Genomic DNA, 57671 nt, shown 5'->3' with positions numbered 1-57671 from the left:
CAGTTCTTACAGTTAATTGATACCATTGCTGATCGCGCAGCAGCCCAACAATTGCGCCGTCGATTTTTCAGCTGGTTGCACAGTCAAGACTGACGAGTAAAGCTCTTCAGCCGCCAACACCTGCGGCGAAAAGGCTGTTGCACTGAAGCAACACAAAGATCCCTGTATCCGTATTAACAGCGCTGCTGCTTCTGTGAATAATGCCTACCACGATTTTGTTACCATTGGTGAACGATTATGCAAACGCGCCCATTAGGAAATACCGAGCTACAGGTGAGCAAAATTTGTCTCGGAACTATGACCTGGGGTGAGCAAAACACCGAAGCTCAGGCACACGAGCAAATGGACTTCGCTCTGTCACAAGGTATTAATTTCTTTGACGTAGCAGAGATGTATCCGGTACCGCCTCGTCCTGAGACTCAGGGCTCCACAGAACGCTATATTGGCAGTTGGTTTAAAAAGACCGGCAATCGCAATAACGTCATTCTGGCAACAAAAGTGGCCGGGCCAGCCGACTGGTTAGGGCATATTCGTGGTGGCCCGCAACTAACACGGGACCATATTTTTCAGGCTGTGGATGCCAGTCTTGACCGTTTGCAAACCGACTATATTGATCTCTATCAGCTGCATTGGCCGGCGCGAAAGACCAACTTTTTTGGTCAGTTGGGTTATCAGCATCAGGAAGAAGATGAAACGACGCCACTGGAAGAAACACTGGCGGCATTGAATGAACTTGTTCAGCTGGGAAAAATTCGTCATTACGGTCTATCCAACGAAACGGCCTGGGGAGCCATGAAGGCAGCAAACATTGCGGATGCAAACGGATGGCCACGCCCGGTTTCTGTTCAGAATCCTTATAATCTGCTGAATCGCAGTTATGAAGTGGGTCTTGCGGAAGTATCGCAGCGCGAAAAGATGGGCCTGTTAGCGTACTCACCTCTTGCATTTGGTGTGCTTACCGGTAAATACCTGAATGATCAGCAGCCACAAAATGCCCGCTTAACACTGTTTGATCGTTTCACCCGTTATACGAGCGAGGTAGCCCAGCAGGCGACTCGTGAATACGTTGAGTTAGCACAGGATTTGGGGATGTCGGCCGCGGTGATGGCACAGGCATTCGTTACCGAGCGCAGCTTTGTTACCTCAAACATTATTGGCGCGACCAATATGCTTCAGTTGAAGGAAAATATCGATAGTGCTCAGATAATCCTTGATGATGACGCTGTGGCAAAGATTGATGCTATTCATGCCCGAATCTCCAATCCTTGTCCCTAATATGCAGGTGCATATTACACGCATTTAAACATCGAGAATTGTCGGTTAATTCTATCTTTAATGCACACAAAACGATCCTGATCGGAGGATCGTTTTTTCAAATATAATTCTTTCGCACAGCAACGCCCAGCGCGGAGTTAGTGCAGATTGGATCAAACAAATGTTAACTGCCCGCGTCAGCCTCAATAGTAATGATTCGGCGAAAATTCCCTGTTTTTATTTTTATGGCGTTTCCTTAACCAGATAACGATGCCACTGTAGCTTAAATAACCAATCATCAACCCCAATAAAAAAACCAATAACTGATAAGGCCAGCTGAACACTTCTGCCATATGCAGACCATATAGCCACTGAGTGACGGTGGTCGCTGCATGCTGTTCACTGGGCCAGTATTCGCCCAATAGCTGACCGCTGCTGGCATCTATGTATATCCGGCTGCGGGTCAATTGTGGGTCTAGGTCTCGGGATGAATTAAACCGATAGACATAACTGTTGGCGAATTCGCTGTAGCGTATAGAGCCTTCTATGCCTAACTGAAGATCGTATTTTTCGCTGAGGTTGCGGGCACGCTGGCGGGCGAATATCAGCGCTTTATACATCTTCATTTCCGGAAGTTGATGGCCAGCAGAGGGTGTTGCGGGTGGCTCGCCGAGTACGGTATAGGTCACCGGTTTATACACATCACGCAGATTTAACGCGACTGACGACCAGGCAAAAATCAGCAATAAGCCCCAAAGCCATAAACCGGCGCAGCGATGCAATAAAAAATGAAACGAGTAACCACGACTGCGCCAGCGCATTTTGAAACTCTGGCGCCAGCGGCTTAAAAATAACCGTAAGCGAAAAATCTTGACGACCGGTAAGGTCGTTGCCAGCGATATAAAACAATCCAGCGTCCATAGCAGGGCGACTATGCCCAGTAGCCAATACCCCCAGTTATTCGGAATCCATAAGGTGTAATGCAGCTTATAAATAAAACCCATCAGGTTTCGCCAGCTCTGGCTCAGATCGGATGGATCGCGCAGGCCGATGATGTCTGCGGTGTAGGGATTAATAAATAACTGACTGAAGCCACCGTCATGACGCACCCAGATCAGTAACGACCGACCATCGCGGAAATTCAGTGGCATGGTGCTGAACTCCCCATCAAATGTGGCGACGTGGTGTCGTGCGGTCAGGAATAATTCACTCGGCTCAAGAAACTGATCACCTTGTTCGGCGGTATAAAACAACTGCGGGTTTAGCCATTCATCAATTTCATCGTGATAGGCCAGGGCTGCCCCGGTTATGCCAGTAACAATCAGGAACAGTGCGGCCGTTAAACCGAGGTAGCGGTGCAGCAGGATAAACCACTGTTTGTGTCTGACTTGGGTGAACATGATGCGATCAGGCCTGAGTTATGAAGTCGCAGGTTGCGGAGCTGGCGCGATTCTAACGTGTTTTGGTGTTATCCAGAATGGGGTCGAATGTCGCAGAGTCTTGAGTCTGTTGATATTAATATAATTGATGATACGATGCGCGCCTCATTATTACAGGAAGTTTAAGTGAAAAACCCTATAGCTGCCTTTCTATTGTTCGCGAGCTTTTATGCTTGTGCTGAAACACAGTACGGACTTGCTGTTGGCACCGGCAGTCAGAACTCTCGATCCATCGCTGTTCCTATTCGTTTAGGCGAATCTAACAGGATTGAAGCTTCTTTTACTATTATAGATTTTGATAGAAAGACTTCAGAAAGGGAGAAGCCTGATAACAGCAAAGACAGAGACACAGATCTTAGTGTAGCCGTTGCTTATCACAGGCTCTTACATGGCATTGCTGGGGAGATAGTGCCATATTGGGGTGGTGGAGCACGCCTTTATTATGGTGAGGACGATTCGGTTAGTCGCTCAGAAAGCTATGATGGTAATGGTATTTACAGTTCGAAATCTTCTACCAGCACACGAGGGTATGGGGTTAATTTTATTCTGGGCGCTGAATATCCGATCTCTCAACAGTTGTCTGTTTCGGGGGAGGTTGGACTGGAATATTCCAATGTCAGAGAGATAAAAAAATACCGTGGTTCCAACACCAGGCCGAATGCGAGTCCCTCTGAGCCAACCACGGACGATTCAAAAAGAGCGAATATTAGAAATTATTCAATGCTAATTGTTCGATTTATGTTCTGATCTATCTGATTTGAAAAAAGCCGCTCAATTTCAAAGTTGAGCGGCCTTTTTATGTCTGACTGATAATCGTCGATCACTTCAATAGCGGTGCTAACACCAACACACAGCTGCTGATGAACGCTACGCTCCAGCTCAGGCTGCGCATCGCATGAATATCCACCCAGTAGAATACCGTGTACAACACCCGGCTTAACACAAACAGCAGACAGCAGACATTAATCAGCGTTTCGTCTGCCTGGAAAAACAGCGCGCAGAATAGCCCTGCGATAAAGACTGGTAGTGCTTCCAGGCTGTTCATGTGAGCAGATAGGGCACGTTTGCCAAAACCTGCCAGCTGGGCTTGCTGATCTCGTGGGTAACGGTTGTTGTAGCCACCTTTCTGCTGATTCATGGCGTAGGCTACCGGCATCTTGGTAATAATGATCGACAGTATGGCGAATAGTACGGTCAGTACTGGGATGGTCATCATGTTTGCTCCAGTTTAGGTATAAGTGCTCGGGCAGTATGCCTATAAGTCTCTCGCGACTTAAGGGGGAATCAAGACAGAAGGGTGGTAAATATGGACACATACTGTTCGGATTGAGCTGACCCTCCATATTCAATTTAAAAATCTATTTGTTAGTATTACGCTGGGATGTATCTGGTTAATTTTAAGGGATTGTTTTGAAGCAATTAATAATGACCATTCTGACTGTGACCTGCTCGCTGAGTTATGGCATGGAAAAGGATACTTATCTGGGTTTGTTAGAGCAGGCTAAGAAAGGAAATTTCACTCCTGCAGAAAACTACCTGCAACAAAATCAGCAGATCGCCATCACAGACCCGGATTAGGTGTTAGCTGGCTTTATAAATAGGTCATAACTAAACAGTAATCAATAGAAACGACAGACTGGGAATACACACGCTGATGGAGAATCAAAGATTTTTGAGTATATAAATGATGCTCTCGAGCACTCCTTTGCTGAAGGAGATGGCCAAATGATGAAGGCAATAACTCAGAATATTGGTAATACAATTAATGCCATCTAGATTCTTATCGCTTGCGAATGTACGTATAGAAAAACCAGTCAGGATAGAAAGCCAGGCTGTTCGAAGTTTAATTCTTGTGTTTCTAAGTCCAAGAATCTGGATGCGCAATTGCAGGGGTAACTTGGAGGCACTGGAAGCGAATTGTTATTAAATCAAACTCCTATAAAGGGACAAGTGATCGGTTTGATAAATTCTGCAATTCGAAATTGCACTTGACAAGGTTTCAGGAGGAGACACATTGCCGCTAGGAGGCAATATCTTTCCCATTGAATCAAGTAAGTACGTCACATAATCAGCAATTTATCTCCTGGTATTCTTCTTGCTGAGTCAAATGAAAAAGGAGGTTCATAATGCAAATCAACAGCTCAATTAATTTACTGGCTTCAAAGAGAGTTAATGAACTTACGAATAGTGTACCGCAAGCCAAGTTGAACGAGGAGGAGGGAATAGCGGCAACTAGTGCGTCTACATCTGTCCAGATAAGTACAGACCTCGAGCAATTAGGTAGGGCATTCCTGGGGGAAGAGGTACTTAATGATTGGCAGGACAAAGGCCTAACAATAACAAGTGAAGTTTTTGATGGGGTTCTAGAGGCTATGAATAGCGGGCTAAGGGCTCTTGAGGGCAATGCAGGGTATGTTGCATTAAATAAGCATGAGATTGTGATGAATAATCAAGAAACCCCTGAGTGGTTCGTAAAGGAGAAGCAAGATATTATCGCATCACACCCAAACCCCAAGGTGAGAGAAAGTTTTTTGAATGGTGACTTGTTTTTCGCTGTCCAAACCGCAAGCAGTACCTCATCAAGAGCAATTGCAGCATATAGAAATGTAATGTCTGAGTAATTTTTCTAGCTAATTCAACAAGCCGGGGCATTGAGATATGTAGAGAGGTTTCAGTCGTGAAGTTTTGGATCAGTTCGCAAGATTAATAGAAAGTAACTTGTTCGACTTGATTTGAACTCCTACAATATCGCTCGTTTTTACACTATCCCATTACCTTAAACTCAGGTTGTAATAATGAGCGACAAGCCAGCACTGCCAGACCACCTGTCTGTTAATCCTAAAAGCAAGTTCTATGCGGAAGAGTACTTCGAGCACGAAGTCGGTATTCTTCTTAACGGCAAAGAGCGTAACAACGTTGAAGAATACTGCATCAGCGAAGGCTGGGTGAAAGTATCCTCGCCAGTGGCTAAAGACCGTTTCGGCAACCCTATGCTGGTGAAGCTGAAAGGCGAAGTAGAAGCCTTCTACAAGTAACAGTCAGCTGCTAGAGCCTGTTACAGGCTCAAATTTGCCAACTCAGGCAGACACGCAGGAAGCTACCGGTTCCCAATAACCAGCGTTTCTATACTTTGAGTTGTCTGTTCAGCACTGGCTGAGCTGTTATTTGCCATTGTGGGGGCTGTATTGTTTGTTGCACTCCTCAATGGCAAGCATCGATTTTTCATTACCCTGGCTCGATAGGCTGATATATACCATATAGTCCATGCTTAGCAAAAGGTGAAGTTTAGCAGTTTCCAGTTCAACAAAACCTGTCACTATTCTGTCGACAGGTTTTAGTTGGGGTTAATTACTAGAATAGTTTGCTAATTTTTCTCAATGGTTTTGAGAGTGTACTTGCCCCTCCAGTTAGCAAAGACTCCACGGCGTCTCTGGTGTCAATACTGCCGAGATCGATTCTTTTACCTGCTATGTAAATATCTACTTCAATTCTTTCACTATTGATAGATAGTTTGTGTCCACTCCCTAAGATACGACTATCTAATAAGGCTCCATGTTTATGGGATATTCCTACATAGGTAGAGTGAATCAGAGAGTTGCCTCGGTAATATGCTTTTTCCGAATTTACAACAAGAGAAGATGCTGCTATTACCAGATTGGTGGTTACCTCCATGCCATCTCTACCGATCATATATAAGTTGTTTGTAGAGATAGGCCCAACCCATAATCTTCCAGATACTACAAGGTTCCCGTTTTCAAATTTAATATCTCCATCTATGCCAGCATTATTACCAGATCTAATGCGAACATTTTTAGAGCAAAAATTTGATATTAGTACACCCTCAGAGCATGAAGTATTGATGGCATTTAAATTTAGGCTTCTTGGCCCGGCATTATTATTCAGGAAATTCAAGTAAGAATTGAGGCTGTTTTGACCAGACTGTGCCACCCATTTGTCCGGAAACTGACCGTGTGTAGCATTTTCATAAACCTTCAATTGGACGTCATATCCTGTTATCAGCTGATCGCTAATGGTATTGAGACTTGCGCCTAAACCGTCAATAAACGGGTCGCCATCATAATATAATGAAGCGTGATGATTTGATTCTGGATTTTTTCTAGAAGGGTATCGATCTTCGTATGTTAGAGCAGCCGTTGGATCGAGTAATACAGTGTATAAATTATGATAAAAGTCACTTTCTAGAAGAGCGGCCAATTCATGAGTGAATATAGCACCACGACTGAAGCCGATTACAGCTATGTCCCATTTATAAGGCTGGGACCTCAAATAACGATTAACTTTTTTAGAAAGAGATTGTCGTTGTCTTGAAATTGGTCTTGCCGAGTCCCAGTCAACATTCCACTGTTCGATATAGCTGGTGTTAAAGCGGTTACAGCCAGGTGATGTTGCTCGCCCCAATAACTTGTCTACAATGTCATGCTGGAAAGCCTGTCCACCGTTGCCCAAGCCCAGTCCTATACTATCACCTCTATATCCATGAATTGTTATCAGTAGCATTGGCCGAAAAATGGCATTGCTACCGCAACTATTACCTGGGTTTCGATTCGTAGCTGGGGATGTAACCATCTGAACGCTAACAACAGAGTCAACAGTGTCATCATCATTGAATATTACGCTATGGCCATCTTTATGGTTAATTTCAATATTTGTTGTTTGCCCTGCAATAAATGTCTTGTTGTCTATGAAAACACTGTTTCGTTCTGCTGATACCTGCCAGGTTCCATTACTACTAACAAAGTCTGATATGCCATTTTTAATGACGTGTTCCGAAGAAAAAGTTGTCTGTACTCCCGAATTAGCCGGGAATGAAGGTAAAAGGTATAAAATCAATAAGAGATACGTTTTCATTATAGCTCTCACTTATTGTTTTAAAGTGATAGCATTGATAACCATATCGGCTTCTTCCCATTTTGCGACCTCACTTACTGAACAAGATGGAGAGGTGGTTAGAAGATCACCATCTTCGTTATATGCGCGGTACCAGAAATTAATACTTTTATTCATGCTGAATGCCATCTTTATCGCATTAGCTAACTCTTGATTAGATGTTTTGGTGTTCCTTATGTAGAACCTCCAGTAGCGGCTGTAATACGGCGATGTTGGGATTACTTTGATCCAATCGGAAGTAATTGTAATTTCTTTGATTTTTAGGTCTTGGCAGTAACCTGAGAATGAATTATTCGACAAGAGTAGAGCAAGCGTTAGAAATAGGATGTTTTTCACAGTATTTTCCTTTTTATCTTGATGGTGGTGTCCTTATGGAAAAGGATAGTTGTTACAGTGATATTAATCGAAGTATTGAATTAAAATGCTTGCGTTGATATTTGGCCATCAAATAATATTGAAGATTTAGATGTTACACTGCTCTTGATTAGGGCAGCTTCTTTACACTAGTAAGCTGTTTGGGGTATGCCTCACAGGTTTGACTATTAGAGCGTATTCGTGAGCGAAGCTTGAGTGAGTTATAATTGTCGATGTGTAGTCCGGCTTATAGTTAATCTTTATCTTCCTGTCAGGGTTCGAATTAACTTTATTACTGTTTGGCAAGCCAAAATAATGCAATATTGTAGATTTTTTCAGATAGCAATCACTAGCGCTAGAAGAGGGGTGATGATCAAGCCAACGTGGGGGCTGGTGTTGCCTGTAGTACTGAATTGACTAAGAATTTTATTGTCAGGGGTGACCAGATGACAATAACTGACTTAGCTCTCGTTTAAATGTTCCGATCAAAATGTGAAGCATTAAAAAACCGCCCACCTTTCTCAAGGTGGGCGGTTTTTTATTGCATCAATGTGTGGCCAAAATCTACAGACGCAGCTTCAGCATCAGGTTGGTCACGTTCTGAAACAGCGAGCCATACGGCGGGGTCAGCATCAGGATGATCTTCGAGGTCAGGCCGGATTGTTTAAATACCGGCCGTAATTTTGAAAATTCTTTAAACCCTTCGATACCATGGTAGTGGCCCATACCACTGTTTCCAATACCGCCAAACGGCATGTCGTGTTGGGCGACGTGGAACATGCTGTCGTTGATACATACGCCTCCAGAGAGGGTGCGGAACAGCAGATCGTTTTGCGTGGCTTTATTGTTGCTGAACATATAAAGCGCCAACGGGCGGTCGCGTTCGTTGACGTAATCCACCACCTCATCCAGCGATTTGTAGGTTTTGATCGGTAGTAACGGACCGAAAATTTCGTCTTGCATAATGATCATATCGTCAGACGGATTGACCACCACATGAGGTGCAATCTTCTGGCCTTCGGTGTTGGTATCGTCACCGTTCAGCAGATTAATCACTTCAGCGCCTTTTTCTTTTGCGTCCGCCAGAGTCGCGGTTAACCGGGTAAACGCCGCTTCATCAATAATTGCGGTTAAGTCGTTGTTGTTGACGCTGTCGTAGCGACCACCGACGATGTCTTTGGCGTGCTTAACGAACTCTTCAACTTTGCCTTCCGGAACGAACAGGTAATCCGGTGCTACACAAGTCTGACCCGCGTTTAAGAACTTGGTGAAGGTCACACGTTCTGCCGCCGTACGGATATCGAAATCCGGTGCGATGATGGTGGGTGATTTACCACCCAGTTCCAGCGTTACCGGTGTCAGGTTCTTAGAAGCCGCTTCCATCACCACTTTACCTGTGGCTGCAGAGCCGGTGAATACCATGTGGTCCCATGGCATAGCGGAGAATTCTCGGGCAGAGGTGCCAGGAATCACTGCCAGAGTGGTGTCGTCGAATGCCGCTGATACCAATTCATCGATCAGGCGACACAGGTTTTGGGAGTTGGCGGCCATTTTAACAATGCAGCGGTTGCCGGCGGCCAGTGCGCTAACGCATGGGCTTAATGCCAGAAACAGTGGATAGTTCCATGGCGTGACGACACCCACCACACCTTTAGGCTGCGGAATCAACCGGTTGCTTGCACCCTTAAACGCCAGGCCAACGTGACGGCGCTGAGGCTTGGACCACTTTTTAAGACGCTTTTTAGCATAGGTTACCGACCCCAGTAGTGGTGTCAGCTCCAACAGCTTGGTTTCGTTGGAGGAGCGACCGCCAAAGTCTTTATTGATAGCATCACAGATTCGCTCTTGATTGTTTTCCAGCAGCTGCGCCAGTTTTTCCAGGTTATCTTTGCGTTCCTGAATGCTTGGGTAGGCATGTTTACGTGAAGCTTCGTATTGCTTCTTGTAAGTTGCCTGAAGTCTTTCTGAAGGAGTCATAGGAGATCAGTTCGTTAACGTTATTAGAGTATTTACTCAAGTGAGTGTACCGTGCTTTTTGAGGCAAATCGACATCAGTATTCACAATAAATACTGAGAGTGATCGGGGCATCAAGATGATGACTGGTTGTTAGGTTTGCAGGTCATAAAAAAACCGCCCAACTCACGGAGTGGGGCGGTTTTTGTTCAGCTATAAAAAGCTCAGGCGTGACTTACAGCGCCTGAATTTTCTCGATTTGCTCTTTCAGCTTGGCAATGTCACGCTCGAAACCAGCGGCTTTTTCTTTCTCTTTTTCGATCACCGCCGCCGGTGCTTTGTCAGTAAAGCCCGGGTTGCCCAGCTTATTGGTTACACGATCCAGATCTTTGCCCAGCTTCTCAATCGATTTATTCAGACGCGCGACTTCGGCGTCCTTATCGATAAAGCCAGCCATTGGGATCAGAATTTCCATATCGCCAACTAACTGAGTTACCGACATGGGCTCTTCATCACCTTCGTTCAGCCAGGTCAGCTTCTCCAGCTTGGCCAGCTTCATCAGGAAGGCCTGGTTTTCTTCAGCACGACGGAAGTCATCGTCGTCGCCGTTTTTGAACAATAATTCCAGCGCTTTGCTTGGTGGGATGTTCTTCTCACCACGGACGTTACGTACTGCAGTGATTACATCCTGCAGCCATTTCACGTCGGCTTCGGCGTCGGTGTCGATCAGTGCTTCCTGAGCTTGCGGGAATTCCGCCAGCATAATGCTGTCACCGGATTTGCCAGCCAGCTCTTTAACCTGCTGCCAGATTTCTTCGGTGATAAACGGCATGATTGGGTGAGCCAGTCGTAATACCGCTTCCAGTACACGAACCAGAGTGCCCAGAGTGCCACGCTTGGCTTCGATCGGCGCGTTTTCGTCCCACAGAACCGGCTTAGACAGCTCCAGGTACCAGTCGCAGTATTCGTTCCAGATAAATTCGTACAGCGCAGATGCGGCCATATCGAAACGGTACTGGTCGAAGTGACGGCGCACTTCCTGCTCGGCAAATTGCAGTCGGGAGATAATCCAGCGATCTGCCAGAGACAGTACGGCGTCCTCACCGTTGGCACCACACTTAGTTTTCATTTCGTCGGTGATGGTGATGGTTGTACCGTCAGCAGCCGCTTTATCAACCGCTTCTTCACCGGCAACCGATAGCATCACATAACGGGAAGCGTTCCATAACTTGTTACAGAAGTTACGGTAACCTTCCAGGCGTTTCATATCCCAGTTGATATCACGACCGGTCGACGCCATGGCCGCCAGGGTAAAACGCAGGGCGTCGGTACCGTGCGGTGTAATGCCTTCCGGGAATTCTTTTTTCGTGCGCTTGCCAATTTTTTCAGCCAGCTGCGGCTGCATCATATTACCGGTGCGCTTGTGCATCAGGTCGTCGAGGGAAATACCGTCGATCATATCCAGTGGGTCGAGTACGTTCCCCTTGGATTTCGACATCTTCTGACCGACTTCGTCACGGATCAGGCCAGTCACGTAAACAGTCTTAAATGGAACCTGAGCTTTGCCGTCTTCATCTTTGCAGAAGTGCATGGTCATCATGATCATGCGCGCAACCCAGAAGAAGATGATGTCGAAACCGGTAACCAGAACGTCAGTCGGGTGGAAGTCCTGCATGCGTTTCAGTACTTCAGGGTCGTCCAGGTTTGGCCAGCCTAAGGTGCCGAAGGTCCATAGGGCAGAGGAGAACCAGGTATCCAGTACGTCGTTGTCCTGAACCAGTTCAACGTCGGCCGCCAGGTTGTTTTGCTCACGTACTTCTTCTTCGGTACGGGCGACGTAGACGTTACCTTCTTCGTCGTACCAGGCCGGGATACGATGACCCCACCACAACTGACGGGAAATACACCAGTCCTGAATGTCACGCATCCAGGAGAAGTACATGTTCTCGTAGTTCTTCGGTACAAATTCGATGTCGCCGTTTTCGACCGCTTCGATAGCCGGTTTCGCCATGGTCTTTGCGTCAACGTACCATTGGTCAGTCAGCATAGGCTCAATCACCACGCCGCCACGGTCGCCGTATGGAATCACCATGTCATTTTCTACGATGTCAACCAGCAGACCGGCTTCTTCGAAATCGGCAACGATGGCTTTACGCGCCGCAAAACGCTCCATGCCTCGGTATTTTTCTGGAATAAAACCAGACAGCTCGTTGTTAACACTGCCATCGGTGTTAAAGGTCTGAGCTTCGTCGCGAATATCGGCATTAAAAGTCAGCACGTTGATCATTGGCAGTTCGCAGCGCTGACCAACCTCGTAGTCATTGAAGTCGTGGGCCGGGGTGATTTTTACGCAGCCGGTGCCTTTTTCCATATCGGCGTGTTCATCACCAACAATTGGAATTCGACGCTCAACAAATGGCAGGATGACTTCCTTGCCGATCAGGTGTTTATAGCGTGGGTCCTCCGGGTTAACGGCTACACCGGTATCACCCAGCATGGTCTCCGGGCGAGTCGTCGCGACCACGATATAAGCGTGTTCGTTACCGTCTTCATCTTTGTAGGTTAAGCCGTCGGCCAGTGGGTACTTCAGGTGCCACATTTTGCCTTTGACGTCTTTGTTTTCGACTTCCAGGTCAGAGATGGCGGTGTGTAATTTCGGGTCCCAGTTAACCAGGCGCTTACCGCGGTAGATCAAGCCGTCTTTGTACAAACGAACGAAGACTTCCTGAACCGCTTTGTAGAAACCGTCGTCCATGGTGAAGCGTTCAGTTTCCCAGTCAACGGAGTTACCCAAGCGACGCATCTGGCGGGTAATGGTACCGCCGGATTCTTCTTTCCATTCCCAGATCTTTTTGGTGAATTCATCACGACCTAAAGCGTGACGGTCAGGCTGGCCTTCTGCTGCCAGTTTACGCTCGACCACCATTTGGGTGGCAATGCCTGCGTGGTCAGTACCGACCTGCCACAGGGTTTTGTTGCCATTCATGCGCTTGTAGCGGGTCAGGGCATCCTGAATGGTGTGCTGGAATGCGTGCCCCATATGCAGCGAGCCGGTGACGTTCGGCGGCGGAATCATGATCGAATATCCTTCGCCTTCCAGGTGGTCCTGATAAGGTTTGAAATAACCTTTCTCTTCCCACTGCTTGTACCAGTTTTGCTCTAAAGCGTTAGGTTGATACGTCTTATCCATAGTGCTCGTTGCTACTCGTTCGTTATATTCGGCGTTTTGTTTGGAATGCGTTAGTGGCTGCAAAGGTTCGATTGCCAGCCAGGGCGCGAAAAATGGGCGATAGTATAGCGGAAATAGCGCAAGGAATCAGCCGCTTTCGCGGGCATTAAAAACGCCGTTCGGGTTATCCGGGCGGCGTTTTTTCAGGCATTGCGATGGTGTGTTTTGCGCTCAGAGTTTTTCAGCGAGGATTTTCCGCAGTCGTGCCTCAATCTCCGGCATCATCTCGTACACCAGTCGGTCGATAATGGCCGATTTGTGCAGTTCCGACAGTGCGGAAGAGCCGCGGGTGCTGGTTGCCGTTGATTCGATCGGCGGTGTTGGTTCGATCGGTGGTGTTGGTTCCGTCGGTGGGGTGCCCATGATCTTGGCCATGGTTGCTTGCGCCTGTTCTGCGCTGTACTGAGCGGCTTCGCGTTCCCGCGCCAGGCGTTCCAGCACCGCCTGAGGCAAAAATGGATTGTTCGACGCCACGGTCGATTTAGCTTGTGGTGCAGGCCGCTGTGTCTCAGGGGGTTGTTCTGTCGTCACTGCTTGTTGGGGGGCTGCTGGTTGTTGCGGTTCTGGTGGCGCAAACACGTCGCTGTCCAGCAAAGTCGGAATCTCGACATCGTCATTGTTTGGGAGTTCCGGTTGCTGATCGAACAGATCAACGAACGCCTCTTCGTTGTTATCTAATGCGTTATCGATCAGATCGGCAATGGAATGCGCATGAAAGCTGGTGGCTTCTTCTTCAACAGGAAATATGGCTTCGTTAGACGAGGGCAGGTTTGGGTTAAATGCAGGAGCTGCGACGGCTTTTAAAACAGGAGCTTCGGGTTTGAGCAGCGGTGGTTCAGAAGGCAGTGACTGCGACATCGTTTTGTCGGTCAGAGCATCGCTGAGTACGGGAATGTCCTCGCCTGGCTCAATTACAGGTATGGCTGTTGCCTGATCCACCTGATCACTGGCAGCGTCGTCAAGCACACGCTGCAGTGTCTCTAACTCGTCTAACAAGTCACGCGGTTCGTTGCTGTTGCTCATCTAGCGCATTCTCATATCGGTATGGGTTATAGGATAACCCCGGTCTTGCAAATGTTTGTAGTGTTTTCGAGTGTAGTTCAGAACCGCGTCTTGCTGCACAACAACTTCTACCAGGCGATGAAATCGGCTGAAAAAACCGGGTAGCTCAGCGCTGAGGTTAATCAACACATCGTGCTGGTGTCCGGCATCGGCCTGCCAACCAATACTGATCTGGCAATCGGTCGGTGCATCGGGGTCAGTCAGCAGTGCGTGAGGCACAAAGGCATCATCACGATAACACCAGAGCAGCGCGCTGAAGGCTTTCGCTTGTTGCTCAGAATCAAGCTGAATCAACACATGATTGCCTTGTCGACTGGCTTTTTCGGTCAAGCGGCAAGCAAATTGCCATTGATCCTGCTGTTGCTGCCCGCCGAGGATGTAAAAACCAACTTCAGTCATGTGTTGCTTCCTTCGGTTGTGATTGATCTCCCTGAACCTCAATAAAGCCCGCCATTAACCAGTGAATGTGCTGGTGAAATACGGTTTTAAAATCGACCAGCAAATGGTCAAAAGGCGTTTGCCTCATGGCTTCTGCGGCCGTTTCGCTGGGATGAGCGATGTGCCAGCAACCAATCATAGTGGCTTGAATATGGTGTAATAAGCCAATGGCTTGTGGAATGCTGACACCCAGCCAGTCGGAAATTTTCTGTGCAAAACGAGCCATCAGAGGCATCAGCTCACGTTTAAAGTCGATGGCTTCCGCCACAGTGAGGTTCTGTTCCAGTACCGTGTGTAGAATCGCATTAAGGCGACAAAACAAGGGATTCTGGTTGATCACCTCAACACATGCTTCGGCGGGAGTCTGTTGCGTATCCAGTACCTCGGCCGAAGCAACCATAACTTCAAGTTGCTGCAGGTAAAGCGCCAGGAACAGCGTCTCTTTTGAGCGAAAGTAGCGATACAGTGCTGCCTTGGTGATACCGATGTGTTGTGCAATATCGATCAGGTTCACCTTATCGAAGGCCGCACCCGCAAAATGCGCTGCAGCGGCATCCAGAATTTGCTGACGTCGCAGGGCTTTTTGTTCCGGGCTTTTGGCTCGGTGGCGTATTGCCGGGATGGAGCTTGCTGATTTTGCGGTCATAGAGTACGGCAGTGAAAGGCTGGGCGATTAATCAACATTCAGTACTGCACATTCTGCGGTGTCGATGGGGTTTGTGCAAACTGGTGTAAAACAACATCGATGGTAACGGTCAGGCTGTTGCGCGCCAGTAATTGTTCGCGCGCTGCCGGACTGGCTTTCCAGACATGGGGAGTCATCAACAATAAGTCGTGAATCTGCTGCGGGTCCTTCAGTTCAATGGTGTACACCAGCGGTTGCTCATTGATGCAGAGAAAGCCGTTGGCCTCCATCACTTTCGTCGGGTTAAAGCAGTTGTCTTTCACCTGGGGGTACAGGATCTCCCGCATCTCCCGCAAGTGGCTCAGACCGGTATTTATGGTGAACACCTGACCGTCGGGGCGCAGCACCTTGCTAAAACCCTCCGGCATCAGACGGGTGAACAAGCAATAAATCTGGTCAAGGCTGTGCCCCTGAAAGGGTAGGTGGGCACCGGAGGCCACCAGCCATTCCATCGCATCACTGTCTGGGGTGCTCTGTTTGCCCCGGCGTGCAGCCGCTCTAACGGCATCTTTGGAAATATCGACACCGTAAATTCTATGAGGATATTGGTGTGCGCTCAGTGACTGAGACAGGCGCGTTGTGTAATACCCTTCGCCACAGCCGACATCACAGAGTTGAAGAGACTGGTTGCTTGTCAGGCTGTTATTCACAGCCTGGTTCAACAGATCCGAGATCGGTTGGTAAACTCCTGAGTCCAGCAGACGTTGTCGTGCGTCGACCATTTCAGCACTGTCGCCGGGAGACTTTGAACGCTTTTTATGCGCCAGCAAAAGATTCAGATATCCCTGGCGAGCGCGGTCAAAGCTGTGGTTGTTGTGACAACGCCAGTGTTTACGATCATCGCTAGTCAGTGGTGCTGCGCACACTGGGCAAATCAGTTTTGAAGGCAGAGCTTGCGTCATATCAATCTGCGGCTAGCAGCAGTTCCAGCATCCGTTCGTAGATGACGGCGAGGGTATCCAGGTCTTCCGCAGATACATGCTCGTTGACCTGATGAATGGTCGCATTGCATGGACCCAGTTCCAGTACCTGAGCACCGGTTGGCGCTATAAAGCGGCCATCGGATGTGCCGCCTGCAGTGGACAATTCGGTATCACGGCCGGTAATTTCTTTGATCGCCTGAACGCTGGCATCGACCAGTGGGCCACAATCGGTAAGAAATGGCTGGCCACTCAGGTTCCACTCGATGTCATAATCCAAGCCGTATTTGTCGAGGATGGCTTCGGTGCGCTGCTGCAGAATTTCAGCAGTCAGCTCGGTGGAGAAGCGGAAGTTAAACACCACTTCCAGTTCACCCGGAATCACATTGGTGGCACCGGTGCCAGCGTTGATGTTAGAAATCTGGAAGCTGGTCGCTGGGAAGAAGTCGTTGCCCTCATCCCAGTGTTCGGCCGCCAACTCAGCCAGTGCCGGCGCGGCGCTATGCACCGGGTTTTTGGCCAGATGAGGATAGGCCACATGCCCTTGTTTGCCATGCACACGGAGAACGGCGCCCAACGATCCGCGGCGACCGTTTTTTACCGTGTCACCAACCAGACTGGTGGATGACGGCTCACCGACGATGCACATGTCGATTTTTTCGTTTCGGGCTTCCAGGGTCTCAACCACTTTGACGGTGCCGTTTTTCGCCGGGCCTTCCTCATCACTGGTGATCAGGTAAGCGATTGAACCTTTGTGGTTGGGGTGCTTTTTGACGAAGTTTTCGGTGGCAACCAGGAATGCAGCTAATGAGCCTTTCATATCCGCCGCGCCGCGGCCATGGAGCATGCCACCAATGACTGTGGGTTCAAATGGCGGGTTGTTCCAGTTCTTTTCAGGACCGGTAGGCACCACGTCCGTATGACCGGCAAAACAGACCACCGGGCTTTGGCTGCCCCGGCGTGACCAGAAGTTGTCAACTTCTTCGAAGCGTAACTCCTCATTGGTAAAGCCAACCGCTGCCAGACGCTCCATCATCAGTGCCTGGCAGCCATCATCTTCTGGAGTGACGGAACGGCGACGGATCAGCTCTAGGGCCAGTTCTAGGGTTGGGGTCATGGAGATACCTAACTGCTTTAAACGAGGTGGATGTGCAAGTTGGGCGAATGATAACACAGCTGCAGCGAAATATTTGCAATTGCGCCTTGCGCTGGCGGTGTTACCATACGCGCTTTTTTAACCCCGACAATCACTCAACAGGTAGCAACACGATGAGCCAGCCGCTGACTCTGGAAGAATTAAACAAGGTTATGGAAGATGCTGATCTATTGAAATCTGAACAAGAGGTTGAGCAGGCGTTGGATGCTATGGCAGATGCCATTTGTGATCGTTTGAAAGGTGAGATGCCGGTAGTTTATGGCATCATGAACGGTGGCCTGGTGACCGCGGGTCGTCTATTGCCAAAACTGAATTTTCCGCTGGAACAGGGTTATATGCACGCAACCCGTTATCGCGGAGAAACCACCGGCTCTACGGATTTGCAATGGCAGGCGCCGCCTTCAATCGACATGACCGAGCGTACCGTCCTGATTGTGGATGACATTTTCGATGAGGGTAATACTCTGTGCGAGGTGGTTAAATCTTGTCAGATGCAGGGTGCGAAACAGGTGTTAACGGCTGTGTTGGTGAACAAGGTTCATGATCGCAAAAATACCGACCTGAAAATCGACTTTGTGGGTATGGACGTTGAAGACCGTTATGTCTTTGGTTGTGGCATGGATTATCGTGGTTTCTGGCGCAATGCACCGGGTATCTATGCGGTTAAAGGCCTGTAACCGGTTGGTTTTATAAGGTACTCGTTCACAAAAAAAAGCCGCTGATTCCGGTCAGCGGCTTTTTTTGTGGTCAATTTGTAAGGACTTACGGCATTTGACGTGACACACGCCATTTCTGTCCAGCAGTGCCACTTGCAGCTGCAGCCGAACTTTTTCTTGCGTTTTCAGCGATGCTCTGACTTGGGTGAGCTGATGATCGGTCAGCTGGAAATGCGCATAAAGTGTCGATCTTCCAGGCTTGATGAAAGCGATTTCAGCCGCGCTATCGATCACGCGATACTCCCAGCCAAGGATTTTATTCAGCATCAGTGCATAGACCGGGTCGAGGCAGGAATACAGGCTGCCACCCCAGGTAATCCCCATGTGATTTTTCGTGCGCCAGTTGCATGGCAGGCGCACGGTGACTTGTTGGAAATCAGCGGCAATGAACTGAATTCGAGCACCTGTCACCCGGTAAGCTGGATAGCAGTTAGCCAGCCAGCGCCACAAGCGCGATTCCCAAGACTCTGTCATTGATATTGTCCGTCGTTTGAGGTTATTGCGTGCGGATGACAATTTTTCCGCATGCTCGTTTGCTTTGGCTTCGTTGATGAGCGCTTGCGGCCTCATCCATCGCGAATGTCTGATCAATGAGCGGCGCCAGTCGCTGTTGTTGAATCAGTAGGCTTATTTGATCCAGTTGCCGAGCATCGGGCCTGACCATGACCAAATGCTGTTGTTGTTTGTTGATGCCCAGCATTCGCGCCGCTTTCGATATAACTAGCTTGGGCAATATCTGTGCTGATGGAACGGTGGTTACAAACCGACCTTTGGCCGTCAGCCGTGCTTTGATTTGTGATGGGGTAAGAATGCCGATGGTGTCGAAGACGATATCAAATTGTTGTTTGATCTCCGTAAGGTTTTGCTGGTCATAACAAATAACGTTATCGGCGCCCAGTGAGCGCACCAGTTCAGCATTTTTCTGGCTGCAGACGGCACTCACCTGAGCGTCATGAATGGCACCCAGTTGAGTGGCAAAGCTGCCAACGCCGCCACTGGCACCAATAATTAAAATACGGTCACCGGCTTGCATGGATGCTTTGTCAAACAATGCTTGCCATGCAGTCAGCGCGCACAAAGGAACTGCCGCAGCGTGCTCATAGTCGAGTGATGCCGGCACGAGGCTTAAATGTTGCTGATCAACACTGACATACTCGGCATAGGTTGCCAGCCCGTGCGAGGGGTTTTTCATGCCGTATACCCGATCACCCACCTGAAAGTGGCGAACATTGTCACCTGTTTTCACCACACAGCCAGCAAAATCGCTACCGAGAATCAATGGAAAGCCGCGCACTAGAAACTGCAATTGGTACTTTCCTGCGCGAATTAAACAATCTCTCGGGTTAACACTGGTGGCGTAGTTCTTTACTAATACCTGGTTGGCTTCCAGAGTAGGCTGCGGCTGTTCGCCATACGTTAATACATCAGGTTTGCCGTAGCGTTTTTGGTAAATAGCTTTCATATTCGGATCACAATAAGGAGACCTGAATACTGTGTCTCAGTCCGGTGTTAGCTGCCAGAAAAGCTGTTGATCAGTTTTGCTGGATTGATTTAAGCAGCGACATACTGATGATCACTTTGAGGTTTTGCGGGACCTTGGCTTAACGCTGTTCAGTAACATTTCGCCAGTGTATTCGATGTACTGATGCCGAAACTCCTGATAACCGCTTTCGCTGTAACTTTGCTTAAGATGATCAATTATCAGGCCTGGCAGCAGAGTTAGCGCCATAACGGCAATACGCACAACTTCGCCATTGGTGTTTCGATCAATTTTACCTTCGGCAATGACTTCGTCGACCCAGCGGTCGACCATTCTCTTTTCTTGTTCAAACCATTGTCTGAGCAAATGACTTCCGGGGCCCTGACGCAGCAGGTATGTTTTGATGATAAAGCGCGGCATGTTGGGGTTAGCTTCGTAGAGAGACAGCACACGGTTGATCACTGCGCTGAAGTCGAGCAGTGTGTCCTGCGATATCACGTCTTTCAAAACCTGCAGAATCCGGCCGTACTCACGAGTGAGCATGGCTTCGAATAATCCTTGCTTATTGCTGAAATAATATTTGATCATGCCGCTGCTGGTATGGGCGTTGGCTGCCAACTCGCGGATGCTTACGGAATGAAAGTCTCGTTCTAAAAAAAGCTCGGTTGCGCTGTCGAGTAATTTTTCGGCGATGTTATCTGGCATAGCGGCTCCTCTTGCTGACCGGGCAGTGTGTTCTGCCCTGGTGCGAGGGTCAAACACGGACATTCATCAAATATCCGTCTTTGATCAGCTGTGTCAAACAACTAATGATTGCAGGGTGAAGTCGTGAGGCAGGGCTGTCAGGCAGCCCGGGCTTCATTATTTTCGCTGGAGTCACTTACAGGTTGCGGCTTGCGTCCCGGTTTTGCTTTTTCCGTTGGCTTGGGCAAACGCCAGGCGAAATAGCCACATACCATGGCCAGGGCGATCAGAGTCAGATGGATTCCGTCGACAATGTCGTTGCCGCCGCCAATCCAGCGTTGGCTGACCATGCCATCGGCAACGATGACCGATAGCAGGGATACCACTGTCGCGACCAGATACGCGCGGGTGCGGGCGTGCAGGTCGCGACCAAACATGGCTGGCAGAATGGCGATAAACCAGGCACCCCAGAAAATACCTTCCTCGACGTGATGCTGCTCCTCTCCGAGATTCAGCGGCAGCAACCATTGGCTGGCTCCCATGGTGATGCCACAACTGACCACCAGTCCGGCACAAATACCGAGGGTCAATCTGGCCAGCATATGGGGTTTATCGAGGTCGGAACTTTGATCGGTGGTTACCTGGCCCTGCTTTTTCTTTGCCAGCCAGATCATGTTGCCACTGATGATCAGCGCGCACAGTGCAAGGGTTGAAATGGCATAGAAGAATTTCAGCGCCATATCGCCAAATAAGACATAGTGCAGCGGTGTCACTGCGGCAAAGATACGTTGGAACGGACCTTTTTCCACACCATTGAGCTCATGGATCTGAGCGCCATCTTTTAATTGGAAGGTAACGCTCTGCAGGTTGCTCAGTGCATCTTTGTGATTGCCTGAAAACTTCGCAACACCACCAGCATCGCCGTAACCATCAATCTGAATAAAGGTGACATCCATTTCCGGTTGAATCGTTAAGGTTCGCTGGTACAACTCGTTCAACGAAACAACAGGCGCGGCTTCACCCACGACTTCTGCGGTTGGTCCTAATACGGCCACTGTTGCTTTTTCGACATCGCCGTCAAACTTCGCCAGTGCCAGGATCGGGGAAATCAGGCCCAGCAGGCCAAGGATGGTGCCGGTAAACGCCAGTATGAAAGAGAAAGGCAAGGTCCAGAGGCCCATCAGCTTGTGGTGGTCAGTCAGTAGCAGGCGCCAGCTGCGTTTAGGGCGCAGCATAACAAATTCTTTTCGCCATTTAGTGTGAATGACAATGCCCGCGATGATCGACAACAGCATCACCATACCCGCAAGGCCGACCAGGTAACGACCGTATGGGCGGGTGATATGGAGATCGGTGTGCAGATGCTCAAAAATGTGGGATATCTCAGAGCCACCGATATCGATCTGTTGATAGTTTTCCAGTTCGATGTAACGAATAACGGAATTTTCACCATCAAAGCGGGCAACCATGCCATAGCCTTTGTCGGTCTCTGGCGCGACAAAGAAGGTTTCGGTACCAAATTCTTCGCTGTTAGCCGCGGACAGTAGACGGTTCAGGTCGATTGATTCTGCCGGTTTGAGGTTGTTCAGTGTGGTGGACTGCCAATTCTCCAGTTCGTGGGCAAACATCGCCGGGAAGCCCGAAAACGTGACGACAAACAATAAAATCCCAGCGAGAACACCCAGCCAGGTATGAGTCCCGTAATACACTTTATGAGTACGTTGTTGCATATCAAACTTCCTAAGCGAATACGGTCAGAGACAAGACGTCGTAAATACCAAACGTCAATAACAGCGAGCCAATTCTGGTCCAGGCCTTCAGTCCGCCATCCGCCAGTAGCGCCCAGTAAAACAGCGTTGCCCAGAATACGAAGAAAAACAGCCCGCCGGCAAAAATCTGTTCTACCTTATCCCCAAATGGCCATGACAGCGTAATGGCGATAGTGAGTGCGATGGTAGTCAGAAAAGCGCCGACGATGGCGGCGGCGATCTGGCTGGCATTGGAGTTCATTTTACGTTTAAACCAGAGCATAAAGCCCTCCGGCAATGCTGATGACGGTAATGGCCGGCACCAGTGCCGGTCGCCAGATGCGCAATTGAACAAAGACGACCGAACAGGCCATCAGAGAAAACAGGAGGTAGAAAATACCTTTTTCCCACCCGTATGGTTGACTGGCGAACAGGAAGGCTGCCGCCAGCAGAATACGGCCAGCATAGCGGCGACGCTGGTCAATCTTATCACTGCGATGTTGATTCACACCGTACATAAGATGCAAAGCAGGCCAGAGGGCAAAAACCGCAAATGGCATAAGGATCTACCTAATAATCGTATAAACGGCGAATGGTAATGAAATGCAAATGATTATCAAGGTTTTTTGCCACCTCGACAGGATGCGATTCCGGTCATTCGGAGCCATGTGTAAGAGGATAGAATTCAAGCTGTGTCAGCTCGGTAAAGATGGGTAAAAGCCATAACCTTGCACTTTTGCGGCTGCTTATCATAGCCGCTCGTTCTTCACCTTCCTGTGGTAATTCACCAATAAAAGGGACCGTATATGAATGCCGTCGTTCGACGACCGTTGATCGCTGTGTTGATGCTGCCTGTATTACTGCATGGGCTTGCAGCTTGTAGCAATATTGACGTTGTTGCTCAGCCTGACGTCGAATCTTCGGAACTACTAGCCGATTTTTCTGATTCGACCACGGCGATTCCGGATCGTTGGTGGAGTGAGTTCAGTGATGACCGGCTGAATCAGTTAATCGGTCAGGCGCTTGAAAACAACTATGACCTGAAAGCTTCATTGGCACGGTTGCGTCAGAGTGAGGCGTTGCTGCGTATCAACTCCGCTGAACAGTACCCGAGTGTCAACCTGAATGGCGGTAAATCCCGTAGTTGGAGTGAAAACGCCACCAGCGACAGTTGGTCTGCGGGGTTGAGTGCCAGTTATGAAATCGATTTTTGGGGTGCGATTGCCGGCAATCGCCAGCGTGCCGAATACGACCTGTTCGCAAGTCGCGCTGCCAGCCGTATCCAGGCGAATACCGTTGCCAGTCAGGTGGCGAATGCCTGGTTTGGTTTATTGCACGAAACCCACCTCATTACCCTGTTGGAGCAGCAAAAGCAGCGCATTGAATCCGGCCTGAAAGTTATTAACGCACGCTTCCAGCGAGGACAATCCCAAGTATCTGACGTCTGGCAGCAACAAACGCTGCTGGAATCCATTGATGGTGATCTGGTGTCAGCAACTGCGCGACGCGACATCTTTCAGCAGCAGTTGCAGCTGTGGTTAGCCTCAAATATTGATCTGGGGTCGATACAACAATTGCTGCCATCCGTGGTGGCGAACCACATAAAGGTGAGTGCCGCGGCACTGTTTGAACGCCCGGATGTGCAACAGGCTTTCTTTACTGTGCAATCGGCCAATGCCAATGTTGCCGTTGCCAAAGCCAACCGCTATCCGCGCGTTACGTTAAGTGCCAGCTATAGCGGCCAGGACCCAAGCATTAACAATGTGTTCGATAACTGGGTTGCTAATCTGGCGGGTAATCTGGTGTTGCCACTGATTGACGGTGGCAATCGACGCGCTCAGGTTAAAAGCCAGCAGGCCTTGCTGGACGCCCGGATTGCCGACTATCAGCAGGTGTATCTGCAAGCTGCGCAACAGGTTCAGGAAGTGCTGGTGACGTTGGATGAACAGCAACGTCTCGACACCAGCTTGCAGCGTCAGTTGCAGTTATCACGGAAAACCGAATCGTTTCAGACCAGTCGTTATCGCAAGGGGGTTGGCGATTATCTGTCGTTGCTGAATGCCCAGCGCGATGTGCTTGCTCTGGAGCGTCTGCTACTGAACAACCAGCTGAACTTTAATCTCACCCGCATTCGTTTATATCAGGCAGTCAGTCATGGACGTTTTTCCGACGTTGAAACTGATTCGCAGCCGTTATCACAGGAATCCTTATCGCTATGAGCCCCGTTAGAGATCCCGTTCGCCATCAAGGCGATCAAGCCAGCAATAAAGGTAGTATGGCAACAGGCGCGCTGATCGGTTTCGGTGTTTTGGCGCTTGGCATCGCAATCTCGATCTGGGTGGTGAAAAGTGCACCAAAACCGCAGAAGGTTGCGCCCGAGACCAAAGCAAGATTGGTGGAAGTAGAATCATTAACCAGGCAGAGCAGCCGACCGACCTGGCTCGCTGGCGGTCAGGTCACTGCGTCGCAGCAGGTGATGTTAAAGCCGCAGGTGAATGGTCGTATTGTTGCTATTGATGATGCTGCCGTTCCTGGTGCCCGACTGCAGCAGGGTGATTTGCTAGCGCGCATTGATCCGCAGGATTTTCGCTTGATGCTCGAACAAAAGCAGGCGGCTTATACTCAGGCATTGGCTGATCTGGATATTGAGAAAGGCCAGGCTTCGCTGGCACGTGAAGAGTTTGAGTTATCAGAAACTGAGCTGTCGCCTCAAGACAAAGCGCTGGTGTTACGCGAACCACAAATCGCCCGAGCGAAAGCGGCGGTGAGAACGGCCAGAGCTAATCTGAATCAGGCCCGGCTGGATTTAGAACGCAGTGAAATTCGTATGCCGTTTGCGGGTCAGATTAATCGCCGCAACGTTTCTGTGGGCAGTCAGGTTTCGGCCAGCTCTGAGGTGTTCGATGTAATCAGCACAGATGAATTCTGGATTGAAGTAAAAATTCCGTCGGCGTTTTTACCCTGGCTGGATAAACAACATCTGGCTGAAATATCTATGCCGGGGTGGCTGGGCAAATCCCGTCAGGCGCGCATCCTGAATGTATTGCCCGCCGTGGATAGTGCAGACCGCCAGGTGAAATTGATGCTCGCCATCCGTGATCCGCTGGCATTGCAGGGCAGTGAGTTGCCGCCGGTGTTGCTGAACGACTTTGTTGAGGTGCGGTTGTTCGGACGAGCGCTGGAAAACACCTATCAGATTGAACGTCGCTATTTAAACAACAAGGATGAAGTCTGGGTTGTCAGTGCGGACAACGAACTGCAGAAGCGCGCCTTGAATGTGTTGTACCACGGCCGGGAGATGTCTTGGGTGGCCATCGAACGCGAGGGTGAAGCGGCGGACAAGCGTGGGTTTGATGTTGCCGATCGGTTGTTGATCAGCCGTATCGATGCTCCTGTGCCGGGATATCCGGTGCGTATTGCCGGTCGTCGGGATGAACCGGTTGCTCCCGATGCACAAAACGCTGGGGCTGAGGAAGCACTGGCCAGTCAATCGGATAGCGAGCCACAGCGCTAACAGGAGATAACCGATGAGTACTAACCACAAGCTTGCTTCTCGTCGAGGCCCGGTTGCCTGGATGTCGGAGCATCGCGTCGCTCCGAATCTGCTGATGGCATTCCTGATTGTTGGCGGTTTTTTAATGTCTTTGGTGATTCGCAAAGAATTTATACCTCCGTTTGAAGCCGACATGATTATTGTTGGGGTCAATTATCCGGGTGCCACACCGTCCGAAATGGAAAAAGGTGTTGTGCTGCCGATTGAAAACGAGTTGGCATCGCTGGATGGATTTAAGGAAATAAAATCATCTGCCATTCGTGGTTCTGCAGACGTTCGTATTGAACTGGAAAATGGCGTTGATCGTCAGAAAGCCTATCAGGATATTCAACAAGCGGTTAACCGCATCAGCACGTTTCCGGCGGATATCGAACGACCAGTAGTCAGCATTTTCAGCGGTTCAATCGAGGTGATGGAGCTGGCGTTCTTCGGTCCACTGGAACGTTTCGAGTTAAAACGCCTGGCTGAGCAGGTAAAAGAAAAACTGCTGTCATCACCGAATATCAGCAAGGTCGAATTAAAAGGTATGCCGGATGAGGAAATTCAGATCGAGATCCGTCAGCAGGACCTGCAACGTTATGGGTTAAGCCTGGATGAGGTTGCCACTATCATCGGCAATAACGCGCTTGAGCAAAGTGCCGGCGCGGTAAAAACCGACAGCGGTGACATTCTGGTGACATTAAATGATCGCGTTTATTGGGCTGCCGATTTTAAAGATATCCCTTTGATCAGTGACGACGGTGGGGTAAGTGTTCGCCTTGGCGATGTGGCAACTCTGCGGGAAGGCTTCAGCGACAGTGCGCGTCTGGTAACCTACAACGGTCAGGCTTCGGTTCGTTTTGATATTTTTCGCAGCGAAGATCAAACGCCTTTAACCGTAGTTGAAGCGGCTTACGTCGAATTGGAAAAAATCCGCGCTGAGTTGCCGCCGGGCGTTGAAATTATTATCACGGACGATGACGGTCAAACCTACAAGCAACGTGTTGGATTGCTATTAAAAAATGCCGCCATTGGTTTAATCCTGGTGATGGTGCTGCTGAGTTTATTCCTGGAATACAAGTTAGCCTTTTGGGTCACCATGGGTATTCCAACCGCGTTTATGGGCGCTATGTTGCTGCTGCCAATATGGGATGTGTCGATCAATATGGTGTCGATGTTTGCCTTTATTGTAGCGCTCGGAATCGTGGTTGATGACGCGATTATTGCTGGCGAAAATATTTACGAGCATATGCAAAAAGGGATGCCATTTCACGATGCTGCGATCGTTGGCGCGCGGGAAGTTGCAATGCCATTGGCGTTTGCCATCTTAACCAATGTCGCCGCTTTTCTGCCGCTATTAAGTTTGCCGGGAATGATGGGCAAATTGTTTTTAGCCATTCCGATTGTGGTGATCAGCTGCTTTATGATCTCGTGGTTGGAGGCGTTGTTTATTCTGCCGACTCACCTGGCCCATCTGAAGGAAAAAAATCCATCCGTCATCGGGCGTAAAGTTGATGCCCTGCGGGCGCGGGTCGATCACGGGTTGCACCGTTTTATTAATCGTATTTATCTTCCGGTGTTAAATAAGGCGCTTCTTCATCCGGTATTAACACTGGTTACCGCTATTTCGATTGCGGCGGTAGTGATGTCTTATCCAGCCAGCGGACGTATGGGATTCAGTATGTTTCCGCGTCTTGAAGGCGAATTTGCTGTGGCAACGGTAGAGCTGCCAGCTAACGCAGCATTCGATCAGGCGAAAGCCGTTCGTGAGCATCTGGAAAACAGTCTCTATCAGGTATCAGAGCCCTTTCATAATGCCGATGTGCCGCTGGTGATCAGCGTCGAGGGCAATATCACCGGCTCCACCGTTGAGGTCGAAGCTCGTCTGGTTCCGACTGAGGTGCGTCCGATCAGTGCCAATGAAACGGTGCAGCGCTGGCGTGAGTTCATTGGCGAAATTCCCGGTATCCGCAGTTTAACCTTTGATGCAGAGCGCGGCGGTGGTCCATCGGGTGGTTTTGGCTTAACGGTTGAATTACGCGGCAGTAACAGTGACGAACTTCGGCTGGCCAGCGCTGAGCTGGCAAATCAGCTATCGCAGTTGTCGGGCGTCACCGATGTGGCCAATAGTTTTGAAGCCGGCTCCCCGCAGTGGGATGTTGAGCTAAATCAGCTGGGCAGGAGTCTTGGGCTTGATGCCAGTAACGTTGCACGCCAGATACGCTCAGCACTGTACGGTGCCAGAGCGTTGCGCCAACAACGCGAACGCAACGAGGTTACGGTGCTGGTGCGATTACCTCTGGAAGAGCGCTCTTTCAGTGCCGATATTGAGCGCCTGAAAATCCGGACACCAGCGGGTGGTTATGTTCAGTTGGGTGATATTGCGACGCTGAAGAAAGAGCAGGCCCCGGCAAAAATCAGTCGACGTGATGGAGATCAGGTGGTCAACGTTACCTCAGAAGTCGAGCCCCGAAGGCAGATTCCTGCCGCAATGAATGTTTTGCGGGAGGACGTGTTCCCTTTGTTGCAGGCGCGTTTTCCATCGGTTGATTTCAGCTTCCAGGGACGTCAGGCCAATACCAAGCAAACCATGGACAATCTGTCGCTGTATGGCATGTTCTCGTTGTTACTGATCTACGTACTGCTGGCGATTCCTTTCCGAAGCTACGCTCAGCCATTGCTGATTATGTTCGTAATACCTTTCGGCGCTGTGGGGGCCATTATCGGCCATATTTTGCTGGGTTACGGATTATCCATTATGAGTATCATGGGCATTGTGGCGTTGGCTGGAGTGGTCGTGAATGACAGCCTGATTCTGGTGACTTACGCCAACGAGCAGCGGCAAAAAGGCCTGTCGGCATTCGACGCGGTTCGTGCTGCTGGTGTGCGTCGCTTCCGTCCGATTTTGCTAACCACACTGACAACCTTTGGTGGTTTGTCGCCGATGGTATTTGAGGCCTCCCGGCAGGCCCAGTTTATTACCCCAATGGCGGTATCGCTTGGCTTTGGTATTTTGTTTACCACGTTTGTCTGCCTGCTGATCCTGCCCGCAATTTATGTGTTATTGGATACGGTTTTACGCAAACTTGGGTTTAACGGACGCGCCGCTGAACACGTCACCTCGGAGCCGATGCCGCAATAATCCCGTTAATGAAATCCGCCGTTGCTGTCCTGGGCTAACGCCCAGCCGTCAGCTCCGGCGCTGTATCCGAGGAACTAATACACGTCATTTTCGCTCATCAGTTCAATACCGACGCCGCCATCTCCCATCAGATTGGTGCTCAAGCGGATGTAAATCGGGCGGCAACATACCTGACAATCCTGTTGCTGGTCGAGGCTCAACGCCTCAAGCTGATCGGCCAGTAGGTCTTCTTCCGGCAATTCAATAAACACGGTAATCAGCTCGTTACAGTATGGGCAGCAGCTGGTGTGTTCATTTACAGGCATGGTGTGCTCTCAAAGAAGTGATTGTTGTGGAGTGAATAACTCAATGCGATCCCCGACAGAAATCTCACCCGAATGGATAACTTTGCAGCAAAGTCCGCCGTGTCCGAGCATGGCTGCCAGGCCTCCTTTCCCCAATTCCTGCTCCATGCGGCTGCAGGGGTGGCAAAGCGCAGTCGCTTCAAATACCGCATCACCAATTTTGAACGTCTGATAGCGCAGGGCGTTAAGGTTGATGTTTCGCACCACCAGATTGCGTCGCAATTGCTCCGGACGAACGACTTTGCCGCCCAGGAAGTGACCAATCTGTTGGATAAATTCTTCGCTGATCAGGGTTACCTGGCGCCCGCTTCCGGGCGTTTTCTCCATGCGGTGGTCGCCCTGAAGGCCCAGTGTTGCCACTGCCTGAGTGGCTTTAAGTGCCTGCATCGACAACCGCCTGCCGGGGCGAACGCCGATCCAGCTCAGCTCACCGGGTGGCAGTTGCGTGACATAACGGGAAAATAATTTGCTCTGAGCCGACATACCAAACCAAAATTTAACGAATACGATTGGTCCCATGTTCGCAGGTTTGGAGTTGGGCCGTAAAGTCGGGAGTTGCAGCGTCAGTTTATATGTCGATTTACCGGCTCAGGCAGATTTCATTTCGGCATTACGTTGCAGAACGCGTTGGATTAACGTGAGAAAAACTAATCGCAACATGAGAAATGGCCAATGTTCTTCATACGGTGATTTCATTAGAGTGCATGGCCGTTATTCATCGAAACAGGCATTCTACCGTGGCACACATTCTTCACTCCGATTTTTCTGCTGTTGCTGAGCAGTCTCAGGGAACCTTTTCTCTGTTCAATCTGATTGCGGAAATGGTGACCGTTATGGGTTGCGAAGCCACACCGACTGATTCGAAATTTGGCAAAAATCATCCTTATCAAGCGCCAGTAGTGAGTCAAAGCACACGATTTTCGTTTCATCCAGAAGCCTTACTGCGACAATGGCAGCTGGCGCGGGAAACACATCCTGAGGTTAAGCCGGTGATTCTCGGACCTCTCACGTTTCTGGCGTTGGCGCACACTCAGGATGACAGTGATCCACTGTTACTGCTTGATCAGCTGATTCCTTTTTACAGTGAACTGTTGGAGTTGTTTGCCGAAGAAGGAGCGCAATGGGTTCAGATTGATGAGCCGATTCTGGTGACGGAGCTGCCATTAGCATGGAAGACCGCCTTTGAGCAGTCATATCACACCCTGAAAGCCAATCGTCCGAATATTCTGTTGGCCACCTACCTGGGCGCTTTAAAAGACAACCTTCAGCTGGCTTGTAATTTACCTGTGGCCGGTTTGCATGTTGATGTGACAACAGACCGCTCAGAGCTGAATCGAGTTATTGATTGGTTACCCATTCACAAGGTGCTGTCGCTGGCACCGGTTCGCAGTGCCGAGTCTTCCGGCGCTGATGCCGTTGCCGAACGCTCCGGCTGGTTGCGCCCGTTGGCGGACAAACTTGGCGAACGCCTGTGGTTGGCCTCTGCCTGTCGTTGAGGAGGGTGCAGCAGGTCGGATCTGACACGCTGCAACAGCCAACGAAAAACCTGAATTTGTTATCCGATACTGGTATAGTTCGCGCCTTTTTACGGCGGTCTGATTCCGCCGCCGACATACTTCAACAGAAGGGACCACTCTGATGTTACTGCTGCGCGAATTTATGCAGACTTTTTCTCCCAACCTGAAAAACGACACGCTATCCGGTTTAACCGTTGCACTGGCGCTGGTTCCTGAGGCGGTGGCGTTTGCCTTTGTTGCTGGGGTTCACCCGTTAACCGGTTTGTACGCAGCATTTATGGTGGGTCTGGTGACCGCTGTAATGGGGGGGCGCCCGGGGATGATTTCTGGTGCAACCGGTGCTCTGGCGGTTGTGATGGTGTCGCTGGTGGCCGAGGCCGAGCGCGATTTTGGTTCTGGAATGGGGCCGCAATATCTGTTTGCTGCCGTGGTGTTGATGGGGGTTATTCAGGTCGCTGCTGGTGCGTTTAAACTGGGTAAGTTTATTCGTATCGTGCCGTATCCGGTGATGCTCGGCTTTGTTAATGGTTTGGCTATTGTGATCTTCCTGGCGCAGTTGCCACAGCTGCAATCGGCGACGCCGGGCGGTAAGTGGGGCTGGACAGACGGTACCTGGCTGGCCGGTTCCGAATTGTTCATTATGTTAGGTCTGATCGCATTAACGATGGCGATTACGCATTACCTGCCGAAGATAACCAGTGCTTTTCCATCGGCCCTGGCTGGTATTCTGGCGGTGAGTGGTATCGCCTTGGTTGCCGATCTGGACACGAAAACTGTGGGTGATCTGGCCTCGATTGCTGGTGGCCTGCCTGAGTTTGGTGTGCCTAATGTCCCGCTGACGATGGAAACTTTCTGGTTCATCCTTCCATATTCGGTCATTTTTGCCGCCATTGGTCTGATCGAATCGCTGCTGACAGTAACCGTAATTGACGAGATGACGAATACCCGTGGTCGCGGTAACAAAGAGTGTGTTGCCCAGGGCAGTGCCAACCTGCTAACGGGATTCTTCGGTGGTATGGGCGGTTGCGCCATGATTGGTCAGAGTATGATTAATGTTAGCTCCGGCGGTCGTGGGCGTTGGTCGGGTATCGCTGCGGCGTTATTCCTCCTTAGCTTTATTCTGTTTGCGTCACCTTTGATTGAGCAAATCCCGATTGCCGCGCTAACCGGTGTTATGTTTATGGTCGTAATTGGTACCTTCGAGTGGTCCAGCTTCCGTATGCTGCGCAAAATTCCGAAGCAAGATGCTTTTATCATTGTATTGGTATCGGGGGTAACGGTTGTTACTGACCTGGCGATTGCCGTTATCGTAGGTGTGATTGTTGCGGCATTGGTGTTTGCCTGGGAACATGCGAAACACATCAGCGCGCGGACCATCATTCAGGAAGACGGTGCGAAAGTTTATGACCTGTTTGGGCCGCTGTTCTTCGGTTCCGTATCGGCGTTTAAAGATATCTTCGAGCCGGAAACCGACCCGGATGTGGTGATCATTGAATTCAAGAATTCGCGCGTTGCCGATTCTTCTGCGATTGAAGCGATCGATACCATTGCTGAGCGTTACATAGCAGCCGGTAAAGAAGTGCATCTGCGTCACTTGTCAGAAGAGTGTCGTCTGTTACTCAAGAAAGCGGGTAACTTGTGTGATGTTAATGTTATTGAAGATCCAAACTACCGCGTAGCAACGGATAAATTGGCCTGATAACGTAATATGCCGTTGGGCACACCCAGTGTGTCCCGGCTGAAAAAATCGGAGGTGCGCTGCTGCATCTTCGATGATTTCGAAACCGGCTGCGATGTGTCTGCACGGCGATACCGGGTTGATTCAGAGCGGTTCTGAAATCGCAGCAAAAATTTGCCTAGCTATGATCCTCCTGCAACAATACGCCTTTGAACTATGAAAGGCTCATGCCCGTGCACATCGTTGCTGACGAAAACATTCCCCTGATCGACGAGTTCTTTGCCGATATTGGTCAGATTACCCGCGTTCCCGGTCGTACGTTAACCAATGACGACATCAAAAATGCGGACGCGCTGTTAGTCCGCTCCGTCACTCAGGTGAATGAGTCATTGCTGGCCGGGTCTAAGGTCAAATTTGTCGGCACGGCAACCATCGGTACCGATCATATTGATGAAGACTATTTGCAACAGCAGGGTATTGGTTTCAAAAGTGCGCCCGGTTGCAACGCTCAGGCTGTGGTGGATTATGTTCTGAGTGCGGTCAGCGTTGTGATTGATGATCGAGGTGTGGGTTTTACCGATTTGTCAGTTGCCATAATCGGAGTGGGTAGCGTTGGTTTGCTGCTGCGTAAGCGTCTCGAGGAGATGGGGGTTTCGGTACTTGCGGTTGATCCGTTTAAAGATCCGGAAACTGTTGGTGATCTGGTGTCGCTGGAAGAGGCACTCACGGCTGATGTTGTCTCTTTGCACACACCACTGACGACCGAGGGCGAGCATGCAACCTATCATCTGATCAACGAACAGCGCCTGCAGCAAATGAAGCCGGATGCTTGTCTGATTAACAGTTGCCGTGGTGCGGTTGTCGACAATAAAGCGTTGCTTGCTCATTTGGATGGCAATAATGAATTCGGGGCGATTCTCGATGTCTGGGAAAATGAGCCGGAACTGGAAATCGAACTGATGCATCGGGTGATGCTGGCTACGCCCCACATTGCCGGGTACTCGTTGGATGGAAAAATGCGCGGTACCGAGTTTGTTTACCAGGGGCTTTGCGAGTGTTTCGGTTTGCCGGTGCGCCGCAAGCTGGCCCAGTTTCTGCCTGAACCGGGCATCAAAATGGTGGCATTTACGGATCAGGTACCTAAGTTTCAGGCACTGCGGACAGCAATCCGTGCTGCCTACGAAATTCGTGTGGACGATGGCGTAATGCGATCGGCGATGATTCGTGCAGACAAATCAGGGGAAGGGTTGCGTGAGACGTTCGATCGCTTACGTAAAAATTACCCACTGCGCCGCGACATCCCCCGACTTAAAGTCAATGTGCCGGCTAAGTGTCACAAATTGCAAGACACGTTAACAGCCGCAGGCTTTGATGTAAGAATCAAATAGACACATTGAGGGGGCGACCGTCCCCGATTTAACCTTTCTTTGTTTCACTTATACCGGCTAATCGTAAGGCAGTGTCAGCTGCCTGGTATCTTTGTGTCTTTCAAAAGGCGGGCCGGGTAAACTGCGGATTCTTGTTTATTTTCAGGCCTGTTTTCCATGTCGTCTTCCTCCCATGCTTCCGAAGAAAAGTTGATTAGCAGTTTTACTGAATTCAGTGCAAAAGCGGATTACTCGCTGTTAGAAAATCTGAATATCGACCCGCAGGCACGTCCGGATGGGGTTGAGCATGAACCACGACAGGTTTTCTCCGGGCATTATGTGCCGGTGATTCCAACGCCCATTGCGGCACCGCAATACATCGCTCACAGCACTGCGTTATTTGCTGAGCTGGGTCTGGATGATTCACTGGTTCAAGACAAAGCATTTGCCAAAGTATTTTCCGCTGATATTTCTCCTGTATTGGAGAGTGTGATGGAGGGCGTGATGGAAAAGGGCACGTCACCGATGCGCCCCTATGGCTGGGCTACCGGTTACGCCTTGTCGATTTACGGTACTGAATACACTCAGCAATGCCCGTTCCGTAACGGCAATGGTTATGGCGATGGTCGGGCGATGTCGATTTTTGAAGGGGTATTTAACGGCAAGCGTTGGGAGATGCAATTAAAAGGCGGCGGCCGTACACCGTATTGTCGAGGTGCCGATGGTCGCGCGGTGTTACGTTCCAGTGTGCGCGAATTTTTAGCTCAGGAGCATATGCACGCGTTAGGGATTCCCACTTCGCGTTCGCTAACCTTGTTTACCTCCACAGCAGAAACCGTCACTCGCCCCTGGTATTCCGAACAATCACAAACCTATGAGCCGGATATTCTGGTGGATAATCCGGTAGCGATTTCCACCCGTGTGGCACCGTCGTTTTTACGGGTCGGTCAGGTGGAGTTATTTGCTCGTCGTACCCGTAATAAAGAATATGACCACGCGCCACAAGAGCTGAAGTTAATTGTTCAGCATCTGATTGAGCGTGAATATAACGATGATATTGATGCGACGTTATCGTTCCCGGAACAGGTGATTAAACTGGCGGAATGTTTCCGTGGTCGCTTAACGGCGTTGGTAGCCAACTGGATTCGGGTAGGTTTCTGTCAGGGCAACTTTAATAGCGATAACTGCCCGGCGGGTGGTTATACCCTGGATTACGGCCCGTTTGGTTTTTGCGAACAGTTTGATCCGCAATTCCAGCCGTGGACCGGCGGCGGTGAACATTTCTCTTTCTTTAATCAGCCTGCGGCGGCGGAAGCTAACTACCATATGTTCTGGAAGTCGGTGCGCACGCTGCTGGAAAGTGAGGGAGATGATGCTTATATACAGCAACTGGATGATGTTCGCCGGGGTTTTGAAAAAGAACAGCGTATTGCGATTCAAACTATGTGGGCGTCTAAGCTTGGGCTTGAGAGCTACGACGAAGCACTGATCACTCAGCTATTGTCACTGATGCATCAATCGGAAGCTGACTACACGCGTTTCTTCCGTGAATTATCATCGGTGCCGAGCAGCATTGAATCGCTAAAAGAAACTTTTTATTTAGATTTGTCTCAAGCGCGTGATGCACAGCTGGAGCAAAAATGGCAAAGCTGGTTAGAGCAGTGGCGCGACGCTGTGTTGGAAAATCAGAAAGAAGCGTTTGTTGTGTCGAAAATGAAACAAACCAACCCGAAATACACCTGGCGCGAATGGCTGGTGGTTCCGGCTTATCAGCAGGCGATGCAGTCTTGTTCTGATGGCAGCGGTAATTACGATCTGGTGAAAGAACTGCAGCAAGTGTTAACGCATCCTTATGATGAGCAAACGCCGGAAATAGAAGCGAAGTTTTATCGTCAAAAACCGGCTGAATATTTTCATGCTGGTGGTGTGTCGCACTACAGTTGTTCGTCTTAGCTGTAGTATTAATGCATATATGTGTGATTTTAAGGATTAATCTCTTTTAGTTTGATGATGTTCCGAGAGATGCGTAACATCACGACCTTCTCAGGCTGAAATAGTTATATCTGTTGCATCTGAGAGAGTTATTAACTGAATTAAGGATTGATAATGAAACATTTAATCACGACAGTGACTGTTCTGAGTGTCTTCTTTTGTTCCAATACATTCGCATCATTAAAATGGACAGAATATAAAAAAGTCACATCTGTACAGGTTGTAGAGAATGGTAGTTTTCTGATCGAGTTTGAATCAGAGGTTGCACCTGAGTGCTCTACTGCAGGGACTTCAACTATTTATATGTACAAAGACAAGTCAGGGCTTACACAGGAAGGTGTTAAGGCTATGTTTTCTGTTGCTTTGATGGCCCTTGCAACTAATATGTCTGTATCGGCTTTGTATGATGAGTCAACAAAGCCAGCGTGTTGGGGGCAGTACATAAAAATCAAAAAGTAAGAGATATAAAATAGGCCCTCGTCAGAGGGCTGTTTTTGCTTTCAGATACAGATTTAACGGATCAGATCTTTAGTTTTCCTGATCTTCTTTTATCGGACTTTTGAGAATGACATTATATTCAGATTTGATGTCTGTTTTAGAAAAAGCTGTATCAGTCTGCCAGGTTTTTCCCTGATCAGTGCTGTATACCAGAAGGTTGTCATCGCATCTGAGGTAAATTTCATCAGTATCTGACCACTCAGCTATTGTCACTGATGCATCAATCGGAAGCTGACTACACGCGTTTCTTCCGTGAATTATCATCCGTGCCCACCAGTATTGAGCCGCTAAAACAAACCTTCTATTTAGATTTGTCTCAGGCACGTGATGCACAGCTGGAGCATAAATGGCAAAGCTGGTTAGAGCAGTGGCGAGACACTGTGCTGGAAAATCAGAAAGAAGCGTTTGTTGTGTCGAAAATGAAACAAACCAACCCGAAATACACCTGGCGCGAGTGGCTGGTGGTTCCGGCTTATCAGCAGGCGATGCAGTCTTGTTCTGATGGCAGCGGTAATTACGATCTGGTGAAAGAACTGCAGCAAGTGTTAACGCATCCTTATGATGAGCAAACGCCGGAAATAGAAGCGAAGTTTTATCGTCAAAAACCGGCTGAATATTTTCATGCTGGTGGTGTGTCGCACTACAGTTGTTCGTCTTAGCTGTAGTATTAATGCATATATGTGTGATTTTAAGGATTAATCTCTTTTAGTTTGATGATGTTCCGAGAGATGCGTAACATCACGACCTTCTCAGGCTGAAATAGTTATATCTGTTGCATCTGAGAGAGTTATTAACTGAATTAAGGATTGATAATGAAACATTTAATCACGACAGTGACTGTTCTGAGTGTCTTCTTTTGTTCCAATACATTCGCATCATTAAAATGGACAGAATATAAAAAAGTCACATCTGTACAGGTTGTAGAGAATGGTAGTTTTCTGATCGAGTTTGAATCAGAGGTTGCACCTGAGTGCTCTACTGCAGGGACTTCAACTATTTATATGTACAAAGACAAGTCAGGGCTTACACAGGAAGGTGTTAAGGCTATGTTTTCTGTTGCTTTGATGGCCCTTGCAACTAATATGTCTGTATCGGCTTTGTATGATGAGTCAACAAAGCCAGCGTGTTGGGGGCAGTACATAAAAATCAAAAAGTAAGAGATATAAAATAGGCCCTCGTCAGAGGGCTGTTTTTGCTTTCAGATACAGATTTAACGGATCAGATCTTTAGTTTTCCTGATCTTCTTTTATCGGACTTTTGAGAATGACATTATATTCAGATTTGATGTCTGTTTTAGAAAAAGCTGTATCAGTCTGCCAGGTTTTTCCCTGATCAGTGCTGTATACCAGAAGGTTGTCATCGCATCTGAGGTAAATTTCATCAGTATCTGACCACTCAGCTATTGTCACTGATGCATCAATCGGAAGCTGACTACACGCGTTTCTTCCGTGAATTATCATCCGTGCCCACCAGTATTGAGCCGCTAAAACAAACCTTCTATTTAGATTTGTCTCAGGCACGTGATGCACAGCTGGAGCATAAATGGCAAAGCTGGTTAGAGCAGTGGCGAGACACTGTGCTGGAAAATCAGAAAGAAGCGTTTGTTGTGTCGAAAATGAAACAAACCAACCCGAAATACACCTGGCGCGAGTGGCTGGTGGTTCCGGCTTATCAGCAGGCGATGCAGTCTTGTTCTGATGGCAGCGGTAATTACGATCTGGTGAAAGAACTGCAGCAAGTGTTAACCCATCCTTATGATGAGCAAACGCCGGAAATAGAAGCGAAGTTTTATCGTCAGAAACCGGCGGAGTATTTCCATGCTGGTGGGGTGTCGCACTACAGTTGTTCGTCCTAGTCCATCATTTTAGGCCCGTCATCTTAGTGCCGTCGGTTTAGGCCCATTGTTATAGTCTGCTCCCCATGTTCTTTGGGGAGCAGTATTCCGCAACTTTGTTCTATTTTTCTCCGCAGGGCTTTCCTACCATTTTGCTTTGCTAAGTCGCAGGTTTGTTGAGTCGTCATCCTTATGCTGGAAATCATTTTGTATGCCGTTGGTGTGATGTACACACCCGGCCCGGTCAATTTTATTGGTCTTAACAGTGGTATTCAGAAGCAGAACGGCATGCTTGGCTTCTTTGTGGGTGTATCGACTGGCATGACCATTTTGTTCCTGGCGGTTTCGTTTGTTGGCGCGCAGCTGATTAGCGATACCTTGCTGCAATGCACGGCGGCATTGGGTACCGCGTATATCGTTTGGCTCAGTTATAAGATCTTTCGTGCTGATGTATCCGGGCAGGGAGATGAGAAGGTACGCCCGCTGGCGTTTGCCGATGGTGTGCTGATGCAGATTCTGAACCCGAAAGGGTTTTCGGTGGCTTTACCGTTGGCAACGGTGCAGTTTCCGGCGGCGGGCATTACCGGCGGTTCTCTGGTTGCCTGGAGTGTGGGCTTGGCGTTTCTTGGCTTGGGAGCGCCGTCTTTGTATTACGGTTGTGGGCGTTTGCTCGGGCGCAGGATTTATCAGGCCAGTTATCTGAAGTGGATTAATCGGTTGATGGCGGTGTTTTTGTTGTTTGTGGCGGTCAATATGGGGATGGTGGCTTTCAGCCTGTGAGAGTGATGAGCCGCAAATTCTGTATTTGCGGCTCATAATAGGCCGGTTTTTGAGCCGCAAAATTCAAATTAGCGGCTCATTGTCAGTTTTAACTAGCGTAGAATAGGGTTTTTTTAAGCGCTTCAGCGGCACCAGCAGATAAGTCGGTGCCAAGTAATCTGGTAAGGAAGCTATGAAAATATCATTTGCTCTGCTGGTAGCAGTCCTTGTTTTTCCATTGTCTGCAGTAGCCGAATCTCCCTGTGCCAAGGAGTATATTCCGCTGGTTGATTTCCAAGGGTCAGTTGAAGCAAGACAAAGTGGCAATCTCATTGATTATTCAATAAAGATACCGCGGGCTATTAATCACGGAGAGTACGTTTCATCGAAATTTTTCTTTGAAAGCACAGACCTTAAAAACTATACGATCAAGTCACCATTCCACTTTAGGGAATACGATGAAACTACTCTTATCGGGGAGTTCTCGGCGAAATCAGGTCATTCTGATTCCGCACTGATTGTCGATTATGCCCCTGGGGATGGTCATGGCTGTGGCCTGTTTCTCTGGCTGCCGGTTAAACATAATCAGTCTGTCGACTTTTCGTCTATGACAGCGGATGACCTAAAGCGTGCTGGCTATAGCTTTTAGATAGGTTGTACTGCTGATGAGGCGCGGGCGTATTAATGACTGCTTTAGCTGGCGTAGAATGGAACTTCATTTAAACGCTTCAGGGTCATCAGTTGATCTGCTAGTGTGATTGGGAAACAGAGGGGCAGGTCTTTGTTTGACCTATGGTATTGATATGAAAATACATCAAACCGCTCTGTTATTAACAGAGATAGTCATGGATTTGTCAGGTGAAATACTGGCCATGAAAGCCAATGAGTGTGATGATTGGTTGGCGTTGGAGGTGTTGTAATGGCTAAGAAGAATTTACCCGAAAATATTGAGAATAAAATAGCTTTCTTCAATGGTAGTATGATTTGCTTTGGATATCTTAATGGAAAAACAGAGTACTTATTGCCTAGGCCGCATGATAGAAAAAGTTTGGGGCAATGGTCTCTTAGCGATATAAAACTTGCTTCATCAATGAATGACGGGGTTGTTGAAGAGTATTTCGCTGAACCGTTAGATGAGCATTATATAAAAATTAAGCGAACGTTAAATCGTAAAGCTCCTAAATTATTGGATGTCTTTCAATTGCATAACTTCCTGGTGCTGTCGAAAAAAGCCAAAGCAATTGTCGATGAATTCGAGAATGGCGTTCATCAGTTTTCAAAGCTGGAATTCGTGAGTAGAGATGGAGGAGTAATTCCTGGTGAATATTTTGCAATGATTCCTCTCCGGTTTATAAAAATGCAGGAAGTTAGTCAGGATTTACCTAATATTGTTGAATATTTTGAACAGCCATCGCCAAGTGACTCTATGGTTTATGACTATTTATTTAACATATCAGAGCACGCTGAAATCAGGAGTTACTTATTGGATAAAGGGGTCTGGTCTATGTATGGAGTTCCTGAACTTATATTTGTGAGCGGCAGGTTGATCTCAAAGCTTAAAGAATGTGATTGTACGGGCTTAAAAAAATTTACGAGAATAGAAAAAGCTGGCCAAGGAGAGGTTGTTTATTATGTCTGAAGAAATTCAAGCAACAATGGACTTTTCTGGTAGCCTTATTCGTGAAATGGACTTGGCTTTTGAGGAAACTAATGACTGCCGCTTTGATCGGCAGCACTATGTAGTGGTCAACTCATTCCGGACACAGTTTTAAGTTTTTCTTCGGCTGCTTGAGGGCTGATCCCCCCATTTTTCTGATGCGGCCTTTTCTGGTTGTAATAATTCAGTAAGTAATAACCAATATCCATTTTGGCTTTATTAAATGACTGATAGCCGTATTCCGGTATCCACTCAGTTTTCAAGCTGCGGAACAACCTTTCCATTGGCGCGTTATCCCAGCAGTTACCTCGGCGACTCATACTCTGAACCATTTTGTATCGCCATAAGCGTTGTCTGAACTTGAGGCTTGCATACTGACTTCCCTGATCTGAGTGGAACATAACCCCCGTTGGCTTTCTTCTGCGGTTCCAAGCGTTATCCAAAGCCTGGATAACCAACTCTTTGTCCGCCCGCTCAGACATTGCCCAGCCAACAACACGCCTGGCATAAAGATCCAGTACCACGGCCAGATAAGCCCAGCGTTTACCTGTCCATATGTACGTAATATCTCCGCACCATACTTTGTCTGGCTGAGTTACATTGAACTGACGGTTTAACCGGTTCGGTATGTCGATATGTTCAACCGTTGCTCGCTTGTACTTGTGCGGACCTGGCTGTTTACATACAAGCCCTGACTCCTTCATTAAACTGCGTACCAGATAGCGACCGATATGAATGCCTTCAGCCGTCAGAGTATCTTTGATTCCACGACTTCCCAGCCCGCTTCTCGTTGCATTAAATACGCGATTTACATGGGCTTTTAAATTAAGCCGATGAACATTAATAGAGCGTTTCTGCTGGCGGTAGTCGTAATAACTTGAGCGTTTAATTCCGAATGCCTGACAGACCAACTTGACCGAATCAAACTCTCTTAAACGGTCTATCAGCGCATATTTTTGAATTCGTCTGACATTAAGAGAGCGGTAGCCTTTTTTAATATTCGTTTTTCGTCTTCAAGCCGTTTAACTTGCTTTTCAAGCTCTTGAATCCGTTTTTGTTCTGGCGTCATAGCTTTGGATTTTGGCGTATCACCGTCACGCTCTTGTTCTAGCTGATTGACCCATCGCCTCAAGGCCGTTTCACCGATATCAAGGGAGCGACTGGCTTCGGAAATAGAATACCCCTGATCAAGAACTAAGCTTGCTGCTTCAAGTTTAAATTCAGGAGTGAAGGATCGACGTTGTTTTTTCATGGGACACCTCTGTTGTGGCAAGATTACCACTTATCTGAGTGTCCGGGATTATTAGACCAATACACTATGGTACTTCATCAGGTAGTGTGAACTCACAAGCTCAGCATCTTATTCCCCTTCAGTTATTGTGAGGTAACTCTTAAAGCGGAACAGACACTTTTCAGAATGTGCTACACCACAAAAAAAACGGCTCCTCTTGCGAGTGCCGGTTTTTTTATTCGATCACGTTTTGTTTTCAGTAGAAGCCGATCAGTTCAGTGAGCTACATAGACTGAAGCCTAAATCTACCCTGTCGTCATTGGTTATATGAGTGCAGTTTTGGTGTTAGGTAGTTGGGAGTGTTCTGAAATTTCAGTTTTCTTCGTTGTTGCGCTAAAGTAGCCGATGGTTATTGATTAAGAGGTTAGTGTGTTAAATAAGTTAGTAGAAGGTTTCCTTTGGGGGACGGGATTTGCACTGTCATCGGCTGGAATCTATGTGGCATTTCTGATGTATACAGCGGCTGGAATTGACTATGCAATTAAAAAAGAGTCAAAAGAAATTCGTGAAATGGCCCTCAAGGAAATGGAGGCTGGTGTAACATTTGATGTTATCTCATCGACTGTTGTCGATAAGAAAGTCTTTGTCGGTATGAAGGCCGAAGGAACGTTGGCAGGTCCTATGACTTCGCAGATATTCAATGCAAAGCTAGTATTGTTCTCGGAAGGAAATCTAGCAGGGGTTTGTTACAGCTCGCTGGACAGTCAAATCGGAAGCGGGGAGAAAGATATTTATTTACAAGGTAGCTGCAGGCCTATTTTCTACCCGGCTGAAGATGTTGATGAAGTTAAGGCAATCCCAGTCTGGCTAGGGCTCGAAAATCTTTAGCATAAAAAAACCGGCTCCTCTTTCGAGTGCCGGTTTTTTTATTCGATCGCGTTTTGTTTTCAGTAGAAGCCGATCAGTTCAGTGAGCTACATAAGCTGGTTTTAAAACCCGCCTAAATCCACTCTGTCGTCATTGATCTTTTGTGCGTCTGAACACGTTCTTTTCAGAACCTCAAAACCCAACCGTTATATCTGAGCTTAGCCCACTTTCTGCGCGTTTGTAGTAAACAGCAGGGCAGTGGGCTAATTACCTCTAAAACTTAAACAGCTTTCAGAGGGATAGCTGGACGAGCCAGATCTTCAGATGGTGGAGCGAAAGAAGTCAGGTTAATACCTTCAACTGCTGCTTTGTACTCTTCCAGAGTCGGGAAACGACCCAGGATAGTAGACAGAACAACCATTGGCGTAGAGCCTAACAGAGACTCACCTTTCTTCTCAGCGCTGTCTTCTACAACACGGCCTTGGAACAGACGGGTAGAAGTCGCCAGAACAGTGTCACCCGCTTCGGCTTTTTCCTGGTTACCCATACACAGGTTACATCCAGGACGCTCTAAGTACAGGATGTTCTCGTAAGCAGTACGGGCAGCTTCTTTCGGGTTGTCATCGTCGAACGTGAAGCCAGCGTATTTAGACAGGATGTCCCAATCGCCTTCCGCTTTCAGTTCGTCAACGATGTTGTACGTTGGTGGCGCAACAACCAGTGGTGCGTTGAACGTGATAGGACCGTTCTTCTCCAGGTTACGCAGCATGGCAGCGATGATTTGCATGTCACCTTTGTGAACCATACAAGAACCAACGAAGCCCAGGTCAACTTTACGGCCATCGTAGTAAGAAGTCGGACGGATCACATCGTGAGTGTAACGCTTCGATACGTCTTCGTTGTTTACGTCTGGGTCAGCAATCATTGGCTCGTCGATTGCGTCCAGATCAACTTCAACTTCTGCGTAGTACTTAGCGTTGTCGTCTGGAGCCAGAGCAGGTGCTTCGCCAGATTTAACTTCAGCGATACGCTTGTCAGCCAGGTCGATCAGACCTTGCAGCATGCCCGCTTCGTTTTCCATACCTTTGTTGATCATGATCTGGATACGGGACTTAGCCAGTTCCAGAGACTTGATCAGAGTTTCATCGGTAGAAATACAGATAGAAGCTTTCGCTTTCATTTCTGCAGTCCAGTCGGTGAAGGTGAAGGCTTGGTCAGCCAGCAGAGTACCGATTTGTACTTCGATCACACGGCCCTGGAATACGTTTTCGCCAGAGAACTTCTTCAGCATCTGCGCTTGAGTCGCGTGTACGATGTCACGGAAGTCCATGTGTGGCTTCATGTTGCCTTTGAAGGTTACCTTCACAGACTCTGGGATTGGCATTGCTGCTTCACCAGTTGCCAGTGCGATTGCAACAGTACCGGAGTCAGCACCGAACGCCACACCTTTGGACATACGGGTGTGAGAGTCACCACCGATGATGATCGCGCGATCGTCAACAGTAATGTCGTTCAGTACTTTGTGGATTACGTCAGTCATGGAGTGGTAAACGCCTTTCGGGTCACGTGCAGTGATTACACCGAATGCGTTCATGAACGCCATCAGCTTAGGCGTGTTGGCCTTAGCTTTGTTGTCCCATACAGAAGCTGTGTGACAACCAGACTGGAATGCACCATCAACATCAGGAGAGATAGTAGAAGCAGCCATGGCTTCCAGTTCCTGACAAGTCATAGGACCAGTGGTGTCCTGAGAACCAACGATGTTCACTTTAACGCGAACGTCAGAACCCGTGTGCAGTGGAGTCTTAGAAGTAACACCAACAGCGTTGCGGTTGAAGATCTTCTCAACTGCAGTCAGGCCTTGGCCTTCGTTGGAAATTTCTTTAGAAGCAGCGTAAACAACTGGCGCTTCAACGCCCAGAGTTTCAGCAGCGAACGTCTGGATCTTCTTACCAAAAGTTACCGCGTAAGAACCGCCAGCTTTCATGAATTCCACTTTTTGTGGCGTGAAAGCGTCGCTCACGTCAGACAGTACATTGCCTTCGCTGTCGAGCAGTTTCTTAGCTTTAGTATCGATGGTCAGAACGGTACCGGTAGCAACAGAGTAGGCTTCTTCCAGTACTGGATCGCCGTTTGCGTCACGTACGATTTCGCCGTTAGCGTCGGTTTTCTTAACCCAGTTTTTCAGGTCAAGACCGATACCACCGGTTACACCAACCGTGGTCAGGAAGATCGGTGCGATACCGTTAGTACCCGCAACGACCGGACGGTTGTTGATGAAAGGAATGTAGGGAGAAGTCTTCTCACCCGCCCACAGTGCAACGTTGTTAACACCAGACATACGTGAAGAACCAACACCCATGGTGCCTTTCTCAGCGATCAGCATCACTTTAGCGTCTGGGTTGTCTTCACCCATCTTCTTAATTTCTTGCTGTGCTTCTGGAGTGATCATGCACTGGCCGTGCAGTTCACGGTCAGCACGGGAGTGAGACTGGTTACCTGGAGACAGTAAGTCAGTCGAGATATCACCTTCCGCAGCGATGTAGGTGATCACTTTGATTTGCTCTGGGATGTCGTCCAGCTTGGTGAAGAACTCAGCTTTTGAGTAGCTTTCCAGAATGTCTTTTGCGATGGCGTTGCCCGCTTTGAAAGCGTCAGCCAGACGAGCGGTGTCCGCGTTGTACAGGAATACCTGAGACTTCAGAACTTCGCCAGCAGCAGCGTTGTTAGCGTCGTCAGACAGAGCGATGTCCAGCAGCGCTTCAACAGAAGGACCACCTTTCATGTGAGACAGTTGCTCTAACGCGAACTCGGCAGAGATTTCAGCAACCGTTTCTGCACCGGTAACGATGTCTTTCAGGAACTTAGCTTTTACACCAGCCGCAGGAGTAGTACCTGGCAGAGTGTTGTAGATGAAGAAGTTCAGAGAAGCTTCGCGCTCAGCATTGCCAGTGTCTTTGATCTGGGCAATGATTTCAGACAGCAGTTCTGCACTGTCGATTGGTTTTGGGTTCAGACCCAGGTCCTTTTTACGAACCTCAATTTCTTCTAAATATTCTGAATACAAGCTCATCGCTTCATCCCTCATCTAATGACATCCGCCGACACACTGCAGTTCATGACGCCGCATCGCCTTTGGATAGTTAAACATTCACACGGAATTTAAGCCGGTAATTATAGGCCATACCGTGTTTGGGGTTAAGGAAGCCAATGGTCGAATAGCTCATAAATTGTCCTTATTCAGCTTATGTTCGATATCACTGGTGTGAATATTGACGTGTGCTGCAGGGTAAATGAAAGTCACTCGTATTTCCGATCTTCTAAGAGGTCAAAGACGCCATAAATTCGCTCAAAAATTGGCACAATTGGCTGCTGCGCCGCGTTATGTCGCTGGTTATGGTGGACAAAGCTAAAAATAACAATTCAACGAAAAAACCGTGAAAGGATCATGCTGATGAGTGAATCCGGAGCAACGCCAGCGACCCATAAACGTACCTGTTGCCTATGTGAAGCCACCTGTGGCCTTGAGATAACGACTCAGGGCCAGGGAGCAGAAAAACAGATTCTGTCGATAAAAGGCGATAAGTATGACCCATTCAGTCGCGGCTATATCTGTCCGAAAGCGACGGCGTTACAGGATCTGCATGACGATCCGGATCGGTTAACCCAGCCGGTTAAAAAAATGTCTGATGGACGTTGGAAAACAATCAGCTGGAAGCAGGCTATTCGTGAAGCGGTTGCCGGGTTAAAAGGTGTACAAAAACGTCACGGCCGAGATTCCATTGGCAGTTATCTGGGGAATCCCAACGTTCATAATTACGGCAATCTGCTGGTTGGTCCGATGCTATTAAAAGCGCTGGGGTCAAAGAATAAATTCTCTGCCACCTCGGTCGATCAGTTACCACACCATATGGCCAGCTATTTTATGTTTGGTCATCAGCTGTTAATGCCGATACCGGATATCGATCACACTGATTTTATGCTCATTATCGGCGGTAATCCGGTGGCCTCGAACGGTTCGATAATGACGGTACCGGATATCAAAAATCGACTGAAAGCGATTAATGAGCGCGGTGGCCGTGTTGTGCTGGTTGATCCACGCCGCACTGAAACGGCAAAGTATGCGCAGCGGCACCTGTTTATTAAACCCGGCCAGGATATTTTGTTGCTACTGTCTTTGTTGTTTGTATTTACCCATGAACAACAATTACCGGCTTTGCCGGAATATGTCGATAGCGCGGATTTAAAATCGTTGTGTGGCGAATTTTCCCCAGAAAATACCGCTGCCATTACTGGCATCGACGCGAGAGCGCTACGCGAACTGGCGGCACAATGGTTAGCGGCGAAATCCGCCGTGTGTTATGGCCGTATGGGCGTTTCGGTGCAGGAATTTGGTGGCTTGTGCCAGTGGCTGATAAACGTGCTTAACGTTATTACGGGTAATTTTGACCGTCAGGGTGGTGCCATGTTTACCCGGCCCGCGGTGGATTTACCGGCTGTACTGGCCGCTCGTGGTAGTCGCGGACATTACGATTTATACCGCTCACGTGTGCGCGATTTACCGGAATTCGGTGGCGAATTTCCGGTAGCCGCACTGGCCGAGGAAATTCTCACCAAAGCCGATAAGAGCAAGGGTGAGACTCAGATCAAAGCTATGGTGACCGTTGCTGGTAATCCGATTGTGGCCACGCCAAACAGCCAGCAATTAACGAAAGCGTTTGAGTCACTCGACTTTATGGTGTCAGTCGATGGTTTTATTAATGAAACCACGCGCCATGCCAACATTATTCTACCCCCGGTAAGTCAGCTGGAGCGCGATCATTATGATTTGATTTTTAATAATTTTGCGGTGCGCAATGTCGCGAAATATTCTCAGCCTTTATTTACTCCGGCAAAAGGCAGCAAGCATGATTGGCAGATTCTGCTGGATCTGGCTTCGGGATTTAACTCGGGGGCTCATGCCGGGCCGGTTAAAAAACGACTCACCAACTGGCTGACCTATCAGTCGATTCGTTGGTTAAAACCCAAAGGTGTTTTAAATAAATTACTGGCCAGCGGAAAATCCGGGCTGGATATTAAAACGCTCGAAAATTCGCCACAGGGGATTGATCTTGGGGAGTTAACACCGCAAATGCCGCAACGTTTATTCCATAAAAATAAACGCCTGGTGTTAACCCCGGATATTTATTTACAAGAATTGAACCGGGTAAAAGTATCTTTGTTGCAACGTATGGCACCGGAATTTGTACTCATTGGGCGCCGCCATATTCGCTCGAATAACTCCTGGATGCACAACAGTCGTCGCCTGATTAAGGGAGCTAACCGCTGTACGCTGATGCTGAATCCGCAGGACGCAGAAAAGCTGAACGTCAGTGATGGCGGGCGGTTGAACGTGAAATCGCGGGTTGCTTGCTTGCAGGTGCCGGTGGAAATTACCGACGAACTGATGCCGGGTGTTGTCAGTTTACCGCACGGTTATGGTCACGGTCAGAAAGGGGTGCAGCTGAATCAGGCACAGATCAATCCCGGGGTAAACACCAACGAATTAACCGATGACTTATTTATCGACCAATTGACCGGTAACAGCGCCTTAAATGGTGTGCCAGTGGAGCTGTGCGCGGTGGATCAGGCGGTGCCTTCCATTGCGACTTCCGAAGTCGCTTGATGTGGAGCGGGGTTTTAGCATCCGGTATTCATCAGCTACCGGATTTGTCCGGCGCGTTCGGAATGGGGTGCAAAACGCCAGGGCAGCAAATCTGATTACGGCCATTGGATTTGGCGTTGTACATGCGCAGATCAGCTTGCTCAATCAGTTCATCGGCCGAGGTCATTGTTTCGGCATCGAAACAGGCAACGCCAATGCTTACGGTGATAAAGGGTGCGATGCTGGATGCCTTGTGCTCCAGCTGAACGGTGCGTATTTTTTTCTCCAGTATCAGTGCCACGCTGTTGGCCCCCTGAAGGTCTGATCCCGGCAATAACGCCACAAATTCTTCGCCACCAAAGCGGGCCGCAAGATCGGCAGGACGCTTGGCACACAGGCGAATCAGTGCAGCTATTTTCTGCAGGCAATGATCGCCCTCCAGGTGGCCGTATGCATCGTTGTATTGCTTAAAAAAATCGACGTCCAGCATGATCAGGGACATGGGGCTGCGGTCACGGCGGCAGCGCAACACTTCCCATTCGATCACTTCGTCAAAATGGCGGCGATTCGACAGCCCGGTCAGGGAATCCGTGCGGGATAAATGTTCGACGCGCTTTTTATCGCTGATGTCGGTGGCCACCAGTGCAATGCCGTCTTCGACTTCATCAACACGAAAGTCTGGCTGAATGGTAATGCTGAGCCACGAGTTGGTGCCGAATTTATCGTGGATTTGCAGCTCGCCCGACCACAAGCGATTGTCTTGGATAGCAGCCTTCATTTGCTGAAATTGCTGGCACTCCGGGTTGGTCAGCAAATTTCTGAAGGGGGTGTTGATCAGTTCATCCGGGGCATACTGCGTCAGGTTGGCCAGCGCTTTCGACACCAGAATAAAATCCAGGTCGGGCGACAACACACAGGCGTGAACCCATTGATTAATCACCCGGAGATAATCCTGCATGGCGCCATTGATGCGACTCAGCTCCTGGGTTTTTTCTTTTACCCGCGCTCGTAAACGACGATTGTTAAAATAATGGAAGCTGCTGAACAGACTGATGATCAGCAATGCTGCAGAACCTGCTCTGAGCCACTCGTCACTGATGATTGGTTGGTTGATATGATCGAGGTAATGAATGCCCTGCAGAGTTGAAGCTTCGGGTGCTTTGCCGGTCTTTTTATAGACCTCTGCGATACGCAACAAACGATTCTGGCTGAAGTAGCCCAACTCAATGGCGTCAGCACGAATCATTTTTTCAGTCATCTGGGCTTCATATAACAGACTTTCGATTGATGTGTCCGGTGTCAGATTGTTGTGTATCCAGACCGCCATTTCTTGCGGATTATTCAGTGCATACTGCCAGCCTTTCAGCGTCGCACGGCGAAACGCCAATACCTGCTGACTATTGGCCCTGAAGTAACTCTCTTCGACAAAAATCAAGTCGCCATACAGGTCGATGCCGTAACTGCTCGGGGCGATCAGGTTGATGTCGATACCGGCATCCGCAAAATCGAAAGGTTGACTGGTACTGTAGATGGAAATGGCATCGACATGTCCGTTGCTCAGATCTTGGTTGTTAAACGAGTGGGGCACATGAGTGATGTCGTCAGGCGTAATTGAAAACTCAGCGAACATTGCCTGTAACGCCGCGTCGTCCGCGTCTTTCACATACATGACTCGTTTGTTCTTGAGATCGAGCGGACTGACCAGCTCTCTGCTTTTCAGTGTGGCCAGAACCAACGGCGAGCTCTGGAATACAGCGGCAATGACAACTGGCTTTTTGCCCTGAAGTCGCGCCAGTACCAGGCTAGAGTCGGAGACACCGAACTGTGCTTCACCGTCGATGACACTTTGTAGGGGGGACTTAGCGGGATTGGCTTCGCGGATATCGACATTCAGGCCTTCGTCAGCGAAATAGCCCTGAGTTTGCGCGGCATAAAACCCGGCAAACTGAAAGTTGTGTTTCCATTTTAATTGTAAAACCACACTTTGCTGCGCACTGGCGGTAGCGGAAAAGTATGATAACAACAGCAATATAGCTGGCATCCATGCGACTCGGAACGAATTTCTTCGATAGGTCACAGGCGAATGTCTTTATAACTAAGTGTCGTTAAAGTATGGAAGTGTCACCGTTGAATGCAATGACAGCGTGTTTGCATTGCGTAAGTGGCAAATGTAATTTTATGTTATGGCGCAGCGATAACTGCGCCAGGCGAGCCGTTATGCGGCGGTTGATTAACCGATTTTTCCGGTTACCCGGGCACGCTTGCTGCCAACTTCGATCGGATCTTTCTTCGCTTCGGCGGCCTGTTTGATCTGATCGTCGATAATGTTCTTAACGGCGATTAATAACCCCATGGCGACAAAAGCCCCCGGTGGCAGAATGGCAAACAGGAAATCCGGGTAGTCCCGTACTAACTCGATTTTCCAGTCTGATGCCATTGGACCAAACAACAACTGCATATCTGAGAAGATTACACCCTGACCGAGAATCTCGCGCATCGCACCCAATACCACTAATACCGCGGTAAATCCCAGCGCCATCATAAAGCCATCAACGACCGACGGCAGGATAGGGTTCTTACAAGCGAAGGCATCGGCACGACCTAAAATCGCGCAATTGGTAACAATCAGCGGAATAAAAATTCCAAGCACCTGATACAGCTCGTAGGTAAATGCCTGCATGACCAACTCTGCGACCGTAACATACGAGGCAATGATCATGACAAATGCCGGTAACCGGACGGCTTCGGATACGTGGTTACGGATCAGTGATACCGACAGATTTGAACCGACCAATACCATCATCGTCGCCAGACCCAGGCCCAAGGCATTAACAACCGAACCGGTAACCGCCAGCAAAGGACACAAACCCAGCAGTTGAACCAGAGCCGCGTTGTTGTTCCATAAACCGTCGAGGCTGATGTCACGTAAAGATTTAGTGGCCATTAGCGTATCTCCACGGAAGCTGTTTGCGGCGAGTCATCGGATTGGGAGCGGGCGCTGGTTTGCGGCTCAACCAAGCGGCTGTTCAGAATCTGCGCTTTGTGTTGATCAAAGAATTTCAGCGCACGCTTAACCGCCCGAACGACGGCGCGAGGAGTGATCGTAGCGCCGGTAAACTGATCAAAATCGCCACCGTCTTTTTTCACATTCCAGCGGCTTTCGTCCGGACTGAACAGGGACTTAGCAGTAAAGGACAGTACCCAATCGGATTTTTTAACATCGACTTTATCGCCCAATCCGGGTGTTTCTTTGTGTTCAATAATTCGGACACCTGCCAATGTACCATCCGATTTAACACCCACAATCATAGAGATATTGGTGGTGTAACCGTCCGGAGCGACGGCGGGGATAATGGCGGTATGCACCAGTCCTTGATGGCGAGCCAGATGAATTTTGGCGTCGTCAGCAATTGGGCCTAATAGCTGCTGGTTAAAGTCATCATTAATGGTCAGGGTATCGTTCAGCAAATCATTATCGTACTGACTGGCTGGCACAATTTCATTTAATGCCTGAGCTTCGGCCTGGCGGATGTTGTTTTCAATACGTTCCTTGGTACCTACCTGAGCTATGGCAATAGCCCCGGCGGTAACCAGAGCGAATAACGCGAGACCAGTGGCGTTATCGCGGATGGAAAGCAGAAGTTCTCTCATGGTGTGCTCTCCTTAATTGTCTTTCGCAGCCAAACCGCGTTTGGCTTTTTTATGGCCATAGGTACGAGGTTGGGTGTAGGCATCAATAAACGGTGCGGCAAAATTCATCAGAATTACGGCAAACGCGACGGCGTCCGGGTAAGCACCCCAGGTACGAATGATATAGAGCAAAATGCCAATACCAGCTCCGTAAATCAGCTTTCCTCGCACTGTGGTGGAGGCTGAAACCGGGTCGGTGGCGATAAAGAACGCCCCCAGCATGGTCGCCCCGCTCAACAGATGCAGCGACAACGGCGTATACATGTCTTCATCCCACCCCAGCAGCAAGGAGCAGATTGCCAGTGCCGCTAACATGGAAACCGGAATGTGCCAGCTGATGATTTTCCGCCAGAGTAAGAACAGGCCACCCAGCAAATATGCCAGATTTATCCACTCCCAGCCGCCATTGAGCCAACCGTTGAAGGTGCTTTGTTGCAGCACCACATCGGAGGTTTCTTTAGCAATCAGGTGCTTATACGCATCCAGTGGAGTCGCGCCGGTATAGGCATCGACAACGGAAACACCATCCGTTGTTGCTGTGCCAAAAATCGCTGTCAGGGTGCTGCTGATATCGGCAAAACCACTCCCCGTCATTTGCGATGACAACGCCCAGTTAGTGGTCATTTGTACCGGGAAGGACACCAGAACCAGTGCATAACCAATCATGGCCGGGTTGAACGGATTATTTCCCAGGCCGCCATACAGTTGCTTAGAGAATACAATGGCAAAGCTGGTCGCCAGAACCGTGATCCACCACGGCGCAAAAGGCGGTAATGCCAAACCAAGCAACACACCGGTCAGCAGGGCCGTATTGTCTTTCAGAAAGAAAGCCAGCGGCCGTTTACGGATTTTCAGCACAGCGGCTTCGCAAATCACTGCCGTTATGCCTGCCATGACGACGTTGATCAGGGTGCCGAAGCCGAATAAGCCGGTGGCCACAGCCAAACCCGGTAAGGTGGCCAGAATCACCGTCAGCATAACATTGCTGGTGCTGTTTGAGCCGTGGGTGTGTGGCGATGACAGGGTAATCAGTGCCATCAGGCATCTCCCTCTGCAGTAGCGACCGCTTGCAGCTGAAGTAGCTCGGCTTGCAGTGCATTGAGTTTGTCTTGTTGTTTGTTAACCGCTTTGGTCAGTGCATCGACGGTTTCCAGACCTTGCTCCTGAGCCATTGCCAGACGTTCCTGAGCCTTAGCGACGCGATCCTGCTGAGCACGGATCTTTTTTTGCAGCGCCTCCAGCTCTTCACTGTTTGCCTGATCTGACACAGGCGCAGCGGTTTCTGCGGCGCAGCCGGCTTTTTCTTCGCCATTGCCGTTAAGCGCTTGTGTCAGTTGAGCTTTGACTTCATCGACCTTGCCTTGTTGGCGTTCGATGCCCGATTTTAAGGCGTCAACAGTGTCCAGGCCTTCCTCCTCGGCTTGTTTCAGGCGAGTGAGGGCGGTCTCTAACCGCGTTTGTAATGTTTCCAGTTTGCGCTGCAAGCGTTCCGGCGTGTTCGGATCGCCTTTATCAGAGGCGACATGCTCTGGTGTCGATTCTGATGCTGTCTGGGCTGCTTTTTCGGCCTTTTTAGCCTCCGCAATCTGTTTCGCCAGCGCTTTTATCTTGTCCTGAGTTTTCGCCAGAGCAGATTCAAAGGCCGGTACCTTGCTTGCTTTCTCCGGGTCCTCTTTGGCGGCAGCAATTTTTTCTTCGGTCTTACTCTTTGCCGTTTGTGCCGCGGCCAGCTGTTTTTGCAATTTTTCCAGCTCGGCCGGGTCGAAGGCGGGTGCAGCGGTGGCGGCGCCGCTGGTGTTGCTGGCAGCCAGGCGCTCATCGTAAGCGGTTTTTGCATCGTCTACCCGAGCCTGCTGTTTACTGATGCTTTCTTCCAGCGCAGCGACCGTATCCAGGCCTTGTTCCTTAGCATCGGCCAGGCGTTTCTGGGCGGTATCTAAGCGAGCCTGGGCGGTTTCCCATTTTTTCTTTAACCGTTCCGGGGAATTCGGGTCGCCTTTGTCGTTGTCGGAAGCAGGCATTGCTGTAACCGACTTTGCGGCTTTTTTCGCTTCGGCAATTTGTTTTGCCAGCGTCTTAATTTTTTCCTGAGTTTTCTCCAGTGCCGCTTCAAACGCCGGAATCTTCTCTGACTGAGCCGCGTCCTCTCGGGCGTTATCAAGCTTTTCCTGAGTTTTCTTCAATGCCGATTGAGCGCCATCCAGCTGCTTCTGCAGTTTTTCCAGCTCAGCGCTGTTGGCTGGAGCGGCAGAGGCATTAGCCGTTGCTGAGGCCGCTGCTTTTTTCGCGCTCTGGGCCTTGGTTGCTGCTTCAGCACGGGCTTTTCGTTTGGCTTCTTTTTCAGCTTTTTCACGTTCCTGGCGAGCAATGCGGTTTTCGAAACGTTCTTTTGCCTTTTCGGCTTTGGCCTGGGCAGCACGTTCTTCACGCACGGCACCTTTGGCGTAGCGGTAATATTGCACCAGTGGGATATGGCTTGGGCAGACGTATGAGCAAGCGCCACATTCAATGCAATCGAACAGGTTGTGTTGCTCGGCTTTGTCGAATTCCTGGGCTTTGCTGAACCAGTAAAGCTGCTGCGGCAGCAGTTCAGCAGGGCAGGCATCGGCACACATGCCACAACGAATACAGGCCATGGCGATATCGTTCGGCGGCAGCTCTTTATCGGTTGGTGCCAGTAAGCAGTTGGTGGTTTTGACCACCGGCAAGTCAAGCGACGGCAGCGCAAATCCCATCATCGGGCCACCCATAATCACGCGCTCTCGTTTCTGCTGCTGATAACCTGCCTGTTGCAACAGGAAATTGACCGGGGTGCCTAATAACACTTCCCAGTTACCTGGTTGCTGGTTGGCGTCGCCGGTTAAGGTAGTGATACGGCTGATCAACGGTGTGCCGTGATACACCGCGTCAGAAATGGCCGCGACAGTACCGACGTTCTGACAGACGATACCCAGGTCGGCCGGGATACCGCCCGCTGGTACTTCTTCTCCCGTCAGAATCTGAATCAGCTGCTTTTCACCGCCGGAGGGGTATTTTGTTGGAATAACAACCACATCAATATGATGCTCTTCATGAAGTGCGACCAGCGCAGCATTCAATGCGTCAGCAGCCTCGGGTTTGTTGTCTTCAACACCAATCAGACAGCGTTTGGCGCCGAGAATATGAAGCAGAATCTGAGCTCCGGAAATCACCTGGTGGGCGCGTTCACGCATCAACATGTCGTCGGCGGTGATATACGGCTCACACTCGGCACCATTGATAATGAGGGTGCTGATGTCGCGCTTACCGGTACGTAATTTGACGGATGTCGGAAAGCCTGCACCACCCATTCCAGCGATACCACAATCGCTGATGTGATTGACCAGATCGGAGGTGTCCAGATCGTTAATATCGTCAACACCACGTTTGCCTAACAGTCCCTTGCGTTCAATCCATTCATCATTGCCGTCACTGTCAATGACAATGCACAATTCTTCCAGGCCAGAGGCATGGGGCACCTGACGAGGTTCGATCGCAGTGATGGTGCCGGATGTCGGCGCGTGCAGTGGTACGCTGACAAACCCGTTGGCTTCCGCCAGCATCTCACCTTTAAGGACCTTATCACCCACCTTGACCAGAGGTTCAGACGGTGCGCCGATGTGCTGGTGTAATGGCAAAATCAGTTGTGGAGCAACCGGTGCCTGTTGGATTGGCTGTCCGGTTGATTGGGTTTTGTTTTCTGCCGGGTGAATACCGCCGTCAAAATCATACAGGCGAATCAAATTGGTCATGCGGCACCTCGCTCATCATCGTCGTTGGCCGACTCAGGCTGTTCGGTGACGTCGTTGACAATGGCGGGGGTTTTATCTGTAGCAATCAATTCCACTCCGGAGGTTGGCGCTTGCCAATACCAGCTGCTCTTATCGGTGCTGACTGGCACCATATCAATACAATCGACTGGGCACGGTTCTACGCACAGGTCACAACCTGTGCACTCGTCTGATATGACGGTATGCATTTGTTTTGCTGCGCCGAGGATGGCGTCAACCGGACAGGCTTGAATGCACTTTGTACAGCCGATGCATTCATCTTCGCGAATCACAGCAACGTTAGTAACGTCGTTTTCGGCCCCGTGCTCTGCATCCAGCGGTTCAGGTTCAACGCCCAGCAAATCTGCCAGGGCCTGAATGGTGCTCTCACCGCCCGGAGGGCATTTATTGATTTTATCGCCATTGGCGATGGCTTCGGCGTAGGGCTTACAGCCCGGATAAGAACACTGGCCGCACTGAGTTTGTGGTAATAGGTTATTGATCTGGTCCACGATGGGATTGCCTTCAACCTTGAAGCGCACGGCAGCAAAGCCCAGTACGCCACCAAAGACAGCGGCGAGGATTACCAAGACAGTAACGGCTATCAGAATAGCGATAACAGCAGTAGACATACTATTCAAACACCCTTAAATGCTGACCAGGCCAGTAAAGCCAAGAAAGGCCAGTGACATCAAACCTGCGGTAATCATGGCAATGGCCGATCCCTGAAATGGTTTAGGCACGTCGGCCACGGCAATACGTTCACGCATAGCGGCAAACAGCACCATGACTAAAGAAAAGCCAACCGCAGCTCCGAAGCCGTAAAGAATGGACTCAACAAAACCATTGTCGCGTTTTATGTTCAGTAATGCGACGCCCAACACGGCGCAGTTGGTGGTAATCAAAGGCAGAAATATACCTAAAACACGGTAAAGAAGTGGACTGGTTTTCCGGATAGCCATTTCGGTAAAACCGACAACAACAGCAATCACCATGATAAAACTGATCGTTTTCAGGTAGGCCAGATCAAACGGCAGCAGAAGGTAGGTGTACACCAGGTAGCTGCATACCGACGCCAGTGTCAGTACAAAGGTGGTTGCGGCACCCATACCAATGGCGGTTTCGAGTTTGTTCGACACACCCATAAAAGGGCACAGACCCAGGAATTGCACCAATACAAAGTTATTCACCAGTATGGTGCTCACCAGAATCAGCAGATAATCAGTCATCGGTGTACTCTTGCTTGTCCGCATTTAACAGCGGGTTGTTAATGGCGGCGAGTAGAGCTGAGCCATCACGGTTTAATTATTGCCGCGCATTATCACAAATTTGCGATATTTCCTACAAGATGGTCTTTGCTGGTTTTAATCACAAAATGGAATAAGCTTAGCGGCGGACATAGCTAATGAGCCGATTTGCAGAGGTTCTGTTGGTTTTTGCGGAGTTACCGATAATAGCCAATAACCTATTTTGTTATTACTGGTCGGTCAGAACGGCTGCGATTACAGGAAGTTGCTTGAGAAGTCGTAGCGCAGTCCAGCGCTGATCTGAGTCATTGAATCACTGGATTCTGTTCCTTGATACAGATATTCGAGGTGGATGCGCGCATTATTCATCAGCTGTTTTTCCAACGTCAGGTTAATGCCGGAAAAAGATCGGCTTGAATCGGTTTTGTCGCCGTCATCGTAGTCAAAGTAGCCGGTTTTAACGGTGAACCGCCGCCGCAGCGGATAGGCCAGCGACACATCCATGCTACTGCGGTCGATGTCTTTGCCAGTGGGGGGCTTGAATGCAATATTCTGATGGGCGACGGCGATGTATAAATCTGAAATGGTTGTACGGAATGCCAATGCCCGGATTTTTACCTGATCACCAACCAGGTCATTATTGACCTTGTCAGCCCCGGTCGAATCGACATAGGCAGCAGCGATATACACAATGCCCGCATCCCATGAAACACCGGCATTGAAGGTATCGGCTGTGTTTTCGCCACGACTGCCATCGGTTCGGACAGCCGCGAGCAGCCTCAGACCGTTGCGCTGATATTCATACATCGTGGCATTATCCATGAAAAAATTGTCAAAGCCTGCTGTCGTATCTCCGT

General features: G+C 49.2%; 52 protein-coding genes (2 of these 52 cut by a window edge). 23 read left to right on the top strand and 29 right to left on the bottom strand.

Annotated features, from left to right (window positions below; translation table 11 throughout):
• Together MK185_05555 and MK185_05550 are read left to right on the top strand one after the other, a co-directional pair.
• Nucleotides 1-93: the final stretch of a thioredoxin domain-containing protein gene (locus tag MK185_05555; GenBank protein MCH2040079.1), read on the top strand. The gene continues 735 nt to the left of window position 1, outside the view; 93 of the gene's 828 nt are visible here — the last part of the coding sequence; the start codon falls outside the window, past its left edge; it ends in the stop codon at nucleotides 91-93.
• A 144-nt stretch (nucleotides 94-237) separates the two neighbouring features.
• Nucleotides 238-1275, top strand: coding sequence for an NADP(H)-dependent aldo-keto reductase (locus tag MK185_05550; GenBank protein ID MCH2040078.1), 1038 nt, complete (start codon nucleotides 238-240; stop codon nucleotides 1273-1275).
• Between the two features lie 182 nt (nucleotides 1276-1457).
• On the opposite strand, the gene MK185_05545 is transcribed toward MK185_05550, so the two are convergent.
• Nucleotides 1458-2654 carry a PepSY domain-containing protein gene (locus tag MK185_05545; protein MCH2040077.1) on the bottom strand — a complete coding sequence of 399 codons (1197 nt, stop codon included), beginning with the start codon at nucleotides 2652-2654 and terminating at the stop codon, nucleotides 1458-1460.
• Between the two features lie 165 nt (nucleotides 2655-2819).
• Between MK185_05545 and MK185_05540 the strand changes: the two genes are divergently transcribed.
• Complete coding sequence (locus MK185_05540) at nucleotides 2820-3440, top strand: hypothetical protein (GenBank protein MCH2040076.1); 621 nt, start codon at nucleotides 2820-2822, stop codon at nucleotides 3438-3440.
• 73 nt (nucleotides 3441-3513) lie between these two features.
• Here the strand turns inward: MK185_05540 and MK185_05535 are convergent, their stop codons facing one another.
• Entirely contained in the window at nucleotides 3514-3909 is a 396-nt protein-coding gene (locus MK185_05535; protein MCH2040075.1) for an MAPEG family protein, read from the bottom strand.
• 209 nt (nucleotides 3910-4118) lie between these two features.
• Between MK185_05535 and MK185_05530 the strand changes: the two genes are divergently transcribed.
• The 3 genes from MK185_05530 to MK185_05520 all read left to right on the top strand — a co-directional run bounded on the left by MK185_05530 (nucleotide 4119) and on the right by MK185_05520 (nucleotide 5728).
• Nucleotides 4119-4271 carry a hypothetical protein gene (locus MK185_05530; GenBank protein ID MCH2040074.1) on the top strand — a complete coding sequence of 51 codons (153 nt, stop codon included), beginning with the start codon at nucleotides 4119-4121 and terminating at the stop codon, nucleotides 4269-4271.
• A 548-nt stretch (nucleotides 4272-4819) separates the two neighbouring features.
• On the top strand, nucleotides 4820-5314 hold the full coding sequence (locus MK185_05525; GenBank protein MCH2040073.1) for a hypothetical protein: 495 nt from the start codon (nucleotides 4820-4822) through the stop codon (nucleotides 5312-5314).
• Nucleotides 5315-5488: 174 nt separating this feature from the next.
• Complete coding sequence (locus MK185_05520; GenBank protein MCH2040072.1) at nucleotides 5489-5728, top strand: DUF3297 family protein; 240 nt, start codon at nucleotides 5489-5491, stop codon at nucleotides 5726-5728.
• 316 nt (nucleotides 5729-6044) lie between these two features.
• On the opposite strand, the gene MK185_05515 is transcribed toward MK185_05520, so the two are convergent.
• The 9 genes from MK185_05515 to dapE all read right to left on the bottom strand — a co-directional run bounded on the left by MK185_05515 (nucleotide 6045) and on the right by dapE (nucleotide 17360).
• Entirely contained in the window at nucleotides 6045-7562 is a 1518-nt protein-coding gene (locus MK185_05515; protein MCH2040071.1) for a dienelactone hydrolase family protein, read from the bottom strand.
• A 12-nt stretch (nucleotides 7563-7574) separates the two neighbouring features.
• The gene (locus tag MK185_05510) at nucleotides 7575-7937 is read right to left on the bottom strand and encodes a hypothetical protein (GenBank protein MCH2040070.1); all 363 of its coding nucleotides are present in this window, start codon (nucleotides 7935-7937) and stop codon (nucleotides 7575-7577) included.
• A 582-nt stretch (nucleotides 7938-8519) separates the two neighbouring features.
• Nucleotides 8520-9932, bottom strand: a complete 1413-nt coding sequence (locus tag MK185_05505; GenBank protein ID MCH2040069.1) for a coniferyl aldehyde dehydrogenase — start codon at nucleotides 9930-9932, stop codon at nucleotides 8520-8522.
• 212 nt (nucleotides 9933-10144) lie between these two features.
• A complete protein-coding gene (locus tag MK185_05500; protein MCH2040068.1) occupies nucleotides 10145-13099 on the bottom strand; it encodes a valine--tRNA ligase in 2955 nt (984 codons plus the stop codon).
• A 210-nt stretch (nucleotides 13100-13309) separates the two neighbouring features.
• A complete protein-coding gene (locus MK185_05495) occupies nucleotides 13310-14161 on the bottom strand; it encodes a hypothetical protein (GenBank protein MCH2040067.1) in 852 nt (283 codons plus the stop codon).
• Nucleotides 14162-14599, bottom strand: a complete 438-nt coding sequence (locus tag MK185_05490) for a DNA polymerase III subunit chi (protein MCH2040066.1) — start codon at nucleotides 14597-14599, stop codon at nucleotides 14162-14164.
• Nucleotides 14592-15284 carry a TetR family transcriptional regulator gene (locus MK185_05485; GenBank protein ID MCH2040065.1) on the bottom strand — a complete coding sequence of 231 codons (693 nt, stop codon included), beginning with the start codon at nucleotides 15282-15284 and terminating at the stop codon, nucleotides 14592-14594. Before MK185_05485 ends, MK185_05490 begins: the two co-directional genes overlap by 8 nt.
• Nucleotides 15285-15322: 38 nt before the next feature.
• Nucleotides 15323-16225 (bottom strand): methyltransferase domain-containing protein, encoded by a 903-nt coding sequence (locus MK185_05480; GenBank protein ID MCH2040064.1) that lies wholly within the window; start codon nucleotides 16223-16225, stop codon nucleotides 15323-15325.
• A 1-nt stretch (nucleotide 16226) separates the two neighbouring features.
• A complete protein-coding gene (gene dapE, locus MK185_05475) occupies nucleotides 16227-17360 on the bottom strand; it encodes a succinyl-diaminopimelate desuccinylase (GenBank protein ID MCH2040063.1) in 1134 nt (377 codons plus the stop codon).
• A 152-nt stretch (nucleotides 17361-17512) separates the two neighbouring features.
• On the opposite strand from dapE, the gene MK185_05470 reads away from it, so the two are divergent.
• Nucleotides 17513-18076, top strand: a complete 564-nt coding sequence (locus MK185_05470; protein MCH2040062.1) for a hypoxanthine-guanine phosphoribosyltransferase — start codon at nucleotides 17513-17515, stop codon at nucleotides 18074-18076.
• 51 nt (nucleotides 18077-18127) lie between these two features.
• Here MK185_05470 and MK185_05465 read toward each other — a convergent pair whose 3' ends face one another.
• The 6 genes from MK185_05465 to MK185_05440 form a co-directional block, all read right to left on the bottom strand.
• Nucleotides 18128-18565 (bottom strand): DUF4442 domain-containing protein, encoded by a 438-nt coding sequence (locus MK185_05465; GenBank protein MCH2040061.1) that lies wholly within the window; start codon nucleotides 18563-18565, stop codon nucleotides 18128-18130.
• 46 nt (nucleotides 18566-18611) lie between these two features.
• The gene (locus MK185_05460) at nucleotides 18612-19577 is read right to left on the bottom strand and encodes an NAD(P)-dependent alcohol dehydrogenase (GenBank protein MCH2040060.1); all 966 of its coding nucleotides are present in this window, start codon (nucleotides 19575-19577) and stop codon (nucleotides 18612-18614) included.
• A gap of 111 nt (nucleotides 19578-19688) precedes the next feature.
• Nucleotides 19689-20300, bottom strand: a complete 612-nt coding sequence (locus MK185_05455) for a TetR/AcrR family transcriptional regulator (GenBank protein ID MCH2040059.1) — start codon at nucleotides 20298-20300, stop codon at nucleotides 19689-19691.
• A gap of 137 nt (nucleotides 20301-20437) precedes the next feature.
• Nucleotides 20438-22009 carry a PepSY domain-containing protein gene (locus MK185_05450; protein ID MCH2040058.1) on the bottom strand — a complete coding sequence of 524 codons (1572 nt, stop codon included), beginning with the start codon at nucleotides 22007-22009 and terminating at the stop codon, nucleotides 20438-20440.
• Between the two features lie 10 nt (nucleotides 22010-22019).
• Nucleotides 22020-22310: a hypothetical protein gene (locus MK185_05445; GenBank protein MCH2040057.1), complete on the bottom strand. Its 291-nt coding sequence runs from the start codon at nucleotides 22308-22310 to the stop codon at nucleotides 22020-22022.
• Nucleotides 22297-22587, bottom strand: coding sequence for a DUF3325 family protein (locus MK185_05440; protein MCH2040056.1), 291 nt, complete (start codon nucleotides 22585-22587; stop codon nucleotides 22297-22299). Before MK185_05440 ends, MK185_05445 begins: the two co-directional genes overlap by 14 nt.
• Nucleotides 22588-22833: 246 nt before the next feature.
• On the opposite strand from MK185_05440, the gene MK185_05435 reads away from it, so the two are divergent.
• From MK185_05435 to MK185_05425, 3 genes are read left to right on the top strand one after another with little or no spacing between them, the layout of a single operon-like run.
• Nucleotides 22834-24246 (top strand): TolC family protein, encoded by a 1413-nt coding sequence (locus MK185_05435; GenBank protein ID MCH2040055.1) that lies wholly within the window; start codon nucleotides 22834-22836, stop codon nucleotides 24244-24246.
• Entirely contained in the window at nucleotides 24243-25541 is a 1299-nt protein-coding gene (locus tag MK185_05430; GenBank protein MCH2040054.1) for an efflux RND transporter periplasmic adaptor subunit, read from the top strand. The genes MK185_05435 and MK185_05430 overlap by 4 nt, the downstream gene beginning before the upstream one ends.
• 13 nt (nucleotides 25542-25554) lie before the next feature.
• Entirely contained in the window at nucleotides 25555-28701 is a 3147-nt protein-coding gene (locus MK185_05425; protein ID MCH2040053.1) for an efflux RND transporter permease subunit, read from the top strand.
• Nucleotides 28702-28775: 74 nt separating this feature from the next.
• On the opposite strand, the gene MK185_05420 is transcribed toward MK185_05425, so the two are convergent.
• Both MK185_05420 and MK185_05415 read right to left on the bottom strand, forming a co-directional pair.
• Nucleotides 28776-29006 (bottom strand): CPXCG motif-containing cysteine-rich protein, encoded by a 231-nt coding sequence (locus MK185_05420; GenBank protein MCH2040052.1) that lies wholly within the window; start codon nucleotides 29004-29006, stop codon nucleotides 28776-28778.
• A gap of 9 nt (nucleotides 29007-29015) precedes the next feature.
• Nucleotides 29016-29564, bottom strand: coding sequence for an MOSC domain-containing protein (locus MK185_05415; protein ID MCH2040051.1), 549 nt, complete (start codon nucleotides 29562-29564; stop codon nucleotides 29016-29018).
• A 218-nt stretch (nucleotides 29565-29782) separates the two neighbouring features.
• Between MK185_05415 and MK185_05410 the strand changes: the two genes are divergently transcribed.
• From MK185_05410 to MK185_05360, 11 genes are all read left to right on the top strand, one after another.
• Nucleotides 29783-30541: a hypothetical protein gene (locus MK185_05410; protein ID MCH2040050.1), complete on the top strand. Its 759-nt coding sequence runs from the start codon at nucleotides 29783-29785 to the stop codon at nucleotides 30539-30541.
• A gap of 142 nt (nucleotides 30542-30683) precedes the next feature.
• On the top strand, nucleotides 30684-32261 hold the full coding sequence (locus tag MK185_05405) for a SulP family inorganic anion transporter (GenBank protein ID MCH2040049.1): 1578 nt from the start codon (nucleotides 30684-30686) through the stop codon (nucleotides 32259-32261).
• Nucleotides 32262-32467: 206 nt separating this feature from the next.
• Nucleotides 32468-33628 carry a 4-phosphoerythronate dehydrogenase PdxB gene (pdxB, locus tag MK185_05400; protein ID MCH2040048.1) on the top strand — a complete coding sequence of 387 codons (1161 nt, stop codon included), beginning with the start codon at nucleotides 32468-32470 and terminating at the stop codon, nucleotides 33626-33628.
• A 156-nt stretch (nucleotides 33629-33784) separates the two neighbouring features.
• On the top strand, nucleotides 33785-35560 hold the full coding sequence (locus MK185_05395; protein MCH2040047.1) for a protein adenylyltransferase SelO family protein: 1776 nt from the start codon (nucleotides 33785-33787) through the stop codon (nucleotides 35558-35560).
• A 153-nt stretch (nucleotides 35561-35713) separates the two neighbouring features.
• Nucleotides 35714-36058, top strand: coding sequence for a hypothetical protein (locus tag MK185_05390; protein MCH2040046.1), 345 nt, complete (start codon nucleotides 35714-35716; stop codon nucleotides 36056-36058).
• A 254-nt stretch (nucleotides 36059-36312) separates the two neighbouring features.
• The gene (locus MK185_05385; protein ID MCH2040045.1) at nucleotides 36313-36756 is read left to right on the top strand and encodes a protein adenylyltransferase SelO family protein; all 444 of its coding nucleotides are present in this window, start codon (nucleotides 36313-36315) and stop codon (nucleotides 36754-36756) included.
• A gap of 153 nt (nucleotides 36757-36909) precedes the next feature.
• Nucleotides 36910-37254, top strand: coding sequence for a hypothetical protein (locus MK185_05380; GenBank protein MCH2040044.1), 345 nt, complete (start codon nucleotides 36910-36912; stop codon nucleotides 37252-37254).
• Between the two features lie 254 nt (nucleotides 37255-37508).
• Nucleotides 37509-37952 (top strand): protein adenylyltransferase SelO family protein, encoded by a 444-nt coding sequence (locus MK185_05375; GenBank protein MCH2040043.1) that lies wholly within the window; start codon nucleotides 37509-37511, stop codon nucleotides 37950-37952.
• Nucleotides 37953-38123: 171 nt separating this feature from the next.
• Complete coding sequence (locus tag MK185_05370; GenBank protein MCH2040042.1) at nucleotides 38124-38711, top strand: LysE family transporter; 588 nt, start codon at nucleotides 38124-38126, stop codon at nucleotides 38709-38711.
• Nucleotides 38712-38883: 172 nt separating this feature from the next.
• Complete coding sequence (locus MK185_05365) at nucleotides 38884-39339, top strand: hypothetical protein (protein MCH2040041.1); 456 nt, start codon at nucleotides 38884-38886, stop codon at nucleotides 39337-39339.
• 270 nt (nucleotides 39340-39609) lie between these two features.
• Nucleotides 39610-40329 (top strand): hypothetical protein, encoded by a 720-nt coding sequence (locus MK185_05360; protein ID MCH2040040.1) that lies wholly within the window; start codon nucleotides 39610-39612, stop codon nucleotides 40327-40329.
• 107 nt (nucleotides 40330-40436) lie between these two features.
• On the opposite strand, the gene MK185_05355 is transcribed toward MK185_05360, so the two are convergent.
• Nucleotides 40437-41599, bottom strand: a protein-coding gene (locus MK185_05355; protein MCH2040039.1) for an IS3 family transposase whose coding sequence is annotated in 2 segments (ribosomal slippage) — nucleotides 40437-41344 and nucleotides 41344-41599 — 1164 coding nt in all. Because the reading frame shifts where the segments join, the coding sequence is not laid out codon by codon here.
• Nucleotides 41600-42007: 408 nt separating this feature from the next.
• Between MK185_05355 and MK185_05350 the strand changes: the two genes are divergently transcribed.
• Entirely contained in the window at nucleotides 42008-42466 is a 459-nt protein-coding gene (locus MK185_05350) for a hypothetical protein (GenBank protein ID MCH2040038.1), read from the top strand.
• A gap of 259 nt (nucleotides 42467-42725) precedes the next feature.
• On the opposite strand, the gene MK185_05345 is transcribed toward MK185_05350, so the two are convergent.
• On the bottom strand, nucleotides 42726-45518 hold the full coding sequence (locus MK185_05345; protein ID MCH2040037.1) for a bifunctional aconitate hydratase 2/2-methylisocitrate dehydratase: 2793 nt from the start codon (nucleotides 45516-45518) through the stop codon (nucleotides 42726-42728).
• A 381-nt stretch (nucleotides 45519-45899) separates the two neighbouring features.
• Here MK185_05345 and MK185_05340 point away from each other — a divergent pair, with 381 nt between their 5' ends.
• Complete coding sequence (locus tag MK185_05340; GenBank protein MCH2040036.1) at nucleotides 45900-48110, top strand: molybdopterin oxidoreductase family protein; 2211 nt, start codon at nucleotides 45900-45902, stop codon at nucleotides 48108-48110.
• A gap of 31 nt (nucleotides 48111-48141) precedes the next feature.
• On the opposite strand, the gene MK185_05335 is transcribed toward MK185_05340, so the two are convergent.
• From MK185_05335 to MK185_05300, 8 genes are all read right to left on the bottom strand, one after another.
• Nucleotides 48142-50130 carry an ABC transporter substrate-binding protein gene (locus MK185_05335; protein MCH2040035.1) on the bottom strand — a complete coding sequence of 663 codons (1989 nt, stop codon included), beginning with the start codon at nucleotides 50128-50130 and terminating at the stop codon, nucleotides 48142-48144.
• Between the two features lie 189 nt (nucleotides 50131-50319).
• The gene (locus tag MK185_05330; GenBank protein ID MCH2040034.1) at nucleotides 50320-51033 is read right to left on the bottom strand and encodes an electron transport complex subunit E; all 714 of its coding nucleotides are present in this window, start codon (nucleotides 51031-51033) and stop codon (nucleotides 50320-50322) included.
• Nucleotides 51033-51740: an electron transport complex subunit RsxG gene (gene rsxG, locus MK185_05325; GenBank protein ID MCH2040033.1), complete on the bottom strand. Its 708-nt coding sequence runs from the start codon at nucleotides 51738-51740 to the stop codon at nucleotides 51033-51035. The genes MK185_05330 and rsxG overlap by 1 nt, the downstream gene beginning before the upstream one ends.
• Nucleotides 51741-51752: 12 nt before the next feature.
• The gene (gene rsxD / locus MK185_05320; GenBank protein ID MCH2040032.1) at nucleotides 51753-52817 is read right to left on the bottom strand and encodes an electron transport complex subunit RsxD; all 1065 of its coding nucleotides are present in this window, start codon (nucleotides 52815-52817) and stop codon (nucleotides 51753-51755) included.
• Complete coding sequence (gene rsxC, locus MK185_05315; protein MCH2040031.1) at nucleotides 52817-55549, bottom strand: electron transport complex subunit RsxC; 2733 nt, start codon at nucleotides 55547-55549, stop codon at nucleotides 52817-52819. The genes rsxD and rsxC overlap by 1 nt, the downstream gene beginning before the upstream one ends.
• A complete protein-coding gene (rsxB, locus tag MK185_05310; protein ID MCH2040030.1) occupies nucleotides 55546-56199 on the bottom strand; it encodes an electron transport complex subunit RsxB in 654 nt (217 codons plus the stop codon). The genes rsxC and rsxB overlap by 4 nt, the downstream gene beginning before the upstream one ends.
• 15 nt (nucleotides 56200-56214) lie before the next feature.
• Complete coding sequence (gene rsxA / locus MK185_05305; GenBank protein MCH2040029.1) at nucleotides 56215-56796, bottom strand: electron transport complex subunit RsxA; 582 nt, start codon at nucleotides 56794-56796, stop codon at nucleotides 56215-56217.
• A gap of 273 nt (nucleotides 56797-57069) precedes the next feature.
• Nucleotides 57070-57671 carry the 3' portion of a porin gene (locus MK185_05300; GenBank protein MCH2040028.1) on the bottom strand. The gene runs 493 nt beyond the window's last position, so 602 of the gene's 1095 nt are visible here — the last part of the coding sequence; its start codon lies off the right edge, out of view; its stop codon occupies nucleotides 57070-57072.

Source organism: Saccharospirillaceae bacterium, assembly GCA_022448365.1.
Taxonomy (GTDB): Bacteria; Pseudomonadota; Gammaproteobacteria; order Pseudomonadales; family Oceanobacteraceae; genus Bacterioplanoides.
Note: the sequence above shows the minus strand (reverse complement) of the source record. Positions and strands in the feature narration are given on the sequence as shown.

Bases quoted from the DNA above. Each gene is read 5' to 3' on its own strand.
- MK185_05550 (MCH2040078.1), top strand. From the start codon at position 238: ATGCAAACGCGCCCATTAGGAAATACCGAGCTACAGGTGAGCAAAATT.
- MK185_05545 (MCH2040077.1), bottom strand. From the start codon at position 2,654: ATGTTCACCCAAGTCAGACACAAACAGTGGTTTATCCTGCTGCACCGC.
- MK185_05535 (MCH2040075.1), bottom strand. From the start codon at position 3,909: ATGATGACCATCCCAGTACTGACCGTACTATTCGCCATACTGTCGATC.
- MK185_05530 (MCH2040074.1), top strand. From the start codon at position 4,119: ATGACCATTCTGACTGTGACCTGCTCGCTGAGTTATGGCATGGAAAAG.
- MK185_05525 (MCH2040073.1), top strand. From the start codon at position 4,820: ATGCAAATCAACAGCTCAATTAATTTACTGGCTTCAAAGAGAGTTAAT.
- MK185_05520 (MCH2040072.1), top strand. From the start codon at position 5,489: ATGAGCGACAAGCCAGCACTGCCAGACCACCTGTCTGTTAATCCTAAA.
- MK185_05515 (MCH2040071.1), bottom strand. From the start codon at position 7,562: ATGAAAACGTATCTCTTATTGATTTTATACCTTTTACCTTCATTCCCG.
- MK185_05505 (MCH2040069.1), bottom strand. From the start codon at position 9,932: ATGACTCCTTCAGAAAGACTTCAGGCAACTTACAAGAAGCAATACGAA.
- MK185_05500 (MCH2040068.1), bottom strand. From the start codon at position 13,099: ATGGATAAGACGTATCAACCTAACGCTTTAGAGCAAAACTGGTACAAG.
- MK185_05495 (MCH2040067.1), bottom strand. From the start codon at position 14,161: ATGAGCAACAGCAACGAACCGCGTGACTTGTTAGACGAGTTAGAGACA.
- MK185_05490 (MCH2040066.1), bottom strand. From the start codon at position 14,599: ATGACTGAAGTTGGTTTTTACATCCTCGGCGGGCAGCAACAGCAGGAT.
- MK185_05485 (MCH2040065.1), bottom strand. From the start codon at position 15,284: ATGACCGCAAAATCAGCAAGCTCCATCCCGGCAATACGCCACCGAGCC.
- MK185_05480 (MCH2040064.1), bottom strand. From the start codon at position 16,225: ATGACGCAAGCTCTGCCTTCAAAACTGATTTGCCCAGTGTGCGCAGCA.
- dapE (MCH2040063.1), bottom strand. From the start codon at position 17,360: ATGACCCCAACCCTAGAACTGGCCCTAGAGCTGATCCGTCGCCGTTCC.
- MK185_05470 (MCH2040062.1), top strand. From the start codon at position 17,513: ATGAGCCAGCCGCTGACTCTGGAAGAATTAAACAAGGTTATGGAAGAT.
- MK185_05460 (MCH2040060.1), bottom strand. From the start codon at position 19,577: ATGAAAGCTATTTACCAAAAACGCTACGGCAAACCTGATGTATTAACG.
- MK185_05455 (MCH2040059.1), bottom strand. From the start codon at position 20,300: ATGCCAGATAACATCGCCGAAAAATTACTCGACAGCGCAACCGAGCTT.
- MK185_05450 (MCH2040058.1), bottom strand. From the start codon at position 22,009: ATGCAACAACGTACTCATAAAGTGTATTACGGGACTCATACCTGGCTG.
- MK185_05445 (MCH2040057.1), bottom strand. From the start codon at position 22,310: ATGCTCTGGTTTAAACGTAAAATGAACTCCAATGCCAGCCAGATCGCC.
- MK185_05440 (MCH2040056.1), bottom strand. From the start codon at position 22,587: ATGCCATTTGCGGTTTTTGCCCTCTGGCCTGCTTTGCATCTTATGTAC.
- MK185_05435 (MCH2040055.1), top strand. From the start codon at position 22,834: ATGAATGCCGTCGTTCGACGACCGTTGATCGCTGTGTTGATGCTGCCT.
- MK185_05430 (MCH2040054.1), top strand. From the start codon at position 24,243: ATGAGCCCCGTTAGAGATCCCGTTCGCCATCAAGGCGATCAAGCCAGC.
- MK185_05425 (MCH2040053.1), top strand. From the start codon at position 25,555: ATGAGTACTAACCACAAGCTTGCTTCTCGTCGAGGCCCGGTTGCCTGG.
- MK185_05420 (MCH2040052.1), bottom strand. From the start codon at position 29,006: ATGCCTGTAAATGAACACACCAGCTGCTGCCCATACTGTAACGAGCTG.
- MK185_05415 (MCH2040051.1), bottom strand. From the start codon at position 29,564: ATGGGACCAATCGTATTCGTTAAATTTTGGTTTGGTATGTCGGCTCAG.
- MK185_05405 (MCH2040049.1), top strand. From the start codon at position 30,684: ATGTTACTGCTGCGCGAATTTATGCAGACTTTTTCTCCCAACCTGAAA.
- pdxB (MCH2040048.1), top strand. From the start codon at position 32,468: ATGCCCGTGCACATCGTTGCTGACGAAAACATTCCCCTGATCGACGAG.
- MK185_05395 (MCH2040047.1), top strand. From the start codon at position 33,785: ATGTCGTCTTCCTCCCATGCTTCCGAAGAAAAGTTGATTAGCAGTTTT.
- MK185_05390 (MCH2040046.1), top strand. From the start codon at position 35,714: ATGAAACATTTAATCACGACAGTGACTGTTCTGAGTGTCTTCTTTTGT.
- MK185_05385 (MCH2040045.1), top strand. From the start codon at position 36,313: ATGCATCAATCGGAAGCTGACTACACGCGTTTCTTCCGTGAATTATCA.
- MK185_05380 (MCH2040044.1), top strand. From the start codon at position 36,910: ATGAAACATTTAATCACGACAGTGACTGTTCTGAGTGTCTTCTTTTGT.
- MK185_05375 (MCH2040043.1), top strand. From the start codon at position 37,509: ATGCATCAATCGGAAGCTGACTACACGCGTTTCTTCCGTGAATTATCA.
- MK185_05370 (MCH2040042.1), top strand. From the start codon at position 38,124: ATGCTGGAAATCATTTTGTATGCCGTTGGTGTGATGTACACACCCGGC.
- MK185_05365 (MCH2040041.1), top strand. From the start codon at position 38,884: ATGAAAATATCATTTGCTCTGCTGGTAGCAGTCCTTGTTTTTCCATTG.
- MK185_05360 (MCH2040040.1), top strand. From the start codon at position 39,610: ATGGCTAAGAAGAATTTACCCGAAAATATTGAGAATAAAATAGCTTTC.
- MK185_05345 (MCH2040037.1), bottom strand. From the start codon at position 45,518: ATGAGCTTGTATTCAGAATATTTAGAAGAAATTGAGGTTCGTAAAAAG.
- MK185_05340 (MCH2040036.1), top strand. From the start codon at position 45,900: ATGAGTGAATCCGGAGCAACGCCAGCGACCCATAAACGTACCTGTTGC.
- MK185_05335 (MCH2040035.1), bottom strand. From the start codon at position 50,130: ATGCCAGCTATATTGCTGTTGTTATCATACTTTTCCGCTACCGCCAGT.
- MK185_05330 (MCH2040034.1), bottom strand. From the start codon at position 51,033: ATGGCCACTAAATCTTTACGTGACATCAGCCTCGACGGTTTATGGAAC.
- rsxG (MCH2040033.1), bottom strand. From the start codon at position 51,740: ATGAGAGAACTTCTGCTTTCCATCCGCGATAACGCCACTGGTCTCGCG.
- rsxD (MCH2040032.1), bottom strand. From the start codon at position 52,817: ATGGCACTGATTACCCTGTCATCGCCACACACCCACGGCTCAAACAGC.
- rsxC (MCH2040031.1), bottom strand. From the start codon at position 55,549: ATGACCAATTTGATTCGCCTGTATGATTTTGACGGCGGTATTCACCCG.
- rsxB (MCH2040030.1), bottom strand. From the start codon at position 56,199: ATGTCTACTGCTGTTATCGCTATTCTGATAGCCGTTACTGTCTTGGTA.
- rsxA (MCH2040029.1), bottom strand. From the start codon at position 56,796: ATGACTGATTATCTGCTGATTCTGGTGAGCACCATACTGGTGAATAAC.